This is a genomic window from Acinetobacter sp. ANC_7588 (genome assembly GCF_056783995.1).
This window is the reverse complement of record NZ_JBWYIU010000001.1, coordinates 403,701-450,401: the sequence shown is the minus strand read 5'-3', so window position 1 is coordinate 450,401 and position 46,701 is coordinate 403,701. Positions and strand designations below refer to the sequence as shown.

39 protein-coding genes and 4 tRNA genes (1 of these 43 cut by a window edge) are annotated in these 46,701 nt (G+C 38.7%); 23 read left to right on the top strand and 20 right to left on the bottom strand.

The annotated features are described in order from the left end of the window. Positions 1–3,290 (top strand): BapA/Bap/LapF family large adhesin (locus tag AC1M9J_RS02160; RefSeq protein ID WP_481951777.1); only part of this gene is annotated, 3,290 nt, incomplete at its 5' end. A 92-nt stretch (positions 3,291–3,382) separates the two neighbouring features. Here the strand turns inward: AC1M9J_RS02160 and AC1M9J_RS02155 are convergent. Continuing rightward, positions 3,383–4,345, bottom strand: a complete 963-nt coding sequence (locus tag AC1M9J_RS02155; RefSeq protein ID WP_481951776.1) for an alpha/beta fold hydrolase — start codon at positions 4,343–4,345, stop codon at positions 3,383–3,385. Positions 4,346–4,450: 105 nt separating this feature from the next. Between AC1M9J_RS02155 and AC1M9J_RS02150 the strand changes: the two genes are divergently transcribed. Then, positions 4,451–4,774 (top strand): MGMT family protein, encoded by a 324-nt coding sequence (locus AC1M9J_RS02150; protein ID WP_035266885.1) that lies wholly within the window; start codon positions 4,451–4,453, stop codon positions 4,772–4,774. Positions 4,775–4,806: 32 nt separating this feature from the next. Here the strand turns inward: AC1M9J_RS02150 and AC1M9J_RS02145 are convergent, their stop codons facing one another. Beyond that, entirely contained in the window at positions 4,807–5,247 is a 441-nt protein-coding gene (locus tag AC1M9J_RS02145) for a universal stress protein (protein WP_481951775.1), read from the bottom strand. Positions 5,248–5,663: 416 nt separating this feature from the next. Between AC1M9J_RS02145 and AC1M9J_RS02140 the strand changes: the two genes are divergently transcribed. Beyond that, positions 5,664–6,896: a hypothetical protein gene (locus AC1M9J_RS02140; protein WP_481951774.1), complete on the top strand. Its 1,233-nt coding sequence runs from the start codon at positions 5,664–5,666 to the stop codon at positions 6,894–6,896. On the opposite strand, the gene AC1M9J_RS02135 is transcribed toward AC1M9J_RS02140, so the two are convergent. Next, positions 6,893–7,522, bottom strand: a complete 630-nt coding sequence (locus AC1M9J_RS02135) for a CatB-related O-acetyltransferase (protein ID WP_481951773.1) — start codon at positions 7,520–7,522, stop codon at positions 6,893–6,895. The genes AC1M9J_RS02140 and AC1M9J_RS02135 overlap by 4 nt on opposite strands. Before the next feature lie 104 nt (positions 7,523–7,626). Here AC1M9J_RS02135 and AC1M9J_RS02130 point away from each other — a divergent pair, with 104 nt between their 5' ends. Beyond that, a complete protein-coding gene (locus tag AC1M9J_RS02130; RefSeq protein ID WP_481951772.1) occupies positions 7,627–8,250 on the top strand; it encodes an FMN-binding negative transcriptional regulator in 624 nt (207 codons plus the stop codon). Positions 8,251–8,294: 44 nt separating this feature from the next. On the opposite strand, the gene greA is transcribed toward AC1M9J_RS02130, so the two are convergent. The 5 genes from greA to yhbY all read right to left on the bottom strand — a co-directional run bounded on the left by greA (position 8,295) and on the right by yhbY (position 14,939). Then, positions 8,295–8,771, bottom strand: coding sequence for a transcription elongation factor GreA (greA, locus tag AC1M9J_RS02125; RefSeq protein ID WP_035266896.1), 477 nt, complete (start codon positions 8,769–8,771; stop codon positions 8,295–8,297). A gap of 95 nt (positions 8,772–8,866) precedes the next feature. Beyond that, positions 8,867–12,100 (bottom strand): carbamoyl-phosphate synthase large subunit, encoded by a 3,234-nt coding sequence (gene carB / locus AC1M9J_RS02120; protein ID WP_481951771.1) that lies wholly within the window; start codon positions 12,098–12,100, stop codon positions 8,867–8,869. A gap of 14 nt (positions 12,101–12,114) precedes the next feature. Continuing rightward, the gene (carA, locus tag AC1M9J_RS02115; RefSeq protein WP_035266900.1) at positions 12,115–13,257 is read right to left on the bottom strand and encodes a glutamine-hydrolyzing carbamoyl-phosphate synthase small subunit; all 1,143 of its coding nucleotides are present in this window, start codon (positions 13,255–13,257) and stop codon (positions 12,115–12,117) included. A gap of 806 nt (positions 13,258–14,063) precedes the next feature. Then, positions 14,064–14,600 carry a DOMON-like domain-containing protein gene (locus AC1M9J_RS02110; RefSeq protein WP_092765927.1) on the bottom strand — a complete coding sequence of 179 codons (537 nt, stop codon included), beginning with the start codon at positions 14,598–14,600 and terminating at the stop codon, positions 14,064–14,066. 15 nt (positions 14,601–14,615) lie between these two features. Next, the gene (yhbY, locus tag AC1M9J_RS02105; protein WP_035266903.1) at positions 14,616–14,939 is read right to left on the bottom strand and encodes a ribosome assembly RNA-binding protein YhbY; all 324 of its coding nucleotides are present in this window, start codon (positions 14,937–14,939) and stop codon (positions 14,616–14,618) included. 196 nt (positions 14,940–15,135) lie between these two features. On the opposite strand from yhbY, the gene rlmE reads away from it, so the two are divergent. The 4 genes from rlmE (at position 15,136) to AC1M9J_RS02085 (ending at position 19,245) form a co-directional block, all read left to right on the top strand. Beyond that, positions 15,136–15,786, top strand: a complete 651-nt coding sequence (rlmE, locus tag AC1M9J_RS02100; RefSeq protein WP_035266905.1) for a 23S rRNA (uridine(2552)-2'-O)-methyltransferase RlmE — start codon at positions 15,136–15,138, stop codon at positions 15,784–15,786. A 137-nt stretch (positions 15,787–15,923) separates the two neighbouring features. Further along, on the top strand, positions 15,924–17,813 hold the full coding sequence (ftsH, locus tag AC1M9J_RS02095; RefSeq protein ID WP_481951770.1) for an ATP-dependent zinc metalloprotease FtsH: 1,890 nt from the start codon (positions 15,924–15,926) through the stop codon (positions 17,811–17,813). 103 nt (positions 17,814–17,916) lie between these two features. After that, positions 17,917–18,771, top strand: coding sequence for a dihydropteroate synthase (gene folP / locus AC1M9J_RS02090; protein WP_481586561.1), 855 nt, complete (start codon positions 17,917–17,919; stop codon positions 18,769–18,771). A 162-nt stretch (positions 18,772–18,933) separates the two neighbouring features. Then, positions 18,934–19,245: a DUF5713 family protein gene (locus tag AC1M9J_RS02085; protein ID WP_035266912.1), complete on the top strand. Its 312-nt coding sequence runs from the start codon at positions 18,934–18,936 to the stop codon at positions 19,243–19,245. 108 nt (positions 19,246–19,353) lie between these two features. Here the strand turns inward: AC1M9J_RS02085 and AC1M9J_RS02080 are convergent. Then, positions 19,354–19,439 (bottom strand) — tRNA-Leu (locus tag AC1M9J_RS02080). A 217-nt stretch (positions 19,440–19,656) separates the two neighbouring features. Here AC1M9J_RS02080 and AC1M9J_RS02075 point away from each other — a divergent pair. After that, complete coding sequence (locus AC1M9J_RS02075) at positions 19,657–21,420, top strand: alkaline phosphatase D family protein (protein WP_481951769.1); 1,764 nt, start codon at positions 19,657–19,659, stop codon at positions 21,418–21,420. An 8-nt stretch (positions 21,421–21,428) separates the two neighbouring features. On the opposite strand, the gene AC1M9J_RS02070 is transcribed toward AC1M9J_RS02075, so the two are convergent. The 3 genes from AC1M9J_RS02070 to AC1M9J_RS02060 form a co-directional block, all read right to left on the bottom strand. After that, the gene (locus AC1M9J_RS02070; RefSeq protein ID WP_180028125.1) at positions 21,429–22,160 is read right to left on the bottom strand and encodes a hypothetical protein; all 732 of its coding nucleotides are present in this window, start codon (positions 22,158–22,160) and stop codon (positions 21,429–21,431) included. A gap of 119 nt (positions 22,161–22,279) precedes the next feature. Beyond that, positions 22,280–22,365, bottom strand: a tRNA-Leu gene (locus tag AC1M9J_RS02065). A gap of 9 nt (positions 22,366–22,374) precedes the next feature. Continuing rightward, positions 22,375–22,448, bottom strand: a tRNA-Cys gene (locus tag AC1M9J_RS02060). Between the two features lie 153 nt (positions 22,449–22,601). Between AC1M9J_RS02060 and folD the strand changes: the two genes are divergently transcribed. Continuing rightward, positions 22,602–23,450 carry a bifunctional methylenetetrahydrofolate dehydrogenase/methenyltetrahydrofolate cyclohydrolase FolD gene (gene folD, locus AC1M9J_RS02055; RefSeq protein ID WP_481951768.1) on the top strand — a complete coding sequence of 283 codons (849 nt, stop codon included), beginning with the start codon at positions 22,602–22,604 and terminating at the stop codon, positions 23,448–23,450. A 173-nt stretch (positions 23,451–23,623) separates the two neighbouring features. Beyond that, positions 23,624–24,304 carry a class I SAM-dependent methyltransferase gene (locus AC1M9J_RS02050; protein ID WP_481951767.1) on the top strand — a complete coding sequence of 227 codons (681 nt, stop codon included), beginning with the start codon at positions 23,624–23,626 and terminating at the stop codon, positions 24,302–24,304. 11 nt (positions 24,305–24,315) lie between these two features. On the opposite strand, the gene AC1M9J_RS02045 is transcribed toward AC1M9J_RS02050, so the two are convergent. Together AC1M9J_RS02045 and AC1M9J_RS02040 are read right to left on the bottom strand one after the other, a co-directional pair. Beyond that, the gene (locus AC1M9J_RS02045; protein ID WP_035266928.1) at positions 24,316–24,747 is read right to left on the bottom strand and encodes a hypothetical protein; all 432 of its coding nucleotides are present in this window, start codon (positions 24,745–24,747) and stop codon (positions 24,316–24,318) included. Positions 24,748–24,890: 143 nt separating this feature from the next. Then, positions 24,891–26,720, bottom strand: coding sequence for a phosphoenolpyruvate carboxykinase (GTP) (locus AC1M9J_RS02040; RefSeq protein WP_481588545.1), 1,830 nt, complete (start codon positions 26,718–26,720; stop codon positions 24,891–24,893). A gap of 407 nt (positions 26,721–27,127) precedes the next feature. On the opposite strand from AC1M9J_RS02040, the gene AC1M9J_RS02035 reads away from it, so the two are divergent. The 5 genes from AC1M9J_RS02035 to AC1M9J_RS02015 all read left to right on the top strand — a co-directional run bounded on the left by AC1M9J_RS02035 (position 27,128) and on the right by AC1M9J_RS02015 (position 32,308). After that, positions 27,128–28,051, top strand: coding sequence for a diacylglycerol/lipid kinase family protein (locus AC1M9J_RS02035; RefSeq protein WP_180028129.1), 924 nt, complete (start codon positions 27,128–27,130; stop codon positions 28,049–28,051). Continuing rightward, complete coding sequence (locus AC1M9J_RS02030; protein WP_481595646.1) at positions 28,048–28,824, top strand: metallophosphoesterase family protein; 777 nt, start codon at positions 28,048–28,050, stop codon at positions 28,822–28,824. The genes AC1M9J_RS02035 and AC1M9J_RS02030 overlap by 4 nt, the downstream gene beginning before the upstream one ends. 170 nt (positions 28,825–28,994) lie before the next feature. Beyond that, complete coding sequence (locus tag AC1M9J_RS02025) at positions 28,995–29,285, top strand: co-chaperone GroES (protein ID WP_004810787.1); 291 nt, start codon at positions 28,995–28,997, stop codon at positions 29,283–29,285. A gap of 69 nt (positions 29,286–29,354) precedes the next feature. Continuing rightward, entirely contained in the window at positions 29,355–30,989 is a 1,635-nt protein-coding gene (gene groL / locus AC1M9J_RS02020; protein ID WP_035266940.1) for a chaperonin GroEL, read from the top strand. A 149-nt stretch (positions 30,990–31,138) separates the two neighbouring features. Then, positions 31,139–32,308 (top strand): LuxR C-terminal-related transcriptional regulator, encoded by a 1,170-nt coding sequence (locus AC1M9J_RS02015; RefSeq protein WP_481595645.1) that lies wholly within the window; start codon positions 31,139–31,141, stop codon positions 32,306–32,308. A 35-nt stretch (positions 32,309–32,343) separates the two neighbouring features. Here the strand turns inward: AC1M9J_RS02015 and AC1M9J_RS02010 are convergent, their stop codons facing one another. Then, a complete protein-coding gene (locus tag AC1M9J_RS02010; protein WP_481951766.1) occupies positions 32,344–33,573 on the bottom strand; it encodes a hypothetical protein in 1,230 nt (409 codons plus the stop codon). A 329-nt stretch (positions 33,574–33,902) separates the two neighbouring features. On the opposite strand from AC1M9J_RS02010, the gene AC1M9J_RS02005 reads away from it, so the two are divergent. The 3 genes from AC1M9J_RS02005 to AC1M9J_RS01995 all read left to right on the top strand — a co-directional run bounded on the left by AC1M9J_RS02005 (position 33,903) and on the right by AC1M9J_RS01995 (position 39,122). Further along, a complete protein-coding gene (locus AC1M9J_RS02005; RefSeq protein ID WP_481951765.1) occupies positions 33,903–37,010 on the top strand; it encodes a multidrug efflux RND transporter permease subunit in 3,108 nt (1,035 codons plus the stop codon). A 158-nt stretch (positions 37,011–37,168) separates the two neighbouring features. Beyond that, positions 37,169–38,506: a magnesium transporter gene (gene mgtE / locus AC1M9J_RS02000; RefSeq protein ID WP_481951781.1), complete on the top strand. Its 1,338-nt coding sequence runs from the start codon at positions 37,169–37,171 to the stop codon at positions 38,504–38,506. 40 nt (positions 38,507–38,546) lie between these two features. Then, on the top strand, positions 38,547–39,122 hold the full coding sequence (locus AC1M9J_RS01995) for a DUF4112 domain-containing protein (RefSeq protein WP_035266953.1): 576 nt from the start codon (positions 38,547–38,549) through the stop codon (positions 39,120–39,122). Between the two features lie 60 nt (positions 39,123–39,182). Here the strand turns inward: AC1M9J_RS01995 and htpX are convergent, their stop codons facing one another. Both htpX and AC1M9J_RS01985 read right to left on the bottom strand, forming a co-directional pair. After that, complete coding sequence (gene htpX / locus AC1M9J_RS01990) at positions 39,183–40,088, bottom strand: protease HtpX (RefSeq protein WP_035266954.1); 906 nt, start codon at positions 40,086–40,088, stop codon at positions 39,183–39,185. A gap of 124 nt (positions 40,089–40,212) precedes the next feature. Then, entirely contained in the window at positions 40,213–41,070 is an 858-nt protein-coding gene (locus tag AC1M9J_RS01985; RefSeq protein ID WP_481610736.1) for a lytic transglycosylase domain-containing protein, read from the bottom strand. Between the two features lie 514 nt (positions 41,071–41,584). On the opposite strand from AC1M9J_RS01985, the gene ttcA reads away from it, so the two are divergent. Further along, a complete protein-coding gene (gene ttcA / locus AC1M9J_RS01980) occupies positions 41,585–42,508 on the top strand; it encodes a tRNA 2-thiocytidine(32) synthetase TtcA (RefSeq protein WP_035266955.1) in 924 nt (307 codons plus the stop codon). A 339-nt stretch (positions 42,509–42,847) separates the two neighbouring features. Then, positions 42,848–43,231, top strand: a complete 384-nt coding sequence (locus AC1M9J_RS01975; protein WP_092765941.1) for an SCP2 sterol-binding domain-containing protein — start codon at positions 42,848–42,850, stop codon at positions 43,229–43,231. Positions 43,232–43,278: 47 nt separating this feature from the next. On the opposite strand, the gene AC1M9J_RS01970 is transcribed toward AC1M9J_RS01975, so the two are convergent. Then, positions 43,279–44,394, bottom strand: a complete 1,116-nt coding sequence (locus AC1M9J_RS01970) for a transglycosylase SLT domain-containing protein (protein WP_035266964.1) — start codon at positions 44,392–44,394, stop codon at positions 43,279–43,281. A gap of 366 nt (positions 44,395–44,760) precedes the next feature. Here AC1M9J_RS01970 and greB point away from each other — a divergent pair, with 366 nt between their 5' ends. Both greB and AC1M9J_RS01960 read left to right on the top strand, forming a co-directional pair. After that, positions 44,761–45,255 (top strand): transcription elongation factor GreB, encoded by a 495-nt coding sequence (gene greB, locus AC1M9J_RS01965; protein ID WP_481595641.1) that lies wholly within the window; start codon positions 44,761–44,763, stop codon positions 45,253–45,255. 90 nt (positions 45,256–45,345) lie between these two features. Continuing rightward, positions 45,346–45,435: transfer RNA gene (locus tag AC1M9J_RS01960), tRNA-Ser, on the top strand. A gap of 141 nt (positions 45,436–45,576) precedes the next feature. On the opposite strand, the gene AC1M9J_RS01955 is transcribed toward AC1M9J_RS01960, so the two are convergent. Beyond that, the gene (locus AC1M9J_RS01955; RefSeq protein ID WP_481951764.1) at positions 45,577–46,275 is read right to left on the bottom strand and encodes a pirin family protein; all 699 of its coding nucleotides are present in this window, start codon (positions 46,273–46,275) and stop codon (positions 45,577–45,579) included. 148 nt (positions 46,276–46,423) lie between these two features. Next, on the bottom strand, positions 46,424–46,701 hold the final stretch of the coding sequence (locus tag AC1M9J_RS01950; protein ID WP_180028682.1) for a L,D-transpeptidase family protein. It continues 952 nt past the right edge of the window; the window shows 278 of its 1,230 coding nt (coding positions 953–1,230); the start codon falls outside the window, past its right edge; it ends in the stop codon at positions 46,424–46,426.

Below are 46,701 nucleotides of genomic sequence, written 5' to 3'. Positions count from 1 at the left end.
CACCAGAAATCACAGGTACAACTGAACCAGGAACAACAGTAAATGTCGTTGTTAAAGACAAAGACGGTCAAGTTGTTGCAGAAGGTCCAGCAACAGTTACAGGTGACACATGGACATATACACCATCAGTTGAATTAGCAGATGGCGAATATGACGTAGTTGCAAAAGCAACAGATAAAGCAGGTAACACAGGTGAATCTCAGCCAGAGAGCTTCGAGGTTGACACAGTAGCACCTGAATTAACCATCGATGAGCTTAAGCCAACAAACGATACTACTCCTGAAATTACTGGTAACACAGAACCAGGAGCGATAGTTGATGTTGTGATCAAAGACAAAGACGGTGAAATTGTCTCTGAAGGTAAAGCAGAAGTTGATCCAGAAGGTAACTGGACGTATACACCGACTGAAGAATTACCAGAAGGTCATTACGATATTGAAGTAACCCCAACTGATAAAGCGGGTAACAAAGGTGATACTTCTAAAGAACAGTTAGAAGTTGATACAACACCTCCTTCTGACATTACTATTGATCCAATTGGTGGTGATGATTTCGAATCGAATGATCCTCAACCGGAAATTACAGGAACAGGTGAGAAAGGTTCGCTAGTGGATATCGTGATCACTGGTCCAGATGGCTTCGAAGAGAAGGCAACTGTTGAAGTTGGAGAAGATGGTAAATGGTCGTATAAGCCAGAAGCTGAGTTGGAAGAAGGTGACTACAAAATCGAAGCTACTCCTAAGGATGAAGCTGGAAACGTAGGTAATCCAACTGAACAAGATTTTGTAATCGACTTGACACCACCAGATATCGATATTGATCCGTGGGAAGATGATAATGATCCTTGGTTAGATATCGATCCTTGGGATGATGAAGAAGCTGCATGGGACGTGAGTGAAGCTGCATCTGTACAGGCAGTATCATTAGTTGCTGAGCCTCAAATTGCTGCATTCTCTGCTTTCGCTGCACGCTCACTATTTGTAGCTGAACCAGTATTAAAAGCAGCTCAAGTAACGGCGGTTGATCCAAGTATTAATTATACTAATGATCCACAACGTACGATTAGTGGTAATACAGTAAATAATCCTAAAGAGGTTGCTGTAGAGATTAAAGATGCTAACGGTGCTGTGGTATCTAGTGGTTTAGCAGTGTTGTCTGCAGGCCGTTGGAGTTATAAACCAGCAGAACCTTTAGCAGATGGTATATATACACTTGTAGCCACTGCACGTGATGCTGCTGGTAATACTAGCCGTACAGTTTCTTTAAAATTTGGTGTAGATACACTTTCACCTGATTTGTCAGTTGAAGAGTTATATCCTACAAACGATACTACTCCAGCAATTTCTGGTTCAACTGAACAATATTCTAAAGTTCAAGTCGTGATTAAAGATAAGAATGGAAATACTGTTGTAGATGCACCAGCTTCTGTAGATAGCTCAGGCAATTGGACATTTACACCGCCAAGAGATTTAGCGGATGGAAATTACACAGTTGAAGTAACATCTACTGATTTAGCTAAGAACAAAAAAACTGAAACTCAGCAATTAACAGTTGATACTCAAGCTCCTGATGCTGTGATTATTAATCCAATTACAGATCCAAGTGACTTGAAACCAGTATTAACAGGTAAAGCTGAAGCGAATACTACTGTCGAATTAGTGATTAAGGACTCTACAGGTCGAATTATTGATTCTGCACTTGTTCCTGCTGATCAAAATGGTAATTGGACATATCCAATCAACAATAATTTACCAGAAGGTACAATTATCGTTGAAGCTAAAGCGATTGATGAAGCTGGAAATGTCGGTCCTTCATCAAGCATCGGCTTCGATTTGGATGTGACTCCTCCAGATGCGCCAACGGCAACATTTAATGCAGATGGTTCATTAGTAACAGGTACTGCACAAGCTTTATCAACTGTTAAAGTAAAAGATGCAAACAACAACGTGATTGGTACAACCACTGCGGATAGCAATGGAAACTACTCAATTAAGTTGATACCAAGTTTAAACGATGGACAAAATGTATATGTGACCGCTTCGGATGTAGCGGGTGAATCTGCACCACGTCAAGTGACTGCTCCAAACATTCCGTTGGATGCCATTGATAATGTTGCTAAAGCTGGTATTGAATACGAGTATCCTGTTACAGAGAAATTCATTAAAGATGCAATTTCTTATAATTGGTTGATTGGCTTCGCCGGTTTTGCGATTGGTAAAACAAGTGGTGCTACAGAGTTTACAATTGGTGCAAACAAAACTGCAGATGTGCAGCTTCAAGTAAAATCAGCATCATGGGGAACATTATTAGACTCAGTATCAATTGTTCTTTACCAGCAAAATAGTTCTGGTAAGTGGGTACCAATTGCCAATAATAAATCTGCAGGATTATTTGATTTCATCGGCTTATTTGGAGAAGTTGCTCATATCAATTTAGAAGATTTACCTGCAGGTAAATATTGCATAGAAATGAGTAATGGTAACCTTGCTTCTTTACCAGGTTATGTACAGACTAATTTAGTAATTAAAGAAACTAATACAAGTACAACGCCTGTTGTGAAGTCAATCACTGAAGCGAAGGGTAATGTGATTACTGATCTTGATCCTGTACATGGTAAAGATCTTGTAGTTGCTGGTGCTGTTGTGAAAGCTGTAAATGGTGTTGCGATTAATGGTGCAACAACAATCAAAGGCGAGTTTGGGACATTAACAATCGATGCAAACGGTACATACGCTTACAAACCAAATGCAAACCTTAATGCGATTGGTAAAACGGATGTATTTAAATACACGATTACTGATCCTGTAACTGGTAAGTCTGATACAGCGCAATTAGTACTTCAAATTGATTCTAAATCAGGTACACCATTGGCTTGGAGCAAATTCACACCAGAAGCAAACGCGAATGATGCTGATGCATTGGCGAATGAAACAGCAGGTAAGTTTAATTCTACTTACTTGAATGAAACAGTTTCTGCTAAAGGTTTGGATAAGTTGATCTTTAATGTGTTAAATGACAACAGCCATAACGGTGGTAACGGTGTTGACACAATCAATGACTTCCAATTAGGCAGCAATGTGAAGATTGATGTTTCTGAGTTGTTATCTGATAGTGCAACTGCTCAAAACATTGATAAATTTATCTTTGTCGAGAAAGATGGAAACAATACGAAGTTAAGTATTGATCGTGATGGTGCAGGTACAACTTATAACAAGGTTGACCTAATTACTTTCAACAATACTGATGTTTCACTTCAAGACTTGTTGAACAAAAACCACTTGTTGTTCTAATAGACTAATGTGAAAAAGAGGAACTTCGGTTCCTCTTTTTTTATTCTTGAAAAAAATGGGACATTTAAAATGTCCCATTCATTGTCTATAACTTATTTGAGTAGATTAAGAAAATTTAAATAATGTTGTACGAGGATTTGTTCTTGTTCCAATATTGGTGTATGACCTACACCTTTTAAGATGATAGGCTCTTGAGCATTTTTCAGTAATCCTTTCAGTTCAGCTGCAGCTTCTACATTAATAATTTGATCACGATCTCCCCAAACGATGAGTGTTGGTTGATCGATTGAACGAGCCGCTAGCGCAAATGTTTCAGGTGTAAATGATTTTGACATGAGAATAAGTTGCTCAACGAGTTTCGTGTTATTCGTAACATTGGATATCATGAGCTTTTCTTGTTCGACTTTCAGTTCGTTCGGTATAAATGGAGGTTGCTGCGTAGCAATTTTAAATAACCGATCAAAATCTCCAGGTTTAGAAACGATAAAATTTTTGAGTAAGTTTGGGTCTTTTAAGTAAGGCGTATTGGCAGATTTAAATACGCCTGCACTATTAATGAGTAATAATGATTTAGTATCGATTGGATACTGAGCTGCATAAAGTAATGCTACAGCACCGCCCATGGAGTGACCGGCAACATTTAGATTTTGATCAACATGAATGGATTCCGCAAAGCGACGTAATTTTTCGGTTAGATTTGGAATTGAATAATCAAAATCTGCAGCTACTTTACTATCACCTTGTCCAGGTAAATCAGGGATAATGACGTGATAATGTGGTGTCAGATAGCGAGCGACTCGGTTCCAATTATCCCGACTGCCTGCTAGACCATGCACAAGCATAAGTACGGGTTTGCCTTTTGTTCCACCTTCGCTGTAAGCCCAATCGATGTCGGAAACTTTAATACGCTTGGTATTCAGTCCAGCCCAAGCACGTTCTTGTTGTAAAATATTTTGTATATTTATACTGTTTGGCGCGGCTTGAGTTGTCGATGTAATAGAGATTGTACCGACTGCAATTGAAGCAGCAAGTAAGTGTGAAAATATCCTTTTCATTGTATTTCTCTGTGTATTGTTATTGTGCAAATTTAGAGTAAGTGAGTCTGTTATGAAATGCATTTGCTCAAATCAATTATCCGATAAACTATAGGTCAATTATTGATGAATCGATCAGTATCAGCGGAAATGGCACAGTTGATCTTGGCCACAGTATCACAAATTCCTTATGGGAAAGTAGCCAGTTATGGTCAAATTGCTGCGATGTCCGGACTGCCTAAACATGCCCGTTTGGTTGGTCGTGTTTTGAATCAATTAGATGTGAGTAGCGACTTGCCTTGGCATCGTGTCATTAATGCGCAAGGTAAAATTAGTCATCAGCGTTTGGATGATCAAGGTTTTAATTGCCAGCAAGCTAGATTACTTGAAGAGGGGATCGTGTTTAACAATGGCAAAATAGATTTTAAGGTTTTTGGATGGTTCGAGTAGCTCCGTATGACGGTATACGGAGCTATCAGTTATTATTGCTTTACGACAAAAACAGGTACATTAACTTCGGTGATGAGGCTTTGTGCGACACTACCCATAATTAATTTCTTGAATCCTGTTCGACCGTGTGAGCTGATAACAATCAGATCAATATTAAGCTCATCAATCGCTTTCATTATGGTGCGGTGAATACTTTCTCCTTCGAGTATTTTAGTCTCTACATCTACTCCATATTCATTAAACTTTGTTTTAGCTTGAGCAAGGTTGTCTTCAATAAATTTTCGTGCTCGTTCAATTAAAAGATTTGACTGCCCATCTGAGAGATATTCGGCTGCGATATAGGGATCGAGTGTCATCACTTGCACAACAGTAATTTTGCTATTAAATGCTTTAGCCAATTCAACAGCATGCTGAACGACGTTGAGTGCTACTTCTGAACCATCCACTGGAACGAGGATATTTTGATAACTCATGTTGTTCTCCTTTTTTAACCGTTTTAATTAAAATGTATAAGTTCATCATAGACCTTAATTGTTCAAAATAAAACCAAGTGTAAAACTATGGTTTTTTATATTAAGTTATTGTTTTTGATTTAATATCTTAAAATTTTAGAGATATAAGATAGTAACGATTTATTAGAAAAAATTTGATCAACTGTTTCATAAATCAAAAAATTTGAAAATATTGTGATGGGTAGAGATGTAATTAAGGGGGCGTAACATCTCTATAGAGTATGGAGTTGATGTTTAGAATTAAAAAAAGTATTAGTCTTAATTTAGACTCCATATTCTAAAAAAACCAACTCCGATTGAGAGGTTTTTTTTATGGCTTAAATAATATTTGTGTAATAATTAACCTAATAATTAGATTTTAATAAGGCATTAAAAATATGGGGATATTTGAGATAAGAAGCAAAGATGAAGCTCGTCTGAAACATATGCTAAAGGAGTTGAGTGAGTTAAATGATTCTCTAGGGTCTAAATATTCATTACGTGCAGATTTAAGGGATTTAAATAATAGATCTTTTACAGTTGGTAAATTACTTCAAGATGAATTGGATAAAATTAGAAGCAATCAGCAGAGGTTGGCAGAAGCTTGTGATGAAACATTAAAAGTCAAAGAAAAAATACAAGCGTGTTTGGAAACTATAAAAGAAATAGAAGGAAAACTAGCAGTAGATGAGCAGGGTGTTTCTTCATACGATCGTATAGTGGAGTTAATATCTGATGAAAGCATCGAGGAGATTGAAAATTCTAAGCAGGAAATTCTAGATAAATATAATGAGTTATTTGAAGCAGATGAAAATCAAAAAGTACTAGTAGATCAACTTTCATCAAAAATAAAAGAAATAGAAGAAAAATATACTAATCTTTTTGAAGAGTACAATGCTGATGGAGAAAACTTATTTGAAGAAATGGAATCCAAAATAAAGAAATTGGAGGAAATGTGGGATGAATATTTTACTGAAGATGAAGATGGAGATATTAAAAGTAAATTAATTGATGATCGTTTGCAGAAAATAGATCAATTTTATTCAAGAGTCTATGGGGACACAGAAAAACAAATACCATCTTTAAAACAAGAATTAGATAATAGGTTGGAAAATTTAAAAGATATAGAAACTAGAGCTAAAGCTACGATTGATTTATCGAGCGAAGCAGGGTTGGCAGGTGGGTTTGTTGCCAAACGAAAAGAAGCAAATACAGCTCGTCTAATAAGTTTGGTTGTTTTTGTGGTAACGGTTTTATGTATGTTTGGCTTTAATCTTTGGCTTTTTGATGCTGATGATTTTAAAAATATGGAACTGCATACCTTGTTGTTTAAAGTAACTATTAATGCACCTCTGATATGGATTGCAACGATAGCGAATGTAAACTTAAATAGATTTTCTAGACTTGAGCAAGAGTATTCACATAAAGAGTCATTAGCTAAATCCTATGAGCGCTACAGAGCTGAAATTGAACAATTGGAACAACTTGGTGTCCAAGGAGCTGATGAACTGAAAATTAAATTGCTAGATACCAATCTAGAAGCATTTAAATTAAATCCTGTTTCACATACTCAACATGCAAGCAGATCATTTTCAATATTTAATTTTGGAAAAAAAGTAAATGATGGTTAATTAGTATGTTGAGTATAATAGTTAATTAACCTTGAAACATCATCCGTCTGTAACTGTTCACGCATTTTTAAAAACTGCTTTTCATCTAAGTCATAGAGCTTAAGAGAAAGCAGTTTTTGAATATCTTCCTCAGGAAAACGATACTTAATAATTTTGGCAGGTACACCACCGACGACAGCATAAGGTGGTACGTCTTTGGTGACGACAGCACCAGTTGCCACCACTGCGCCTTCACCAAGTTTTATCCCTTGCATAATCATGGCACGACTACCAATCCAACACCCATCACCAATGACAGTATCGCCAGCAGGCACAAAACTACGTGTATCAAAAGGAAATGCCGAAATCCAATCGGTACGGTGTAACTGATTTCCACCCATCATGATGACACACTCAGCGCCAAAACAGACAAAATTGCCAATATAAAGCTGATCGATGGGTTTTTCTGGTGTCGAAGCTTTGTCATGTAGATAACGCACTACACAACGCTCAAAACCTTGATCCCAATAGGCTGAGTAATAACTGTAATTGCCTTTAATATGAATATTCGGATTTTTGACTGTTTTAGAGATAAATTCGAATTCGCACCAGTGATTGACAGGGGAGTAGATCAGCTTTTCAGACATGGTGAAATAAAAGGAGAATATTTTAGGGCATTATATACCAATTAAAACTTACATCCTGAATAAAAACTTTTATATTCATTGAGCATTAGAAGAATGGAAAAGCTATGTTTGTTGAAACAGAATTTAGAGAAGATAGACCTGAAGAAATATATAGAATAATTAAGGAGTATCCTCTTGCATCTTTGGTCGCACAGACCCAAACAGGGTTAATTGCTGAACATATCCCGCTCATATTAGTTGATGAACAAACATTGAGAGGACATGTTTCATTACAGAATGCACTATTCAATCATTCGATTTTGAATAATCAAATACTATGCATCTTTAAAGCAGAGGATGCTTATATTTCACCGAATTATTATCCTTCAAAATTTGAAGATCACAAAAAAGTGCCTACTTGGAATTATCAAGTCGTACATATTAATGGTGATATTCAGTTTTTTCATGATCAGAAAACTAAACTTGCAGTATTAGGTCAACTCACTCAACAACATGAACGTATCACGAATGGTAAAAATGCTTGGAAAATGGCAGATGCACCAAAAGATTACTTGCTGGAAATGCTCGACTATTTGGTTGTATTTGAAATTAAAATTGAAAGAATCATCGCTAAATCAAAACTAAGTCAAAATAGAGAGGAAAAAGATTTTCGTAATGTTATTAAGAAGCTTCATGAAGCTGGAAAAGTGCATCTAGCAAAAACAATGAATCAATTAAAAAGAGAATAAAAAAACCCCTCATCAGAGAGGTTTTTAACCTAAAATATCAAGAATTAAAGATATTCTACGCTCACAATTTCGTATTCAACTTCACCTTGAGGTGTCGTAATCTTAACTTCATCGCCTTCATTTTTACCCAAAAGACCACGCGCTATAGGAGAGTTCACAGATATTTTGTTAATTTTAAAATCTGCTTCGTCATCACCAACGATTTGATACGTTTTACGTTCTTCAGTATCCAAATTTTCAATTGTAACTGTCACGCCAAAAACTACGCGTCCATTTTGCTCAAGCTCTTTAACGTCAATCACTTGTGCAGCACCCAATTTTCCTTCGATATCTTGGATACGGCCTTCACAGAAACCTTGTTGCTCACGTGCAGCGTGGTATTCCGCGTTTTCTTTAAGATCTCCGTGTTCACGCGCTTCAGCAATCGCTGCTGTAATACGAGGACGATCTACAGTTTTAAGTTGGTGTAATTCTTTCTCAAGCGCTTCTTTGCCTTGAGGTGTCATAGGATAACGTTGCATAGTTGTCCCTCAAAAAAGTAAGTATGAAAAAATACTAAGTCTATAAATGAAAAAAAGCCCGCCACCAAGAGGTGACGGGACTTCTTGGTAGTGTATTAACCTACTGTTTGTAAGTCTTGCAAACGATATACATCCATTGGCAATTTGATTGCTAAAGCTTGGCAAACTGCATCTGCACCATTAAGGGTAGTCGTATGATAGACCTTACCTTGAAGTGCAGAACGGCGGATTGAGAACGAATCCTGCTGAGCTTGTTTACCTTCTGTTGTATTGATAATGAGGTGTATTTCGCCATTTTTCAAGCGGTCCACAATATTTGGACGACCTTCAGTCACTTTATTTACACGTTCACATTCAATACCAGCAGCTTTAATCACGTCATACGTGCCGCCAGTTGCAAGAATTTTGAAACCAAAATCAGCAAGTTGTTTTGCAATACCTGCTGCACGTGGTTTATCAGAATCACGTACAGAGATAAATGCGTGTTTCACTTCGCCTTCAGTTGGAAGACCAGGTAAACGCTCATTTGCACCTAATACAGCTTTATAGAACGCTTCACCAAAAGTTTTACCAACGCCCATCACTTCACCTGTAGATTTCATCTCAGGCCCAAGGATTGGATCAACACCAGGGAACTTGTTGAATGGGAACACTGCTTCTTTAACAGAGAAGTGCTCAGGGATAATCTCTGTAGTGAATCCTTGAGATTCTAAAGATTGACCCGCCATACAACGTGCAGCGACTTTCGCTAAAGACTCACCGATACACTTAGATACAAACGGAACTGTACGTGATGCACGTGGGTTCACTTCTAAGATGTAAACGTCTTCGCCTTTAACAGCAAACTGTACGTTCATTAAACCAACAACACCAAGCTCTTTCGCCATCGCGATAGTTTGACGGCGCATTTCGTCCTGAATCTCTTTAGAAAGAGAGTAAGGAGGGATCGAACATGCAGAGTCACCTGAGTGGATACCTGCTTGTTCGATGTGCTGCATGATACCGCCGATCACCACATCTTTACCGTCAGATACGCAGTCTACGTCAACTTCGATCGCGTCGTCTAGGAAGCGGTCAAGAAGAACAGGGGCATCGTTAGACGCTTGAACAGCATCACGTAAGTAGCGACGTAACTCTTCATCGTTGTATACGATTTCCATTGCACGACCACCAAGTACATATGATGGACGTACTACAAGTGGATAGCCAACTTTTGCCGCTTCAGCCATACCTTCTTCAGCAGATTTTACAATGCTGTTGTTTGGTTGACGAAGGTTTAAACGTTGGATCATTTGTTGGAAACGTTCACGGTCTTCTGCACGGTCAATCGCATCAGGAGATGTACCAATAATTGGTGCACCAGCTTCTTCTAAAGCACGAGCCAATTTAAGTGGTGTTTGACCACCGTACTGTACGATGATGCCTTTTGGCTTCTCAATACGTACGATTTCTAACACATCTTCAAGCGTAATTGGTTCAAAGTACAAACGATCTGAAGTGTCATAGTCAGTTGAAACTGTTTCAGGGTTACAGTTCACCATGATAGTTTCATAACCGTCTTCACGCATTGCAAGAGCCGCGTGTACACAGCAGTAATCGAATTCGATACCTTGACCAATACGGTTAGGACCACCACCGATCACCATGATCTTGTCTTTGCTAGACGGGTTTGATTCACATTCGTCATCGTAAGTTGAATACATATACGCTGTGTCTGATTCAAACTCAGCAGCACAAGTATCTACACGTTTGTAAACTGGGGTTACGCCCAAGTTCCAACGATGTTTACGGAATTGTTTTTGTGAAATACCCATCAAGTTCGCAATACGAAGGTCAGATAAACCTTTACGTTTAAATGAACGGATGTTGTCCGCATTTAAATCGCCAAAACCTAAAGTTTTGATTTGGTTTTCTGTTTTGATGATGTCTTCGATTTGGATCAAGAACCATTTGTCGATCTTAGTCGCTTGGAATACATCTTCTAATGTAAAGCCGTGACGGAATGCATCAGCAACATACCAAATACGCTCAGGACCCGGAACACGAAGTTCTTGTAAGATTTTCTCACGCGCGCCTTCAGCACCCACTTCGATTTTTTCATCAAAGCCAGTTGCACCCACTTCAAGGCCACGAAGTGCTTTGTTCATAGACTCTTGGAAGTTACGACCAATCGCCATCACTTCACCAACAGATTTCATCTGTGTGGTTAAAGTTGCGTCAGCTTGTGGGAATTTCTCAAAGTTGAAACGTGGAACTTTAGTTACAACGTAGTCAATCGCAGGTTCGAAAGATGCTGGAGTTGTACCGCCAGTGATGTCGTTTTTAAGCTCATCAAGGGTATAACCAACCGCTAATTTCGCAGCGATTTTCGCAATAGGGAAACCAGTTGCTTTTGAAGCCAATGCAGAAGAACGAGATACACGTGGGTTCATCTCGATCACAACCATACGGCCAGTATTTGGACAAATACCAAACTGTACGTTAGAACCACCTGTTTCTACACCAATCTCACGTAACACTGCTAAAGATGCATTACGCATTAACTGATATTCTTTATCTGTTAATGTTTGTGCAGGTGCAACAGTGATTGAGTCACCTGTGTGTACGCCCATTGGGTCAAAGTTTTCAATCGAACAGACGATGATACAGTTGTCGTTTTTGTCACGAACAACTTCCATCTCATATTCTTTCCAACCAATTAAAGATTCATCGATCAATAATTGTTTGGTTGGAGAAAGATCGAAACCGCGTTCACAGATTTCAAGGAATTCTTCTTTGTTGTATGCGATACCACCGCCTGAACCACCCATGGTGAATGATGGACGGATAATCACTGGGAAGCCGAAACGTGCTTGAATTTCTAAAGCTTCTTCCATTGATTCAGCGATTGCTGCTTTTGGACATTCAAGACCAATTTTACGCATTGCTTGGTCGAAAAGTTTACGGTCTTCCGCTTTTTCGATCGCTTCTTTCGTTGCACCAATCAATTCAACATTGAATTTTTCTAAAATGCCATGCTCATCAAGGGCAAGGGCACAGTTCAATGCAGTCTGACCACCCATTGTTGGAAGAACTGCGTCTGGGCGTTCTTTCTCAATGATCGCTGCAACAGTTTGCCAAGTGATTGGCTCGATATACGTTGCATCTGCCATTGCAGGGTCAGTCATGATCGTTGCAGGGTTAGAGTTTACCAGAATTACACGGTAACCTTCTTCACGTAATGCTTTACATGCTTGTGCACCTGAGTAGTCAAACTCACACGCCTGACCGATAACAATTGGACCAGCACCAATAATTAAGATGCTTTTAATATCCGTACGCTTTGGCATTATTTGCTCCTCAATTACTTCTTAGATGCTTCAATAAGTTCGATGAAATGATCGAACAATGGTGCGCAGTCATGTGGACCTGGGCTTGCTTCTGGGTGACCTTGGAAACTAAACGCAGGCTTATCTGTACGATGAATCCCTTGAAGAGTTTGATCGAACAATGATTTGTGCGTCGCTTTAAGGTTTGCAGGTAATGTTTCTGCATCCACTGCGAAGCCATGGTTTTGAGAAGTAATCATCACTGTACCATCTTCGATGTTTTGTACAGGATGGTTCGCACCATGGTGACCATGAGGCATTTTCACCGTTTTAGCGCCAGAAGCGAGAGCAAGAATTTGGTGACCCAAGCAAATACCAAATACAGGTACGTTACGAGCATCTTCAACAATTGTTTTTACAGCTTCAATTGCATAGTCACATGCTGCAGGATCGCCAGGACCATTCGATAAGAATACGCCATCTGGATTTAGAGCAAGAACTTTTTCAGCAGGAGTTTGTGCAGGTACAACAGTTAATTTACAACCGCGGTCTGCGAGCATACGTAAGATGTTGGTTTTGACACCGTAATCATATGCGACAACATGAAATTTTGCTTCTGGTTGGGAGAAACCTTGACCTAATTTCCAAGAACCTTCAGTCCATTCGAAACCGTTTGGATCACAGCATTCTTTCGCAAGGTCTAAACCATTCAGACCGCCGAATGCACGAGCTTTTTCTAAAGCTTCTTCTTCTGTAATATTTTCACCAGCTAAGATACAACCGTTTTGTGCACCTTTAGCACGTAAAATACGTGTCAGTTTACGTGTATCAATGTCAGCGATAGCGACAACATTGTGAGATTTTAAGTATTCGCCTAAAGATTGCGTAGATCGGAAGTTGCTGTGCAATAAAGGTAGGTCACGAATGATCAATCCGTTTGCCCATACTTTATGAATTCGACCTGACTCAGCGTCTTCATCATTACAACCTGTGTTACCAATGTGTGGATAGGTAAGCGTAACAAGCTGTTGTGCATAACTTGGGTCAGTCAAAATTTCTTGATAGCCAGTCATGGCAGTGTTGAAAACGACTTCACCAGTCGTACTACCCGATGCACCGATTGACGTTCCTTTAAAGATCGTACCATCGGCAAGGGCTAAAATTGCTGGGGTGCTCAAACCAAAGCTCCTGAAATTTAGGCTGTAAAAAAGCGAGTAGACGAAAAAAAAGGAAGGCTACTTTAAAACCCACCCTCCTTACATCTGCTCGCTTGAACTTAACACGGCATTATACGCAAACACCTTGATAAAGTCCACGTAAATAAACCTGAATTCGTCAGATATATACCTTGTAATTTGTTTAAAAGTCTGCTTTTTAAACTTTGGACAAAAGTCTAAGAATGTAAGAATTGTTTAATAATTCAAAAGTTAAGTTTTATCACGATTTATCAAAATTTATGTAGACTTACAATTAATAAGCTAAGTTTCTGAAACAGAATAACAAAGCTTCTGAAAAGCTGATTTGTTAAATAGAACAAATGTTGAAGTTGCTCCAAATGCTTCCTAAAAGTCCGAAAAAAGTACTAATTAGGTCAATTTACAAGTATTTTAGAAAGGACTGATTAAATATGGAAAATAGAGGTAAATATTGAATTGCTTGTTAAAAGCGTAGGTTCAATTATTTAAAGATGAAATTGGTAGTTAGCATGCTGGGTTTTAAAAATTAAACCGAGATCGAATTTAAAGAGATTTGACGCTACTTCGGTGTTTGTGAAAAAATATTTAAGAGCAGATTTGGCTGTTCAAGTGATTAAGGACAATTTTGAAATTAGAAATGAATAACAGGAATTACAAATATAACTAGATATAACACGTTGAGATCAGCTGTATAAAACTTAACTCTAAAAGAGGTGGGAAGAGTCTACAACTATAGAACTGAAATATTGGGGTAAAAAAAATAGTGAGATTAAATCTCACTATTTTTTTTAAAACTGATGCAACCAATCGCGCTTGTTATGGAAGTCAGCCTCAGGACTACTATGCTGCATCGCATAATAATGTTTAGCTTGCGATGTGTTTAATACAGCGGATAAGCCAATAAAAATATCCTGCCATTTCAATTTATGTTTTAACATAAACTCCGTTAGATCAAGGCTCACATTTAAACCATAGTGCGTCTTTTTGAGTGAATTCAGTTCTATGTCATAAGCTGCTTGAGGTGGCATATCTTCAGGGTAACGATACTCTTCAAATTGATACGCTTGCCAAGCTTGAGAAGGGGAGAGATTGACTTCACGATAAAAGTCCTGATCTTTCACCCCAATGAAAATTTCAAAGCAGGTTTCTTCCCAAAGAAAATCTCGTCGTGGATGTCCAGCTACAATTTCCGGATAGACTAAGTATTGATTTGGGTCACGTAACCAATAGCCCACATTTAGTGTATATGGACTCACTTGTTCAATTGCACCAACCAGGGAGATATCAAAGTAACGGTCAAAAGAATTTAGTTCGTAACTTGCCATTCAATGCAACTCAAATTAATTAGAAAGATGTGCGTGGCGAACAAGATTCGAAAGTTTAGGATTTTGTTTTGCCGCTTTCTTATATAAAAGTGCAATCTTTCCAATGGTTTGAACAACCTCTGCACCAGTGACTTCGGCGATTTCAGTAATGACTGCTGCACGAGCATCACGATCTTCACCGCCAATTTTTACTTTAATTAACTCATGATCATTTAAAGCACGTTGAGTTTCTTCAATGACATTTTCAGTTAAACCTTGACCACCTAACATTACCACTGGGTTAAGTGCATGTCCGATTTGACGCAAACGTTTGCGTTCCTGAATTGATAAAGCCGCCATAAAGATAACCTAATTTTAAAAACGACTTAGTATAGCAAATCAAGAGATCAAACGCTTATGTTTCTCAGAAATAATCGATCAACTTAAATCAAAAAAACATAAACGATAATCTTGAATTAGATACAGATGAATACTGCAAGGGGGATAAAATTCACGTACAATAAAAAGTTAGATGATTACGTGTATTTAAAGAGTTATGGCAACACGCATTACCAATCAGAAGTTATCCAAAAGTAGTCGTGCGTGGATGAGAGAGCATTTAGATGACCCGTTTGTGAAAAAAGCACAAAAGGAAGGTTATCGTGCGCGTGCTGCATATAAATTGCTTGAAATCCAAGAGAAATACAAAATCATTAAACCTGGTATGACTGTCGTGGACCTTGGTGCTGCACCTGGTAGCTGGTCCCAAATCGCCGGAAAATTAGTGGGTGATAAAGGTTTAGTGATTGCATCAGATATTTTGGAAATGGATGCACTTCCAGATGTGACGTTCCTGCAAGGAGACTTTCGAGAAGAGGAAGTTTTCGAAAAATTGTTAAATATTTTAAATGGACGAACTGTAGACGTTGTAATTTCAGATATGGCCCCCAATACATCAGGTAATAAGGCCGTTGATCAACCTCGACAAATTTATTTGTGTGAACTTGCATTAGACTTTGCCAATAAAGTTTTAGGTCCGAAAGGACAGTTTGTTGTCAAAGTTTTCCAAGGAACTGGTTTTGACGAATTCCGTAAGGAAGTTGTAGACAGTTTTGAAGTATTAAAAACTGCAAAGCCTGCTGCTTCGCGTGCTCGTTCGAAGGAAGTTTTTTTAATTGGACAGGGCCGTAAAAAGAAATCGCAATAAAGTGACTTGCCAAGTCGCTAAAAAATGTGCATTTTGTACCTTTTGAATATTTTATTGCGAAATTGATTTACTCGCTTTTTGTTAAAGGTCACCCAATTTTGGGCATGATCAAATTAGATTGATATGGGAATAAAGCTTTGAGCGATCTCTTTAAGAATGCCGTTTTATGGCTTGTTATACTTGGTGTGCTGATATTAATTTTCAGCAACATTAGTGACCGTGATAAGCCTGCTGCATTGAACTATTCAGAATTTGTTGCAGCGGTTAATGCTGGTCAAATTAAACAAGTTACCATTGACGGTGAACGAATTAGTGGCGAAAAAGTAAATGGTTCTCCATTTGAGAGTATTCGTCCTGCGGTTCAAGATCCTGAGTTAATGCCGAATCTCATCAAAAATAATGTCGTTGTTGAAGGCACTGCTCCGCAACGTCAAGGTTTATTGATGCAGCTTTTGATCGCAAGCTTTCCAGTACTTTTAATCATTTTGTTATTCATGTTCTTTATGCGCAACATGGGTGGCGGTGCTGGTGGTAAAAACGGCCCGATGAGTTTTGGTAAGTCAAAAGCAAAAATGCTTTCAGAAGACCAAATCAAAGTCACTTTCACAGATGTTGCGGGTTGTGACGAAGCGAAACAAGAAGTCGTTGAAATTGTTGATTTCTTGAAAGATCCAACAAAGTTTAAGCGTCTTGGTGCGAGCATTCCTCGCGGTGTCCTGATGGTAGGTCCACCGGGTACAGGTAAAACTTTACTTGCGAAAGCGATTGCTGGAGAGGCTAAGGTTCCATTCTTTAGTATCTCAGGTTCAGACTTCGTAGAAATGTTCGTTGGTGTTGGTGCATCACGTGTACGTGATATGTTTGAGCAAGCGAAACGCCATGCGCCGTGTATCATTTTCATTGATGAAATTGATGCGGTGGGTCGTCATCGTGGTTCAGGTACTGGCGGTGGTCATGATGAGCGTGAACAAACCTTGAACCAGATGTTGGTAGAAATGGATGGTTTCGAAGGTAATGAAGGTATCATCGTTATTGCTGCGACTAACCGTGCTGACGTGCTAGATAAAGCTTTACTTCGTCCGGGACGTTTCGACCGTCAAGTGATGGTTGGACTTCCAGATATTAAAGGTCGTGAGCAAATCCTGAATGTGCATTTGAAAAAATTACCTTCAGTGACTGGTGTGGATGTCAAAGTATTGGCACGTGGTACTCCAGGGTTCTCTGGTGCGCAATTGGCAAACTTAGTCAATGAAGCTGCGTTATTTGCTGCACGTCGTAATAAAAATACGGTCGATATGCATGACTTTGAAGATGCAAAAGATAAGCTTTATATGGGGCCAGAGCGTAAATCAATGGTTCTTCGTGAAGAAGAGCGTCGCGCAACGGCTTATCATGAAGCAGGTCATGCGATTGTAGCTGAAATGCTTCCAGGCACAGACCCAGTACATAAAGTCACGATCATGCCACGTGGTTGGGCATTAGGTGTAACTTGGCAGCTTCCAGAGTTTGATCAAACCAGTCATTACAAAGACAAAATGTTGAATGAGCTTTCTATTCTGTTTGGTGGTCGTATTGCAGAAGAAATTTTCATTAATCAGATGTCGACTGGGGCTTCTAATGACTTTGAACGTGCAACAAAAATGGCGCGTGCAATGGTGACTAAGTACGGTATGTCTGACAAGATGGGTGTCATGGTTTATGAAGAAGATGCTCAACAGTCATTTATGGGTAGTCTAGGTGGTCGTACTATTTCTGAAACGACTCAACTTGAAATTGATCGTGAAATTCGCCGTATCCTAGATGAGCAGTACAAAGTTGCACGTGATATCTTAGAAAATAATAAAGATATTGCCCATGCGATGGTAAAAGCTTTGCTTGAGTGGGAAACGATTGATCGTGATCAAATCCGTGACATTATGGAAGGTCGTGAACCTCAACCACCTAAGGTATATGTGGCTGAGAATCCAATTGTAGATGTAAACCCTACAGATGGTCCTTCAACGCCTCCACCTTTACCAGCAAGCTAAAATGAAGGAGCCTCTTATGAGGCTCTTTTTTTTGTGTTGAAATTATCCCTCATGTTTAAATTTTACTTGATATCATGTGAATAGATTTTCTAGGAACATCAATATGCAACTTATCTCTTTACCTAATCAGATTCTTAAATGTGGTGCATTGGAACTTGATTTGTCAAAGCCTCATGTAATGGGTGTGTTAAATGTAACGCCAGATTCGTTTAGTGATGGTGGTAAACACAATAGTGTAGAGGCGGCACTAGAGAGAGCAAAGCAAATGATTGCTGAAGGGGCGAGTGTTATTGATGTAGGTGGTGAGTCAACTCGCCCTGGCGCATCTGCTGTTGATGTTCAAGATGAAGTAGATCGTGTAGTTCCGGTCGTTGAAGCGTTGTCAAAATTGAATGTAGTGATCTCAATCGACACTTCTCAACCAGAAGTGATTAAAAAGGCGGTTAAAGCTGGAGCGCATATTTGGAATGATGTCAGAGCATTAACAAAGCCACATGCTTTAGAAACAGCTGCGGAATTAGATATTCCAGTCATTATCATGCATATGCGTGGTGAGCCAACCACAATGAACCAGTTGGATCAATATGATGATATTACTTTAGATGTGATTTCAGAATTGCAAACTCGATTAGATGCAGCATTAAATGCAGGAATTAAACCTGAAAATATCATGATTGATCCGGGTTTCGGATTTGCAAAAAATGCACATCAAAACCTGAAATTATTAAAAGAGTTGTATAAACTAAATGAGTTGGGCTATCCAATGCTTTCTGCATTATCTCGTAAGCGATTTATTGGTGAAGCTTTAGGTGGTGTACCTGCCCATGAACGTGCAGTGGGTTCGGTGACGGGGCATCTGTTAAGCATACAGCAAGGAGCATGTATGGTCAGAGCACATGATGTAAAAGAAATGGTGCAAGCTATTCAAATTTGGGCAGCAATGAATAGTGTTAGTTAAATTAAAGGCAGATTTAAGACGGTTAAAATCATCAATGAAAATATTAGCTTAGTTATACTTTGATTAAAAGTGAGATTTACTCCTCGTTTTTATTGTTGGTTTAATGTCTAGCTTGTGTTATATAAGCTCGGTTTTTGTTAATGCTATTACTTGAGCTTTAATATGTTGAATGATGTACTTCTCCCGATGTTCGACGATGAATATTATCCTGATATTCTCGTGGCTGAAATTCAGCAACTCATTGAAAAATTCTCAAAGAAGGTATCTAAGGTGAATTCCGATGCTGAGATTTATCAAATCGCCAATGATATTGTGGCGGAAATTAATGAGATGAAACCTCAGTTCGAAGATCTTGATTCTTCTCTTGATGATGCAGCAGCAGACTATATTGCTGAGGCAATGATGATGGTCGTTCAGGAAGAGGGATTCTTAGATATCGAAATGGAAGAACTTGTTTCAAATAGAGAGTGGTAAATCGCTCTCTATTTTTTTGTGTTGTTATTGTTGTGGCTAAACGCTAGGCATAAAAAAACCAGCTTACGCTGGGTTCTTTATTTACACCATTATTCTCTATCAGAAGAATGGTGCCCGAGGCCAGACTCGAACTGGCACGCTTTGAGGGCGGGGGATTTTAAATCCCCTGTGTCTACCGATTTCACCACTCGGGCATGTGCGCAATAATAGAGGACACTTTTAAGCTTGGCAAGAGAAAATCGTATTATTTGCTTTCTTTTCAATCAACTTGCATTTATTAGATTAAAAAATATAAATTTTGGGGCGATGGTTTATGATATTTGTACATTAAATTGTCATCTGATTGCAATTTTAGCTTCATAAATACGGTTTAAGTTCGAAGTTAAAATAACTCGCCAATTCGTAAATAAAATGAAAAATAAAATCTCAAGACGCGCATTAATTAAAAATTCATTGGCTGGATTAGGTGCGATTTCACTGCCTGTTCTGATTACAGCATGTAATGGCGATGGTCAAACCAGCAATGAGCATAAAGTTGATTTTTTGCATGGAGTGGCGAGTGGAGATCCATTACAGGATCGAATAATTCTTTGGTCGCGAATAACACCTACAGATGTGGCGGCAACATATGAATTAGATTGGGAAATTGCACTTGATGAGAATTTTTCAAATATTGTTCAGATGGGGAAAATCAAGACTTCTGCTGCTAAAGACTTTTGCTTGAAAGTCGATGTACTTAATTTGAGTGCCGATACTCGTTATTATTACCGATTTAAATATGGGCAGATACATTCTCCAATTGGTCGTACGAAGACCTTAGCAACCAAGTCCAATGCGGTTAACTTTGCGGTATGCTCATGCTCAAATTATCCTGCTGGTTATTTTTATGTGTACCGTGAAATTGCGAAGCAGGACGTGGATGCTGTGCTGCATCTGGGTGACTATATTTACGAATATGGCAAAGATGGGTATGCAGCTGAACAAGCCGAAAAGCTTGGTAGAACACTCGATGTGGATAATCAAAACGAGATTTACCGTCTAGAAGATTATCGAAAACGTTATGCAAAATATCGAACAGATCCTGATTTACAAGCGGTTCATCAACGTCATCCATTTATTCTGATTTGGGATGATCATGAGCTGACAAATGATGCATGGAGAGCTGGTGCGCAGAATCATCAACCTGATTTAGAGGGAGATTTCGTAGCACGAAGAACAGCAGCCCTAACCGCTTATTTTGAGTGGATGCCAATCCGCGAAAAAAGCAATAACGATATTCTTCATATTTATCGTCAGTTTAATTTTGGTGATTTAGTTCAACTTAATATGCTTGATACACGTATGTTGGCACGAGATGAGCAACTGGCTTTTGCTTCATTTATGGATGGTGAAAATCTAAATGTTGAGCAATTTAGAGCGGCATTATTGAATGAGCAGCGACAGCTAATAGGGATAGATCAGTTAAATTGGTTGGCGAATAGTCTTCAGAGTTCTCGTGCAATATGGAATGTATTGGGTCAGCAAGTATTGATGGCGAAAATGTTGGTACCTGTTGAAGTATTGCAAATATTAAATGTTGCCAAAAGTGGAATGGTAGATGACAACTTTTTAATAGAAGCTCAAAAACGTCTGATGGAGTTGGTCGCGATTAAATTGCGTTATAAAAATAGTGACCCGAGCTTAACTGACGCTGAATTATTAAGAATCCTAACCGTGATTCCTTATAATTTAGACGCTTGGGATGGTTATTATGCTGAGCGTGAGCGTGTTTATGCTTTGTATGAGCAGTATCAGAAGAAAGTTGTTGTGTTGGCTGGAGATACCCATAATGCGTGGGAGTCTGCATTACATCAACAAAATGGTGAGAAGGTGGGGATTGAATTAGCAACAAGTTCAGTTTCTTCACCAGGTATGGAGAAATATCTCAATTTACCTGAGAACTTAATGCAACAATTTGAACAAGTGTTTATCCAATTGATTGATGAATTAAGCTTTTGTAATTTGAATCAACGAGGCTATTTAAAATTGAGCTTTGATTCTACGCAATTGAGTGCAGATTGGTTGTTTTTAACAGATATTCATTCACAGAAGTATCAAGTTGATCAACTCAGATTGCACTCAACAACGTATGATACCAATTTGAATATAATTAAAGTAATGCAGCAAGCAAGTTGATCGTAGCGCTACATGATGCTATCGATATATTTTTCTATATCGGTATGCTTGTAGCGCATACACAATTTGTTTTCATAGTTCATCAAATGAACATAAAGTTGCGCATTTTTTTGTTTTTGTTCAATCAATAATTGATGCTGCTTTGAGTTTTTAGATGAAAAGATTAGTTTTAAGTAAAGCTTAAAATTTTGTTTATAACTCCAGAAAGCCACTCTACGAATTTCTTGAATGTAGTAATAGTTTTCTTTAGAAGTATTTTCTCGGAATAAATTCTCTTTATAAAATTTAACGAAACCAAAATTCATAGCGAAATAAAACAAAATTCCCTGTAAGAACCAACTTTCCATAAAAGCGATATTTAAACTTTGTAAAAGAATGAGGATGGTCAGTTTGAATGGGGTATTTTTAAGTTGCTGGTAAGTTGAGATGCTACTATGCTTGATCTGTTTGAGGATGATTGGCGTAATCAGCATAAAAAATAACATGATACACAACACAGCACTCCCGCCAGATTGAAAGCCTTCTAAAAAAACAATGTGTTGTTTAAGCAAAAGGGTTAACAAATATGAGCAAGGGAGGAAAATCATTAATGCAAGTGCAAGCGGGATCAGTTCTTTACGCTCATCTAGAATCCCTTTGGTCTTTAACTGACTATAGAGCAAGAAGTTTTTTTTAAACGCTTGAGGATATTGTTGTTTTAGTTCTTGAAGATATTGAGCAACTTGCTGATTTTGATTCATTTGAATATGAAATTCTGAAGATGAGTGATTATAGCAGATGAGTTTAAAGAAAATGCAGACATAAAAAAACCAGCTTACGCTGGGTTCTTTATTTACACCATTATTCTCTATTAGAAGAATGGTGCCCGAGGCCAGACTCGAACTGGCACGCTTTGTGGGCGGGGGATTTTAAATCCCCTGTGTCTACCGATTTCACCACTCGGGCTTAACAAGATGGAGGCGGAGGTCGGAATCGAACCGGCGTACACGGAGTTGCAGTCCGCTGCATGACCACTCTGCCACCCCGCCATGTCTTGTTGATGCGTATATTAACAAGCTCTGAAAAAAAAACAATAGTGCTTTTATTCGTATGTGCAGAAAAACAGCATATAACGGAAATTATTTAAAATATTCATGTAGAATGTGCGAAATTGATTCATATCAACACTTGGGAGATGTGCCGTGGCATTAGTTTTAGATGGTCGTGCATTGGCAAAACAAATTGAGGCTGATTTGTTAACTCGCGTAGAAGCGTTAAAAGCAAAATCAGGACGTACTCCAATTCTTGCGACGATTTTAGTAGGTGACGATGGTGCATCTGCAACTTATGTGCGTATGAAGGGTAATGCATGCCGCCGTGTTGGTATGGATTCACTTAAAGTTGAACTACCAAAAGAAACGACGACAGAACAATTGCTTGCTGAAATTGAAAAACTCAATGCAAATCCTGATGTTCACGGTATTCTTTTACAACATCCAGTACCTGCGCAAATTGATGAGCGAGCGTGTTTTGATGCGATCTCACTTGAAAAAGATGTGGATGGTGTTACTTGCCTTGGTTATGGTCGTATGGCAATGGGTGAAGCGGCTTACGGTTCTGCGACACCTGCTGGTATTATGACGATTCTGAAAGAAAACAACATCGAAATCGAAGGTAAGCATGCGGTTGTTGTAGGTCGATCTGCAATTTTGGGTAAACCAATGGCAGCTATGCTTCTCGAGGCGAATGCTACTGTAACGATTTGTCACTCTCGTACACAAGACCTTGCTAGCTTTGTGAAGCAAGCGGATATCATTGTGGGTGCAGTGGGTAAAGCTGAATTGATTCAAAAAGATTGGATTAAACCTAGTGCAGTAGTTGTTGATGCTGGTTTCCATCCACGTGATGGCGGTGGTGTGGGCGATATTCAACTTGTTGGTATTGAAGAAATTGCTTCAGCTTACACACCAGTACCGGGTGGTGTAGGTCCAATGACAATCACAACGTTGATTCGTCAAACAGTTGAAGCAGCTGAAAAAGCTTTAGGTTAATATTATCTCCCTCTCTTGCGCCGTATACGGCTCAGGGAGAGGGTTGGGGTGAGGGTATTGAGTTAGATAAATCCTCTCGCTAACCCTCTCCTTTAAAAGGAGAGGGAATTCTCTTTATTAATTTAGGTTTCGTATTTGAAACTCAAATTTTGTATATTTAAAAATAAAATCCAATGAGCTGTACTTTCCAATTTCCTAAAGCGCCTGAACATTTACTAAAAGCCTTACATGATGTGATTCCAGGTTGTGAACTTCATGCACAGCAATTGCCTGATACACCAATTTCACTTTGGCTCATTCCACCTGTTTTTCCAACCGATAAGCTAGATGATGAAGTTATTCGTCGTATATGGAATGATACGCCATATTGGATTTTCTGTTGGGCATCAGGTTTAGCAATGGCACAATGGTTATTGGCTGAACCGCATCATGTGAAAGACAAAGTGGTTTTAGACTTTGGCGCAGGTTCAGGCGTAGTCGCGATTGCAGCGAAAATGGCAGGGGCAAAGCGTGTCATTTGCTGTGATATCGACCAAGTTAGTTTGGATGCGTGTCGTGCCAATGCTGAATTGAATAATGTTGAGCTTGAATATTTGGATGACTTATATAAAGCTGAGCAGGTTGATATCTTGTTGGCGGCTGATGTGTTGTATGACCAGTGCAATCGTTTCTTCTTGGATGAGTTTTTAAAATTTGCACCTGAAGTGTGGGTGGCGGATAGTCGTGTAAAAAACTTTAGTCATCCGAAGTATGAAAAGCTTGATGAACGCAGTGCAACGACATGGCCAGACTTGGATGAATCACCTGAATTTAGAAATGTCAGTTTTTATAAGACACTCAATGAAGTACATTGAGTGTCCTAAGTTTAGAGTGTGCAGTTAAAGCGAACGACTTGTAAGAGGCTAGGCTTAGTTTCTAAAGAAAGACGTGTATTGTAGTCTTCATTGCTGTATAGGCTTTGAGTGTTTGAGAGTCCGAATGATGTTCGTGATTGACCAATTTGAACCTGTTGAGTTTCTTGTGTTTTATAATTGGGATTAGCAATTTCATTTACACTCAAAATGGTGGTTTTATATTGTTGAGTGTGCCCTAGAACTTGTTGGCAAGTACGTTGTAATTTGTGTTCATCAATATTTTGGTTGGCGCGTGCAGAGAGGGTATACGAAATAGTGGCAGAATTCTCTGATTTATTTTCAATTTGATATCCTGTAGCTCCATTGTGCTGTCGCGGAACAGATTGACAGGCTGTAAGCATAAGGGCGATTAAACAAGAGCCAATCATTTCTATTTTTTTCATTATTTGATCCTAATAAGCTGTTTAAATCAGTATGCCATAAGTGTGACAACTTATTGGTACTAATAAACGTTACTAAATACACTTTATTCAGTTTGTTTGAAGTAAAAAAAAGGTCACCGAAGTGACCTTTTTTCTCATCATGATTAAGCAGATTTAACCGCTTCTAAAAGCTCAGCTTGACGTTTTTTCAACGCTTCTGGTAAACGATCACCAAGTTTGTTAAATAATTCAGTATGGCTTTCAAGTTCTTTGATCCATTGCTCTTTGTCTTGAGAAGTCACAAGGTCAAATTGCTCTTTCGTAAAGTCTGAACCAGTCCAGTTCAACTGTTCGTAAGTTGGAACACGACCAATTGGAGTTTCAACAGCGTCAGCACGACCTTCACAGCGATCGATAATCCACTCAAGAACACGCATGTTTTGACCGAAACCAGGCCATACAAAGTTGCCTTCAGCATCACGACGGAACCAGTTCACGTTGTAAATACCAGGAAGCTTGTTACCAGCAGCTGCAGCTTTCTCACCAACTTTCTCACCCATTTCTAACCAATGTGTGAAGTAGTCAGCCATGTTGTAGCCAGCAAATGGAAGCATCGCAAATGGATCGCGACGAACAATACCTTGTTGACCAACAGCAGCAGCAGTTGTTTCAGAACCCATCGTTGCAGCTTTATAAACACCGTCAACCCAGTCAAATGCTTCTGAAATTAGAGGCACTGTGTCCGCACGGCGACCACCAAAGATGAACGCAGAGATTGGAACACCTGCTGGATTTTCCCAGTCAGCATCAATAGAAGGGCATTGACCAGCTGAAACTGTGAAACGCGCATTTGGATGAGCTGCTTTTTCTTCACCAGTATGTGGTTGACCTTTCCAGTTAGTTAGGTTGGCAGGTGCTTCTTTAGAAAGACCTTCCCACCATACTTCACCGTTGTCAGTCACGGCAACGTTTGTATAGATCACGTCTTTATGAAGCGTAGCCATACAGTTCGGGTTCGTCTTTGTATTTGTGCCAGGAGCTACACCGAAGAAACCTGCTTCAGGATTGATTGCATATAAGCGACCATCTTCACCTGGTTTGATCCAAGCAATATCGTCACCTACAGTTTCAATCTTCCAGCCTTCATAACCTGCTGGTGGAATTAACATTGCAAAGTTTGTTTTACCACAAGCAGATGGGAATGCAGCTGCGATGTAGTGTTTTTCACCTTGTGGATTTGTCACACCAAGGATGAGCATGTGTTCAGCTAACCAGCCTTGCTGACGACCCATGAATGATGCGATACGTAATGCTAAGCATTTTTTACCAAGCAATGCGTTACCACCATAACCAGAACCAAATGACCAAATTTCACGAGTTTCTGGATAATGAACGATGTATTTTTCTTTGTTGCAAGGCCAAGCCACGTCTTTTTGACCTTCTTCCAATGGTGCACCTACAGTGTGTACACATGGAACAAATTCGCCATCAGTGCCTAGAACGTCATAAACAGCTTTACCCATGCGAGCCATTTTAGACATGCTGACTGCAACATAAGGAGAGTCAGTAAGTTCGATACCAATGTGAGCAATATGAGAACCTAAAGGTCCCATAGAGAAAGGTACAACGTACAAAGTACGACCTTTCATAGAACCATCAAATAAACCGTTTAATTTTTCACGCATAACCGCTGGAGCTTCCCAGTTGTTAGTTGCGCCAGCATCTTCTTTGTTTTCAGAGCAGATAAAAGTACGGTCTTCAACACGAGCAACGTCAGAAGGATCAGAGTTTGCAAGATATGAACCAGGGTGCTTTTCTTGGTTAAGCGCTTGCATTGTGCCGTTAGCGATCATCAAGTCGATATAACGTTGATATTCTTCTGCGCTACCGTCACACCATTCAATTTTTGCTGGTTTTGTTAGTTTAGCAATCTCTTCCACCCAAGCAATAAGCTTAGGGTGACGAACGAATTCTGGTGCGTTCACTTGGGTCATGGTGAGGCCTATATCAAAAGTGTACAATGTGGTGTACAAATAATATCTAGATGCTGGTTTGCAGACTCTAGATTCAGTATGAAAAAAAAGTGGCTGTATTAAAGCATATTTTCTTAAAAAAAATAAGACCAAAGGCTTAAATAGTGCTTAAGACTTGATTGGTGTTAAGTTTATGTAATTATTTGATATTTTTTTAAAAAATGAGTGATTTATTTTTTATTTTTAATTTTTATGTTTGGTATTTATAGTTAAAATATTCATTTAAAATAAAAACTTAATTAAAATATGAGATCAATTCTCATCATCGAAAAATCAAATGAACATCATTTAAAAATTACATAAATTGGCTTTTAATTGAGTAGTAAATAGACGAAATTTTAAAGTAATTCAATTTTTAAAGCCATAAAATGAATTCAATGCTAAAGCCTTTGTCTATGATTTTTAATGAAAAATCTGGATTTCATGCCACCAATAATGATCAAATTTATGAACAACTTATGCATTACTGGACAGATCTAGGTTTTGAAATACAAGTTTTTGATATTGCTTCAGAAATGAGTGTTCAAGCACTCATCGAAAAAGTTCATCTTCGACATTTAAATCATGATAATCAGGGGGTGATTGTGGTTGCTGGCGGGGATGGAACGTTAAATTCTGTGGCTAATTATTTATTACATCAAACCATCCCTTTGGTAATTTTACCTTTAGGGACATTCAATTATGTTGCACGGGTTTTGAATATTCCTTTAGATATTCTCGAAGCTGCAAAACTGGTGGTTGAAGGTAAGCCTAAAGCGGTACATGTGGCAAAAATTAATGATGCCATTTATCTAAATAATGCGAGTTTGGGTCTTTATCCATTGTTTATTAAAAAAAGAGAGTTATATAACCAAAAACTAGGGCGTCTACCATTACATGCCTATACTTCTGGCTTAGATGTGTTGATTCGTGATCGTAAAGAATTAAAGTTAGAAATTGAGGTGGATGGTGTGAATTATGCAGTTAAAACTCCTTTATTATTTTTAGGCAATAACCAACTTCAATTAAAAGAAATGAACCTCAATATCGCTAAAACGGCAGAAGAGGGTCGGGTTGCGGGAGTTGTACTTGCTCGCACGGATAAGCTGAGTATTTTTAAAACACTCATCCAACTCATTCGTGGAAAATTAGATCAGGCAGCAGACGTATATAGTTTTAGTGCGGATCATGTGCGAATACGTTCTCATCAAAAAAAAATGACAGTAGCAATCGATGGAGAAATTATTCAACTGGATTCACCATTAGATATTCATGTTGAAAGAAATGCACTGACCTTAATGGTGCCACAATGATTTTACATTTGTCTGATTTGCATTTTGGGACTGAGCAACAAGATTGCTTAGATGCAATTACTCACTTTGTTGCAGAACATTTGATCGAAGCTGTTGTGGTCAGTGGTGATCTCACTCAAAGGGCAAGATTTTCACAGTTTTATCACTGCAAAAAATTTCTAGAAGAACTTAATGTTCCTTATATTGTGATTCCGGGTAATCACGATATTCCTTTGTTTCATTTATGGCGCAGATTTTTAAGTCCGTTTCATCGGTATAAGTTGTTTTTTGGTGAGATGGAACAGACCTTAGAAACTGAGCATTTTTATATTATAGGAATCAATACAATTCACCCTAAGTACCATACTAAAGGTCGTATTACTGAGTTTCAAATTCAGGATGTTGATCAAAAAATGAAATTGGCTCCTCAAGATAAATTAAAAATTCTGCTTACGCATCAACCTTTCTATAGTGGTGATCACGGTATAAATATGTCTAAAGATCGTCCTAAAAATACTGAAAAAGCCCTAAAGACATGGGCAAGCTCAGGGTTGAATGCAATTCTACATGGTCATTTACATGTATCTGCTGTTTATGATCTGAATAAGATTTTCCAACTTAATGCTCAACATCCAATATTGGATATTCATGCAGGTACCGCTACGTCACATCGTTTACATCATGACTTTTCTAATAGTTTTAATCTAATTGATGAAAAACTGAAGGTGCGTGAATATCGCTTTGATTCGAGATTCAAGAAATTTTATTTAGTTGCAAATCGGAATGAAGGCTAAATTATCGAAATGCCTAAAAAAAATACAAAAAATTAAATTTTTTTTTCATTTTCCCCTTGAAGCAATTTTTTCCATCCCCACAAAAGTGACATCAAATAATTTTGGTGGTGATCTAAGGAAATTAAGATCACGACTATTAATCAAAAGACTTAGTCTGATGGAGTATTTTTATGAGCAACATTCGTCCATTACATGACCGTGTAGTAATTCGTCGTGTTGAAGAAGAAACAAAAACAGCTGGCGGCATTTTATTGCCAGGTTCTGCTGCAGAAAAACCTGCTCAAGGTGAAATTATTGCAGTTGGTAATGGTCAGATCACTGACAATGGCGTTCGCGCTTTAGATGTAAAAGTAGGTGACAAGGTATTGTTTGGTACTTATGCAGGAACAACTGTGAAAGTAGATGGCGAAGAACTATTAATCATGAAAGAGTCAGATATTTTAGCTGTTTTAGAAGGCTAATTGATTCTTTTTAATACTACTCATTTAATCAATCAGATTTAGTAATTTTAATAATATTCGGAGTCAAATATGTCAGCTAAAGACGTTAAGTTTGGTGATTCAGCTCGCACAAAAATGATCGCAGGTGTGAATATCCTTGCAGATGCGGTTAAAGTTACACTTGGTCCTAAAGGCCGTAACGTAGTTATCGATCGTTCATTCGGTGCGCCACACATCACTAAAGATGGTGTTTCTGTAGCGAAAGAAATCACATTAAAAGACAAGTTTGAAAACATGGGTGCTCAACTTGTTCGTGAAGTTTCTTCTAAAACAAATGACATCGCAGGTGACGGTACTACAACGGCAACCGTTTTAGCTCAAGCAATTTTGAACGAAGGGATCAAGTCAGTAACTGCGGGTATGAACCCAATGGACTTGAAACGCGGTATTGATATTGCAGTTAAAGCTGTTGTTGCAGATATTAAAGCAACGGCTAAACCAGCATCTGATTCTAAAGCGATTGAACAAGTGGGTTCGATTTCTGCGAACTCTGATACGACTGTTGGTTCACTGATCGCTCAAGCGATGGAAAAAGTGGGTAAAGAAGGTGTAATCACTGTTGAAGAAGGTTCAGGCTTTGAAGATTCTCTAGATGTTGTAGAGGGTATGCAGTTTGACCGTGGTTATATTTCTCCATACTTCGCAAACAAACAAGATACATTGACTGCTGAATTGGAAAACCCATTTATCCTTCTTGTTGATAAGAAAGTAAGCAACATCCGTGAGTTGATTACTGTTCTCGAGGCAGTTGCGAAAACAGGTAAACCACTTCTTATCATCGCTGAAGATGTTGAAGGTGAAGCACTCGCAACGCTTGTTGTAAACAACATGCGTGGCATCATCAAAGTATGTGCTGTTAAAGCACCAGGCTTCGGTGATCGTCGTAAAGCAATGCTTCAAGATATCGCGATCTTAACTGGTGGTACTGTGATTTCTGAAGAAATCGGTATGCAGTTAGATCAAACAACACTTGAACATTTAGGTACTGCACACAAAGTAACTGTATCTAAAGAAAACACAGTGATTGTTGATGGTGCAGGCGATGCGAATCAAATTGCTGAGCGTGTTCAACAAATTCGTGCGCAAATCGAAGAATCAACTTCAGAATACGACAAAGAAAAACTTCAAGAGCGTGTTGCTAAATTAGCAGGCGGTGTAGCAGTGATTAAAATCGGTGCTGCAACTGAAGTTGAAATGAAAGAGAAGAAAGATCGTGTAGACGATGCTCTTCATGCAACTCGTGCTGCTGTTGAAGAAGGTGTTGTTGCGGGTGGTGGTGTTGCATTAGTACGTGCAGCTAAAGCACTTGACGGTGTAACGGGTATTAACGATGATCAAAACGTAGGTATCAACATCCTTCGTCGTGCGATTGAAGCGCCACTTCGTCAAATCGTATCTAACGCAGGTGACGAACCATCTGTAGTGATTAATGCAGTTAAAAATGGCGAAGGCAACTTCGGTTATAACGCTGCGACTGGTGAATACGGCGATATGCTAGAGATGGGTATCCTTGATCCAGCGAAAGTTACTCGTTCTGCACTTGAGCATGCTGCGTCTGTTGCGGGCTTAATGTTAACAACTGAGTGCATGATTACAGAGATCCCAGAAGATAAACCAGCTATGCCTGACATGGGCGGTATGGGTGGTATGGGCGGTATGATGTAATTCATCCCACAGCCTAAAAAATCCCCGCTTTAAGCGGGGATTTTTTTGTCATCTGTCTGATAAATATTTGAATACTATTGTAAATATTGAATAAAAGCCTCGTAGAGCGCTAATCTAAAGGAACATTAACACCATGATTGGGGGTGATGATGTTAACTGTTCAAGAAAATCAAATCATAGAAGAAATTTATGAGGCTGCCTTAAAGCCACATCACTGGGAAAATGTTTTAAAACAGGTCGTGGAATTTACACAGAGTTCAACGGCGATCTTTACTTACTTGGATCAGCTTCGGCCCGAACAAAATTTTATTTACACCATTAATATCCCGATTGATGGAATTCAAAATTATCAAACGTATAACTTAGATGTCGTAGACATGCGTATTCATGGTGAGTTAATGAATACCTATGGATTAGAGCATGCCTATCAAATTGATTGTCGATCATATGCTGAAACAGATAATGAGGATTTGAAGAACTTTTATGAATATTGTTTAGTTCCTTCAAACATCTGTTATCTCAGTGGGGTATTGTTAGAGTATGGAAAATATAAATGGGGCGTGCTTGCGGTACATCGACCATCAGATGAAGCTGCTTATGATACTGCTGAATTACAAAGTTTAGAAAGACTCGCAAAACACTTTAGAAGAGCGATTCAAATTCATCGACAAATTAAGTTTCTTCAACATGATAGAAGTAATTACACCGAAATTTTAGATAAGTTGAATGTGGGTGTACTCATTGTTCAATCTGATTTAGAAGTTAGATTTGTGAATCAGTATGCGAAGGATTGTTTGAATGATACGAGTATGATTGAAATAGATTTGCATAACAGATTAAAAATAATCGAGCCTTATAATACTCAATTAAAAAAATTGGTGCAGAGCACATTCAAAAAGAATGAGCGTTATTCATTAGAGAGGCATGATCAAGAAGAAGTTGGGGGTGCAATGCAGTTATATAGCGATCGACATCAATCAGCTTACTTCATCACAGTCTCACCACTTAAGGTGCTGTCAGATTCAATGATCTTAGACAATAATCAAGTTGCATTATTCTTATCAAAAATGCAGGATCGAAAACGCTTGTCTAAAATATTACTGAAATCAACATTCCAACTGACAGCTCGAGAAATTGAAATTTGTCAGCATTTTATGGACGATCAGCATCTTGATAATATTGCTTTGAAATGTGGGATTACGCTGAGTTCACTGCGGACATATCTGAAAACGATTTATCAGAAGCTAGGATGCTCCTCACAAGCTGAAATGATGCGGATTTTGATCGAATTTATTGATGCTTTTCAGCATATTGAATAATCCCCCTTTAACGAAGATGTTGAAGGGGGATAAAATTAATTCATTCTGGTCAGTGTAAATGTGCCTTCATCTGCTACGGTAAAGCTTAAACTTTGAGTAGAAATTTGTAATGGTAAGCCTAAATGCGCGTCTGTATCGGATAATCCAGCACAACCATTTGTATCAATGCTGAGGGGCGTGGTAACAAAGAGCTTGTTGTCGCGTAATTGATAACGACCATACTCAATACCAGGGCCACCACAAGGTCCATCATATGAATCTGGTTGATCATCGCCAATAGCATCTACCATAATGAAAGTGTTATTAGAATTAAATACGAAAATTTGTTTACCACTTGAGGACTGCCATGCGCCTACAATTCCACTATTATTTCGAGGAACTCGCGTAAATTCTGCACTTTCATCAAGATTATCATCATCAAAAATTTTGAGTTTAGAACCATTAAAAGATAGCCTTAATGAACGTGATTCCCCATCATCGAGAAGTCCCCAATCTTCATTTGTGTCAATCACAGGCGTAGTACTATTTATGGAAGAAGTATAAAAGCTACCACTCGAAGCATCTAGATTAATCTTGGCGTATTCCATGCCATTTGAAGAACTATTGGGCTCACTTGGGATTGGTTCACCAAGCATATATTCGCCATTCTCTCCAATAAATAACACAATTTCAGACTCATTGTTTTTTGCATACCATACGCCTTGAATGTCTTTGAGCAGTGAGCTGCTAAAATGTTCTTTAGCTTGCTCTTCACTGACTACTGTATTGGAGGCAATTTCAGGAATATTGATAATTTGAGCTTGAAGTCGCTCTCTAAAATCACTTGTCGTGTTGCTGAAATCAATCGCTGAAGGCGAGAGAGTTGAAACATCATCAGGGATTTGTATGGTCTCTTTATCCTCATCGATATCCAGTGATTGTAAAAAAATCAGTAGATTGATAATTCTCTTGTTACGTTCATCTGCATTTAAATCTTCATCCACGAGTTCATTTGGTGTCACACGAGCTAAACCTTGTACAGTACCAATTTCGATATCACCAATTTTAAATGTAATGACATCTCCATCTTGATATTCAAATTCCCCATTTGCATTGGTTTTCTTCGCATTGTAATTATTGCCATTTACGATATACGTCGCACCTGCTACTGGGCTGTCAGTCAGTATTCCTATTTTAATCTGATCATCATTTTTTGCGGATTTATCCGAACCACCACAAGCTGCTAAACAGGTACTGAGCGCCAGTGTTAGAAGAGCTTTTTTCATCATTTCCCCCAAATCATTCGTATTTTTGTACCTCGAATATAGTTTTAAAAAATTGAATATGACTATCCTCAAATTGGGAGGGGGGTGATGGCATTAATGTTGCGTAATTTTAGAAGTTTTTTACTTTTGAGAAATTGCGCATATTTTTTTTGAAGGATCAGATAAGCGGTTCATAGGTGAGGGCTTCATATTCTCTTCTTAATTCAATCAATGTTGATCGTTTCTGTTATTAGTTCTTGTTTTTTTATTCATAGTCACTGAATATCAATTAAATTTTTATATATTTTAATGAAAACACTTTCTAGAATTCTTTTGACGGCTTTACGACTATGTTATCTAAGTTCTTTATTGAACGACCTATTTTTGCTGGCGTACTTGCGATCATTGTCATGGCAATTGGTATATTTGCGGTGATGAGCTTACCGGTAGAACGCTATCCTGATATTGCTCCGCCAAGAATTACTGTATCAGCAACTTACACAGGAGCTGATGCCGAAACAGTTGAGGAAAGTGTCACACAGGTCATAGAACAACAAATTAAAGGAATTGATAACTTACTTTATTTTAGCTCTACCAGTAATGCATCTGGGAATAGTAGAATTAGTTTAAGTTTTGAAAACGGAACTGATCCAGACACAGCACAAGTCCAAGTTCAAAATAGCATTAATGGGGTGATCAATCGTTTGCCTGAAGACGTGCAGCGTCAAGGGGTCAATGTCTATAAATCCTTAGGTGACACCTTTATGGTGGTGGGGTTATATGACACTACGAACCAAAGTAATAATATTGCGTTGTCAGATTATTTGGCTGATCACATTGAACCAGAAATTGCGCGTGTAGAAGGTGTTGGTGAGGTTGATGTCTTTGGTTCTCAATATGCCATGCGTATTTGGCTAGATCCGAACTTATTGAAACAATATCAGTTGATGCCTAGTGATATTCGTGCCGCAATTGAAGCACAAAATACACAAGTTGCTGCAGGTGGAATCGGAGATTTACCGACAGTAGCAGACCAGTATCTTAATGCAAAAGTTACCGCTGGATCACGACTAAGAACAGTCGATGAATTTAAAAATATCATTGTCAAAGCGACCCCTGATGGAAGTTTTATTTATTTAAAAGATGTAGCACGCATTGAGTTAGGTGCTGAAAATTATCAAGCTTTTAATACCATTAATGGATCACCTTCAGCAGGCTTGGCTGTTTCAATGTCATCTGGTGCGAATGCTTTGGCAACCTCTGCAAAAATTAAAGAAGTCCTTGAAGACATCAAGAAAAAACTTCCTGAAGGCTACCAAATTGTATACCCACGAGATAACACGCCGTTTGTTCAAGAGTCCATTAAAGAAGTTGTAAAGACCTTAGTTGAAGCCATTATCTTGGTTGTGTTGGTCATGTTTATCTTTTTACAAAGCTGGCGCGCAACACTTATTCCAACGGTCACGGTTCCAATTGTTATTTTGGGCACTTTCGCCGTCTTATTTGCGCTCGGAATGACCATCAATACATTGACACTTTTTGCATTAGTTCTTGCGATTGGATTACTTGTAGATGATGCAATTGTGGTGGTCGAAAATGTCGAACGTTTAATGCATGAAAAGGGGCTATCTGCAAAGCAAGCGTCCATCTTATCTATGCAAGAGATGACGGGGGCTTTAATTGGAATTACAGTGGTGCTAACTGCAGTATTTATTCCGATGGCTTTTTTTACAGGATCGACAGGAGTTATATACCGTCAGTTTTCAATTACCTTGATTGCAGCCATGTCACTGTCATTGTTGGTCGCGTTAATTCTCACACCAGCATTGTGTGCGATTATTCTTAAACCTAAACAACAAGAAGCAAAATGGGCGACATGGTTTAATACAAAAATGGAATCATTACGATTGCATTATCTAAAGTGGGTTGAAAAAAGCCTGTCACTAAAATGGATCGTTTTAACCAGTTTTGCTGGGTTAATTGTGATTTTTGCTTTGTTTTATAAGTCGCTTCCAACCAGCTTTATTCCAAGTGAAGATCAAGGTTTTATCAGTGTCCAATTCAGTTTACCTGAAGGTGCACCTATGACAGAAAGTCAGCTTGTTGGTGAAAGTATTCGAGAGTATTTTCTTGAACAAGAAAAACAGAATGTTAGGTTGGTTCAAATTCGTTATGGACGAAATTTTTCAGGAACGGGTCAAAATTTAGGAACAGGATTTGTAGCATTACATCATTGGGATGATCGTCCAGGTGAGGCAAACTCTGCACAATCCATTCGTGAACGAGCGATGGAGTTCTTTAGAAAAGACAGTCGCGCTCGGATTATGGTGAGTTTGCCAGGTTCTGTAAGTGGTCTTGGCGATACAAACGGCATCGAGTTTTGGCTGCAAGATTTAAATGGACAAGGACGACAGTATTTAGAAGATCAATTTCAAGCGCTAGAACGACAGGCAATCAACTTCACGACTTTTGAAAATTTGGGCAAACGCTCTAATCCAGATAAAGCCAAATTGAAAGTGAATATCAATCAAAAGTTAGTGATGGCGAATGGTCTTTCACAATCTGCGATTAACAGCACTTTGGCTGCAGCTTGGGGTGGTTCCTATGTGAACGACTTTATTGATCGCGGACGTATTAAACGCGTCATGATGCAGGGTGATGCCGAGTATCGTTCAAAGCCTGAAGATCTCAATTTATGGTCTGTACGAAACAATCAAAATCAAATGATTTCATTTGGTAATTTTGCCACTGTGGATTGGGATGGAGGCCCTGATGTGGTGACTCGTTTCCAAGGTTATTCCGCGCTACAAATGGAAGCAGACACTGCAAAAAATGTGAGCAGTGGTGCTGCAATGCGTGATATCAAGTCTATGGTTGATCAATTGGACGGGGTTGGGCTAGCGTGGAGTGGATTATCGTTTCAAGAGCAACAATCGAGTACACAAGCCATTTGGCTTTATCTCATCTCTGTTGGCTTTATCTTTCTATGTTTAGCTGCCTTATATGAAAGTTGGTCGATACCTTCTGTTGTGATTGCTGCTATTCCATTGGGTATTGGCGGTAATATTATTTTTAGTTGGTTGGTCGGATTTCCAAACGATATTTACTTCCAAATTGCGTTACTTACGACGATTGGGTTGTCATGTAAAAATGCCATCTTAATTGTTGAATTTGCGGCAATGGCTCAGGAGCGTGGAGCTAACGCGATTGCTGCTGCTTTACAAGGTGCAAGTTTGCGCTTACGTCCAATTTTAATGACCTCGCTTGCTTTTGGTGCAGGGGTTATACCTTTGGTATTTGCTTCAGGTGCGGGTGCTGCCAGTCGTCAAGAAATTGGTGTCAGTGTCCTTGGTGGGGTAATTTTCGGCACAATTTTAGTTCTAGCCTTTATTCCCTTTATGTTTGTTATCGTTCGGAATATTTTTAAATATAAATCAAAATCAGCATCTGAAACTTAATGTGGTATCCGCAGTATAAAGAGTATGGTACTGCGGTTGATTTAATCCATTTTTAAATATCAGTTTTTGACAAGATCAATACGCACTAACATTTTCAATTAGTGTTAGCATGCCTTGCGTAATTCTAAACGATAATAAATGAAGCGATTATGGATCAAATTAAACAAGATCATAAAATTGAAGCATTACAACAAGCATTGATCAATTCTGATGTCGCTCAGATTGATCATATTGCGGATACGATTAATCCTGCAGATTTGGCTTTGTATTTACAGCAATTAGAAATTGATCAACAAATACAACTTATCCACCATTTAGAAAACGCAGCATATGTATTTGAGTTTTTGCCACTCAATCATCAAGTACAGTTGGTTAAAAAAATGGACGGCAAAAGTACAGTCCAGTTAATTCGTTCAATGCATTCAGACGCTCGAACTGATTTGTACAAAGCTTTACCGGATCAAATTAAAACATTTATTTTTGCGAATCTAGATCGAGAAACGAAGCAGCAAGTTCAATCTTTGGCATTGTATGCTGAGGAAACAGCTGGTGCGATCATGACATCTGATTATGTCACTTTGCCATCAGACATCTCAATGCAACAAGCTTTAGAGATTTTGCGCCATTCCGCCAAAGATACTGAAACCTTATATCTGATCTATATTACCAATCAATTTCAGAAACTTGAGGGTGTAATTTCTCTTCGAGAAATTGTGCAAGCACCTTTGGATAAAACGGTACAAGAAGTCATGACCACTGAGGTCATTTACGGACGGGTGGATGAAGATCAGGAATCAGTGGCAAAAAAATTAAGCCACTATGATTTTATCGCCTTACCCATTTTAGATCATGATGATCATCTACTCGGTATCGTCACTTATGATGATGCTATGGATGTATTCCAAGAAGAATTTACCGAAGACTTTTTGAAAAGTGGGGCGGTAGAGCTTAAAGAAAATATCAGTATTCGTTCAGCACCAATATTATTGTTATTTAGACAACGTGTTTTTTGGCTAGTATTTCTGGTCTTTGGCAGCCTACTTTCGAGTATTGGGATCGCCCATTATGAAGACATCATTGCTGCGCATATTGTTTTGGTTTTCTTTTTACCGCTATTGGTAGGGAGTGGTGGTAACGCAGGCTCCCAATCTGCAACCTTGATGGTTCGAGCAATCGCAACTGGCGATGTAAAAGCCAAGGATTGGTTTATGTTGCTTGGTCGTGAAGCGATGGTTGCTCTATGTTTGGGTGCAACGATGGCTGCAGCTGTTTGTATTCTTGGCTATATCCGTGGAGATATGATGGTCGCTTTAGTGCTTGCGATCAGTATGATGGGTATTGTCATGATGGGCTGTCTGATCGGGATGAGTTTACCATTTGTACTCAATAAATTAGGACTCGATCCTGCAAGCGCATCTGCGCCCTTGGTCACTTCAATATGTGATGCAACTGGTGTATTGGTCTATTTATTTATTGCTTCACAACTCTTATTCTAAGGCTATGACTGATGGAGTATCTTTGCAGGATGTTGCTTAAATGACAAATAAAAATAAATTAACCCAAGCTGAAGTCATCAAAATGGAACGCGATCTTGCCAAGTTCGCAAACATGATGGATTCCGTCGTAAGAATTCCATTCACTAAACAAGGGGTAGGGGCTGATGCAGCATTGAGTACGATTCCTGTGGCGGGTGACGTAGCTGGATTTGTACTTACGTGTTATGCAGTATTACAAGCTCGAAAAATCGGTGTGCCCCAATCTAAATTGAATGGCGTGCTTAAACTTGCTGTGATGGATGGTGTAGTAGGTTTAATCCCTGTTGCAGGTACACTCTTTGATGTGTTTATTCGACCGAGTCGCAAGGCTTTAGATGTGGTTCATGATCATATTCGTGAAGAGTATCAGATTCATTCAGACCATCATGTGGTACACCCATTTTTACATGAAAACTTAGAGCGTAAACAGCAGAACTCTGCCTTCTGGCGAAATCCTGTCGTGGCATGGATTTGGATTCATATTCCTGATTTACTGGGTCTTCTGTTTTTAATTATTTTTGGTGTTGCCTTATGGTTTGGTGTCACGTTCTTATGGCAATGGTTTCAATCTATTTAAAGTCTTATAGATTGAGTCCATTAAAAAAGCCTCCCTATGGAGGCTTTTTTTAGAAGCAGATTAAGGACAATCAAGTTGTTGTAATGCTGCTACACGTTGCTCAATTGTTGGGTGTGTTTGGAAGAGTGCAGCAAGGCTGAATCCTTCTTCACGACCTGATGAAATTGAGAACGCTTTCATTTCTTTAGGCATTTGATCTGGCATTTCAGTTTCTGCTTGCAAGCGAAGTAATGCACTGATCATGGCTTGTTTACCTGCTAAACGCGCGCCAGCCTCATCAGCACGATATTCACGATAGCGAGAGAACCACATCACAATTGCCGAAGCAAGAATACCGAATACGATATCTAACACGATTGTAATGAGGAAATAGCTCCAGCCCGGTGCTTCACCTTCTTCACGACCAAATACATTGCGATCTACAAAGTCGCCGACGATACGCGCGAAGAACATCACAAACGCGTTGACTACACCTTGGACTAAAGCAAGGGTGACCATGTCACCATTTGCAACGTGACCAATTTCATGCGCCAAAACTGCACGTAATTCATCTTTATTCATGCGTTCCAATAAGCCTGTTGAAACAGCGACTAAAGCATCGTTTTTGTTCCAACCAGTTGCGAAAGCATTTGATTGATAAGATGGGAAAATACCAACTTCTGGCATTTTAATACCAGCACGTTGAGAAAGTTGTGCCACTTCATTGAGTAACCATGCTTCCGCTTGGTTGCGTGGAGCATTGGGATCAATTAACTCTGTACCTGTGGTTTTCTTTGCAATCCACTTTGACATGAATAGGGAGATTAAAGAACCCACCATACCAAAGACAAAACAGATCACAAGTAAATTGCCAAGATTCAAGCCACCCGCGCCATGGTAACTACCGACACCGAAGAGTGACAAGATTATGCCAGCTACCACCAGTACCGCGAGGTTGGTCAGCAAAAACAAACCAATCCGCATCATCGAGAAAATCCTCTTATAAATAAAATTTAATAAGCTTTTTGAATTAAAAAAACCTAACTCAAATATGCTTTCGAATGGGGAAAATTTCAAGAAAAAAATAAAAAAGATAACGAAAAAATTGATATTAATTCGAAATATAGATTTTCGCTGATGCTGTGGCATTATTTGTAGAATATGAACCAGCTGGTGCGTCAGTAAAACTGCCATCAGCGGCCACAATAATTTGGCGAGGAGGTGACTTTGGTTTAGCTGGTGCAGTCACTTGAGCTGATAAATTCTGATTGTTATAGCTCGGTGAACTTAACTTAGAAGATACCGATGCTGAATAACTATTGGTTGGATTTGAGCCTACACCATTGGCGTATAAATTATTGTAACGACTGAGTACACGTCTGACATAGTCTTGAGTTTCGCGAAAGGGCGGAATTCCACCATATTTAGCAACATTTCCTTCGCCAGCATTATAACCCGCTAATGCCAATTGCGTATTGCCATTAAAGCGTTTCAATAACCAAGCCAAATATTTTGCACCAGCGAAAATATTTTGTTCAGGATCATATGCATTATTGACATTAAATCGTTGTGCAGTCGCAGGCATCAATTGCATAAGACCCTGAGCACCAACAGGGGAACGTGCATGTATATTAAAACCAGACTCTGTGTGCATCACCGCTTTAATGAGTCCTTCAGAAATGCCGTGTCGTTGAGCTGCTTGGCGAATATAGCCATCAAAGGCATTTCGATTTTTACTATGGCTTGGGAGAACAGATGCTTCGTTGCTTCCCCAATTGCTGTAACTATGAATATTGCTATCTGGATAGTAGGTTTTCTTTTCAACTTTAAGATGGTTGTATTTGTTTTTGCGGTTGGTCAGTACGGTAGTGCCGTTTGAATCTTTCAGCTGATAGATTGTTTGACCTGCAGAAGCCTGTGGCGAGAATATTAGAAAATTCACACACCCAAATAACGCTATGACTTTTATTTTATTTGTAGTTTTCATCATTCGAACACTATTTTTGTCCCTAAATGATATGTGGGTGATTTTCTGCAATGGAGATGTCTCTCAACTATGTAATGTTTTTTAACAATTCGTTGTAAAAAAATCAAGTCTTAATTGTTGGCTTAATATCCAAAAAAATTATTTATTTTTATTTATAAACAACTGCTTGACACATATAACTCATTGAATTTTAAGGATATAGAATAGTGGTTAAAAAATGATCAATCTAAGGGAAAGCACCATCTTATCTTGCCAAAACTTTGTCAACCCCTAAAAAGTCCACAATTTTATCCACAGGTTTTGTGGAAAACTGTGGAAAAGTCCAAAAGATAAGCAATTCGACTAAAAAATGAACCCAAGCGTCCATTTTAGATGTGTGAATAAGACAGTGTTATGAAAAAATAAAAATTAGATGTAAAAAACAGATTCTTTAGATGCGATTAAGCACTGAATCGGCTAAAATTGCGCAGTATTTTTTTTATGGTTAATGTCGTCTATGTACTCGCCAGTTGAATCCAACCAAGGATTTAATTTTAAGCCAGAGCCACCTACAAGTTCTGCATATTATCGTTTATTAAAAAAACTTCGTCGTCAAGTAGGTCATGCAATCCGTGACTACAAAATGATTGAGGATGGCGATAAGGTCATGGTATGTATTTCAGGTGGTAAAGATAGCTATACCATGCTGGACATTCTCCTGCAGTTTAAACGCATAGCACCAATCAATTTTGATGTTGTGGCTGTGAATCTTGATCAGAAACAACCAGGGTTCCCTGAGGATGTATTACCCCGTTATTTAGAAGAAAATAACATTCCGTACTACATCTTAGAAAAAGATACATATAGCATTACCAAAAAGCTTACACCTGAAGGTAAAACCTATTGTGCAGTGTGCTCACGCTTGCGCCGTGGTTCTTTATATGGTTTTGCTCAAGAAATTGGCGCGACCAAAGTTGCCTTAGGTCATCATCGTGATGATATTATGGCAACGTTCTTCTTGAACCTATTCCATGGTGGTAGTTTAAAGGCGATGCCACCAAAACTACTTTCATCGGATAAAAAGAATATTTTGATTCGTCCTTTGGCGTATGTTGAAGAGAAAGACATCATCAAATACGCTGAAATGCGCAAATTCCCAATTATTCCATGTAACTTGTGCGGTTCGCAGGAAAACTTACAGCGTGCAATCATCAATGATATGTTGCGTGAATGGGATAAAGCTCATCCAAAACGTTTACACAGCATTTTTGGCGCGTTACAGAATGTCTCGCCATCGCAATTGGCCGACCGAGATCTTTTCGATTTTGAAGCCTTAGATGGACAACGTGAAGTTGATTTTGATGTAACTTGTTCAACAGCCGAAGGGGACACACCAAATAAGCGTATTAGCATGGTCAATCTCGGTTTTGCTGCTGAATAACTCGTCTTAATTTAAAAAGCACTTTTCGAAGTGCTTTTTTTATTTCTTAGATTTTTACATTTTAATGAAGGTGTTGAGTCGATTTACAAAATGATGTTTTTTGTCACTTTAGGTCGTAGTACCGATACAAAAAATCATTGACAAACTTGTGAAAAAATAAAGATTTGATGATATTTAGACGAATAGTTTTATTTACAAAAAAAATCGAACGCCGAGTACAAAAAAACGTATCGCATTTGGAAAATATCATGCTATAACTCTCTCAAGCGTAAAGCTTCTACATGTTGTTATCTTGGATAGGTAACGCAATAAATTGAATAAATACATCGAGGAAAGAACATGCCTGCATTTTTAACTGATGATTGGTTTGCAAACGTTGAGAAACTTACAGCTGAAGCTGGTGATTTGAACTTACCACCATCATTAGCAAATCTAGCATTGAATCTTGTAGTAACAGGTAGCGAAGGAACGACTGAATTAGCGCTTGATAGCGGTAAGATCCAAAAAGGCGCTTCTGCGAATGCTAAAACAACTTTAAACTTAGATGCGGATACTTTACGCAAAGTATTCTTAGAGTTTGACATGGCTGCTGCTATGCAAGCATTTATGACTGGTAAAATCAAAGTTCAAGGCGATATGTCTCAATTGATGGCTTTACAAACAGCGAAGCCAAGCCAAGAACAAAAAGATTTGTTCAAAAAAGTTTTAGAGCAAACGACTTAAGACTTTTTAAACAAAAAAAAGCTTACCTTTAGGTAAGCTTTTTTTTGTTAAATACTCACCAAACTTGGTGTCGTTTTAATATGTTCTAAATAAGCACGAATACGAGTGACGTATTGGATCGCTTGCTTATAACGCGTATTGTGCGATTGATTACGGTAAAGAAAATCATATACCTGTATCCAATCATTCGGATTTTTTCCTTGGGCTTTTAGGCGCTTCATAATCGCATCTGTGGCACCTGGCCCCATATTGTAAGCCACGAGGGCATACCAATAACGATCATGTTTAGGAATATAATCATATTTTGACATCATTAGATCAAAATACTTCGCACCACCTGCAATACTTTGAGCAGGATCAACACGATTCGACACACCCATTGCTTTTGCTGTGTTGTTGGTGAGCATCATGATGCCACGCACACCTGTAGGAGACACAGAATTCGGTTTTAAGAACGACTCTTGATAGCCTATCGCAGCGAGGAAGTGCCAATCTAAGTCGTATGTTTGGGCTGACTTTTTAAAGCTAGCTTTATAAATTGGCATACGTGTTTTCAGATTGCGCTGAATAGTATCCCAATCATCTTGTTTAACCACGTTGCGGTTGTAGAAAGATGCCATTTGACGGATAGCACCATTTTGCTTGCTTTGACAAACAAAACCGCTGGCAGTATCTGTTAAAGGATCAGCAGCATTTTTAAAAACCCAATTGATTTCTGGATTAAGCCCATTTTTGCGTAAGCTTTCAAGGTCACCACATGATGCGGAAAAACCTGAAAGATTCTTTTGCTCAATGGTCATGATCGATGCTGTGGTCACCGCGAAATGAGCTTTACCTTGCTGCACCATTTTCAAAGCGGCTTCATTACTTTGAACCGTTTTAAAATCGAGTTTTACATTTAAGTTTTGAGCGTAACTGCTCACCAAGTCATAGCCAAAGCCATGTTTGAAGTTACCGTCTTTAAAAACCACGGTGGGATTCGACACGGCCACCACTGTAAGCTTGTTCGAATTTACAATGGAGTTGTATTGGTTGTCGGTCTTTGTTGCATTTAATGCATGAAATGGGATAAATGCTGTAGCGAGGACCATCGCTTTAAACGAGAGAGAAGAAGTTAGTGAATTAAGGCAAAGCCTCGATCCAGTGTTTGAACTACTGCGCATGTTGTCTCCGCTACAAGTAATTTATGCCCAAAAAAAGCAAAAGCAGTACCGCCTTAAACTTTTATTTAAAGTTGATAAATTCAATTAGGGTGGGCGTCATGAACGTCATTCAAAATGACATGTGTGGGTGGATAAAATATTGAAGAAAAGATCTTCGTACAAAAAGTAATCAAGATAAAACATGGGCGCATATTAATGGTCAATTTTACTCATGTCAAATTTTGTACAAAAAAAAATAAAAAACATGGTTTTAAGATATTGATAAATAAAAAGAAAAAACTTTATAAAATTTTTCCATGTAGAAATGCGGTATAAAATGTTGCAATGTGTCGCTATAACGTAAGCAAAATACTCATTTTATCGCCTATGAAATCGAATTTAATTACCCGAAGTGGGCATGACAAATTGGTCGCAGAACTACAATATTTATGGCATGAGGAACGACCTGAAATCACCAAAAAAGTGAACTGGGCTGCCAGTTTAGGTGATCGTTCTGAAAATGCAGATTATCAATACAATAAACAAATTTTACGAAAAATAGACCGTCGTGTTCGTTACCTCAGTAAACGACTTGAAGAGTTGCGAATTATCGATTTTTCTCCTGAACAAGAGGGCAAAGTATATTTTGGCGCTTGGGTAGACATCGAGAACGAGGAAGGACAATTAAAGACGATTCGGATTGTCGGTGTAGATGAAATTTATGATCATCATCCTCAACATATTTCAATAGATTCACCTATGGCACGTGCAATGTTAGGTAAGCAAGTAGATGATGAATTTGAAGTACAAACCCCCTTGGGGAAAAAAACATGGTTTATTAATTCAATTCGCTATGAAAAGCTCGAAAATTCAGCAAAATAGTGCTTTTTGATTTAAAAATAGGCAGGCGAGCAAAATTTCTTAGAAAAGTGTTTGCCAATTTTAAAAAATATTTATATGATAGCCGCCATTGGAAGCGTGGCAGAGCGGTTTAATGCACCGGTCTTGAAAACCGACGAGGGTGTGAGTCCTCCGTGAGTTCGAATCTCACCGCTTCCGCCAAATTTTTAAAAAGCCACTAATTATTAGTGGCTTTTTTATTTTCTTCATGTTGGTGCGATACTAAGACAGATATTTACTGTTTTATTTAATTTTTTGAACATATTATAAAAAAACCACCTTAAGGTGGTTTTTCTACAGCGTTTAAGCCACTTTTTCTGGAAGATCGAACCAAATCACACGAGCATCTTCCGATGCTTTAATCTGCGCTGGATCAATAAATGCAATAGCATCTCCAGCATTCACAATGTGTTCAGCGACTTGAATTGAACCACTAATCACATGTAGATAGCTGACATGTTGTGTTGCAACAACTTCAAGTGAATGCCCTTTCTCCAAAACAGCTGATTTAACCTCCGCATTTTGGCGAATATGCATGGGTGCATGTTCTGTCGGTCCACAAATCAGATGCCATTTGTTCGGTTGTTCAGCAGGATCGAGTTGAATTTGTTGGTAATTCGGCTCTGCATCGCGCTGATTTGGAATAATCCAGATTTGCAGTAAATGAACTGTTTCATCACCTTGGTTTATTTCACTGTGTTGAATGCCTGTACCTGCACTCATCAGTTGCCATTCACCAGCTTTGATATCACCGTGGTTACCCATACTATCTTTATGTGTAATCGCTCCCTGCAATACACAGGTGAGAATTTCCATATTGTCGTGTGGATGTGTACCGAAGCCTTGATGACCAGCTATGAGGTCATCATTAATGACACGGAGAGCACTGATGCCCATGTGGTTAGGGTCATACCAGCTCCCAAATGAGAAGCTGTGTTTGGATTCTAACCAACCCATTTTTACATGACCACGTGATTCACTGCGATGTAAATAAGCATTCATGATGATGCTCCTTTCATTATTCTTAAAGATGATGTTATTTTAATAGTTTAAAATGAATAAGATAGTAGGTTAGGACAACGTATCGTTCTAATTTTGAAACATAAAAAGGATAAAAAAGCCTGCTTGAAGCAGGCTTTTTAAAATTAGATTATTCTAAGAATTTTACTGTAACGCCAGAACGAACTTTGTTACCCAGATCATTCGCATCCCAGTTGGTTAAGCGGATACAACCGTGTGAAGCTGTCTTTGAAATGCTTGATGGATTAGGTGTACCGTGAATACCGAACGATTTTTTGCTTAAACCGATCCAGATATTACCTACAGGGCCATTAGGACCAGGTGGTAATGAAAGTGGCTTCAAGTTTTTACCTTGTACAAAGTTACTTGGTGAATAGCTATACCAAGGGTTTTTCGCTACGCCAGTAA

Excerpts from the sequence above, each read along its gene's own strand:
- AC1M9J_RS02155 (WP_481951776.1), bottom strand. The coding sequence starts at position 4,345 with ATGAAAAGGATATTTTCACACTTACTTGCTGCTTCAATTGCAGTCGGT.
- AC1M9J_RS02150 (WP_035266885.1), top strand. The coding sequence starts at position 4,451 with ATGAATCGATCAGTATCAGCGGAAATGGCACAGTTGATCTTGGCCACA.
- AC1M9J_RS02145 (WP_481951775.1), bottom strand. The coding sequence starts at position 5,247 with ATGAGTTATCAAAATATCCTCGTTCCAGTGGATGGTTCAGAAGTAGCA.
- AC1M9J_RS02140 (WP_481951774.1), top strand. The coding sequence starts at position 5,664 with ATGGGGATATTTGAGATAAGAAGCAAAGATGAAGCTCGTCTGAAACAT.
- AC1M9J_RS02135 (WP_481951773.1), bottom strand. The coding sequence starts at position 7,522 with ATGTCTGAAAAGCTGATCTACTCCCCTGTCAATCACTGGTGCGAATTC.
- AC1M9J_RS02130 (WP_481951772.1), top strand. The coding sequence starts at position 7,627 with ATGTTTGTTGAAACAGAATTTAGAGAAGATAGACCTGAAGAAATATAT.
- greA (WP_035266896.1), bottom strand. The coding sequence starts at position 8,771 with ATGCAACGTTATCCTATGACACCTCAAGGCAAAGAAGCGCTTGAGAAA.
- carB (WP_481951771.1), bottom strand. The coding sequence starts at position 12,100 with ATGCCAAAGCGTACGGATATTAAAAGCATCTTAATTATTGGTGCTGGT.
- AC1M9J_RS02110 (WP_092765927.1), bottom strand. The coding sequence starts at position 14,600 with ATGGCAAGTTACGAACTAAATTCTTTTGACCGTTACTTTGATATCTCC.
- yhbY (WP_035266903.1), bottom strand. The coding sequence starts at position 14,939 with ATGGCGGCTTTATCAATTCAGGAACGCAAACGTTTGCGTCAAATCGGA.
- rlmE (WP_035266905.1), top strand. The coding sequence starts at position 15,136 with ATGGCAACACGCATTACCAATCAGAAGTTATCCAAAAGTAGTCGTGCG.
- folP (WP_481586561.1), top strand. The coding sequence starts at position 17,917 with ATGCAACTTATCTCTTTACCTAATCAGATTCTTAAATGTGGTGCATTG.
- AC1M9J_RS02085 (WP_035266912.1), top strand. The coding sequence starts at position 18,934 with ATGTTGAATGATGTACTTCTCCCGATGTTCGACGATGAATATTATCCT.
- AC1M9J_RS02075 (WP_481951769.1), top strand. The coding sequence starts at position 19,657 with ATGAAAAATAAAATCTCAAGACGCGCATTAATTAAAAATTCATTGGCT.
- AC1M9J_RS02070 (WP_180028125.1), bottom strand. The coding sequence starts at position 22,160 with ATGAATCAAAATCAGCAAGTTGCTCAATATCTTCAAGAACTAAAACAA.
- AC1M9J_RS02050 (WP_481951767.1), top strand. The coding sequence starts at position 23,624 with ATGAGCTGTACTTTCCAATTTCCTAAAGCGCCTGAACATTTACTAAAA.
- AC1M9J_RS02045 (WP_035266928.1), bottom strand. The coding sequence starts at position 24,747 with ATGAAAAAAATAGAAATGATTGGCTCTTGTTTAATCGCCCTTATGCTT.
- AC1M9J_RS02040 (WP_481588545.1), bottom strand. The coding sequence starts at position 26,720 with ATGACCCAAGTGAACGCACCAGAATTCGTTCGTCACCCTAAGCTTATT.
- AC1M9J_RS02035 (WP_180028129.1), top strand. The coding sequence starts at position 27,128 with ATGAATTCAATGCTAAAGCCTTTGTCTATGATTTTTAATGAAAAATCT.
- AC1M9J_RS02030 (WP_481595646.1), top strand. The coding sequence starts at position 28,048 with ATGATTTTACATTTGTCTGATTTGCATTTTGGGACTGAGCAACAAGAT.
- AC1M9J_RS02025 (WP_004810787.1), top strand. The coding sequence starts at position 28,995 with ATGAGCAACATTCGTCCATTACATGACCGTGTAGTAATTCGTCGTGTT.
- groL (WP_035266940.1), top strand. The coding sequence starts at position 29,355 with ATGTCAGCTAAAGACGTTAAGTTTGGTGATTCAGCTCGCACAAAAATG.
- AC1M9J_RS02015 (WP_481595645.1), top strand. The coding sequence starts at position 31,139 with ATGTTAACTGTTCAAGAAAATCAAATCATAGAAGAAATTTATGAGGCT.
- AC1M9J_RS02010 (WP_481951766.1), bottom strand. The coding sequence starts at position 33,573 with ATGAAAAAAGCTCTTCTAACACTGGCGCTCAGTACCTGTTTAGCAGCT.
- AC1M9J_RS02005 (WP_481951765.1), top strand. The coding sequence starts at position 33,903 with ATGTTATCTAAGTTCTTTATTGAACGACCTATTTTTGCTGGCGTACTT.
- AC1M9J_RS01995 (WP_035266953.1), top strand. The coding sequence starts at position 38,547 with ATGACAAATAAAAATAAATTAACCCAAGCTGAAGTCATCAAAATGGAA.
- htpX (WP_035266954.1), bottom strand. The coding sequence starts at position 40,088 with ATGATGCGGATTGGTTTGTTTTTGCTGACCAACCTCGCGGTACTGGTG.
- ttcA (WP_035266955.1), top strand. The coding sequence starts at position 41,585 with ATGTACTCGCCAGTTGAATCCAACCAAGGATTTAATTTTAAGCCAGAG.
- AC1M9J_RS01975 (WP_092765941.1), top strand. The coding sequence starts at position 42,848 with ATGCCTGCATTTTTAACTGATGATTGGTTTGCAAACGTTGAGAAACTT.
- AC1M9J_RS01970 (WP_035266964.1), bottom strand. The coding sequence starts at position 44,394 with ATGCGCAGTAGTTCAAACACTGGATCGAGGCTTTGCCTTAATTCACTA.
- greB (WP_481595641.1), top strand. The coding sequence starts at position 44,761 with ATGAAATCGAATTTAATTACCCGAAGTGGGCATGACAAATTGGTCGCA.
- AC1M9J_RS01955 (WP_481951764.1), bottom strand. The coding sequence starts at position 46,275 with ATGAATGCTTATTTACATCGCAGTGAATCACGTGGTCATGTAAAAATG.